This window comes from Streptomyces sp. NPDC004134 (genome assembly GCF_042874195.1).
In the GTDB taxonomy this organism is placed as follows: Bacteria; Actinomycetota; Actinomycetes; order Streptomycetales; family Streptomycetaceae; genus Streptomyces.
This window is the reverse complement of sequence record NZ_JBIAMS010000008.1, coordinates 113,397-170,687: the sequence shown is the minus strand read 5'-3', so window position 1 is coordinate 170,687 and position 57,291 is coordinate 113,397. Positions and strand designations below refer to the sequence as shown.

At 73.7% G+C, this 57,291-nt stretch carries 44 protein-coding genes and 1 tRNA gene (1 of these 45 cut by a window edge); 22 read left to right on the top strand and 23 right to left on the bottom strand.

The window, feature by feature from the left end:
- The 3 genes in view from ACFYVJ_RS13785 to ACFYVJ_RS13775 are tightly spaced (each overlapping or abutting the next) and all read right to left on the bottom strand, a layout consistent with a single transcriptional unit that may run on beyond the window.
- Positions 1–133, bottom strand: the beginning of a protein-coding gene (locus tag ACFYVJ_RS13785) for a sugar phosphate isomerase/epimerase family protein (RefSeq protein ID WP_388890272.1). The gene continues 719 nt to the left of window position 1, outside the view; 133 of the gene's 852 nt are visible here — the first part of the coding sequence; the start codon lies at positions 131–133; its stop codon lies beyond the left edge, outside the window.
- Positions 130–1,305: a dihydrodipicolinate synthase family protein gene (locus ACFYVJ_RS13780; protein ID WP_388890270.1), complete on the bottom strand. Its 1,176-nt coding sequence runs from the start codon at positions 1,303–1,305 to the stop codon at positions 130–132. The genes ACFYVJ_RS13785 and ACFYVJ_RS13780 overlap by 4 nt, the downstream gene beginning before the upstream one ends.
- Complete coding sequence (locus ACFYVJ_RS13775) at positions 1,302–2,471, bottom strand: Gfo/Idh/MocA family protein (protein ID WP_388890268.1); 1,170 nt, start codon at positions 2,469–2,471, stop codon at positions 1,302–1,304. The genes ACFYVJ_RS13780 and ACFYVJ_RS13775 overlap by 4 nt, the downstream gene beginning before the upstream one ends.
- Positions 2,472–2,718: 247 nt before the next feature.
- Between ACFYVJ_RS13775 and ACFYVJ_RS13770 the strand changes: the two genes are divergently transcribed.
- The 5 genes from ACFYVJ_RS13770 (at position 2,719) to ACFYVJ_RS13750 (ending at position 7,789) form a co-directional block, all read left to right on the top strand.
- The gene (locus tag ACFYVJ_RS13770; RefSeq protein WP_388890266.1) at positions 2,719–3,762 is read left to right on the top strand and encodes a LacI family DNA-binding transcriptional regulator; all 1,044 of its coding nucleotides are present in this window, start codon (positions 2,719–2,721) and stop codon (positions 3,760–3,762) included.
- A gap of 125 nt (positions 3,763–3,887) precedes the next feature.
- The gene (locus ACFYVJ_RS13765; RefSeq protein WP_388890263.1) at positions 3,888–4,808 is read left to right on the top strand and encodes a GNAT family N-acetyltransferase; all 921 of its coding nucleotides are present in this window, start codon (positions 3,888–3,890) and stop codon (positions 4,806–4,808) included.
- 330 nt (positions 4,809–5,138) lie between these two features.
- Positions 5,139–5,936: a sugar phosphate isomerase/epimerase family protein gene (locus tag ACFYVJ_RS13760; protein ID WP_388890261.1), complete on the top strand. Its 798-nt coding sequence runs from the start codon at positions 5,139–5,141 to the stop codon at positions 5,934–5,936.
- A 255-nt stretch (positions 5,937–6,191) separates the two neighbouring features.
- Entirely contained in the window at positions 6,192–6,824 is a 633-nt protein-coding gene (locus ACFYVJ_RS13755) for a hypothetical protein (RefSeq protein WP_388890258.1), read from the top strand.
- A complete protein-coding gene (locus ACFYVJ_RS13750) occupies positions 6,809–7,789 on the top strand; it encodes a hypothetical protein (RefSeq protein WP_388890255.1) in 981 nt (326 codons plus the stop codon). Before ACFYVJ_RS13755 ends, ACFYVJ_RS13750 begins: the two co-directional genes overlap by 16 nt.
- Here ACFYVJ_RS13750 and ACFYVJ_RS13745 read toward each other — a convergent pair.
- On the bottom strand, positions 7,761–8,717 hold the full coding sequence (locus ACFYVJ_RS13745; protein ID WP_388890252.1) for an EamA family transporter: 957 nt from the start codon (positions 8,715–8,717) through the stop codon (positions 7,761–7,763). The two genes, ACFYVJ_RS13750 and ACFYVJ_RS13745, sit on opposite strands and share 29 nt — an antisense overlap.
- 89 nt (positions 8,718–8,806) lie before the next feature.
- Between ACFYVJ_RS13745 and ACFYVJ_RS13740 the strand changes: the two genes are divergently transcribed.
- On the top strand, positions 8,807–9,712 hold the full coding sequence (locus ACFYVJ_RS13740) for a LysR family transcriptional regulator (RefSeq protein WP_388890250.1): 906 nt from the start codon (positions 8,807–8,809) through the stop codon (positions 9,710–9,712).
- 115 nt (positions 9,713–9,827) lie between these two features.
- Here ACFYVJ_RS13740 and ACFYVJ_RS13735 read toward each other — a convergent pair whose 3' ends face one another.
- The 3 genes from ACFYVJ_RS13735 to ACFYVJ_RS13725 form a co-directional block, all read right to left on the bottom strand.
- Positions 9,828–11,246 (bottom strand): S28 family serine protease, encoded by a 1,419-nt coding sequence (locus ACFYVJ_RS13735; RefSeq protein WP_388890247.1) that lies wholly within the window; start codon positions 11,244–11,246, stop codon positions 9,828–9,830.
- A 254-nt stretch (positions 11,247–11,500) separates the two neighbouring features.
- On the bottom strand, positions 11,501–15,289 hold the full coding sequence (locus ACFYVJ_RS13730) for an ABC transporter ATP-binding protein (RefSeq protein ID WP_388890440.1): 3,789 nt from the start codon (positions 15,287–15,289) through the stop codon (positions 11,501–11,503).
- Positions 15,290–15,548: 259 nt separating this feature from the next.
- A complete protein-coding gene (locus ACFYVJ_RS13725) occupies positions 15,549–16,097 on the bottom strand; it encodes an ATP-binding protein (protein WP_388890244.1) in 549 nt (182 codons plus the stop codon).
- A 150-nt stretch (positions 16,098–16,247) separates the two neighbouring features.
- Between ACFYVJ_RS13725 and ACFYVJ_RS13720 the strand changes: the two genes are divergently transcribed.
- Positions 16,248–16,508, top strand: coding sequence for a DUF397 domain-containing protein (locus tag ACFYVJ_RS13720; RefSeq protein ID WP_101424414.1), 261 nt, complete (start codon positions 16,248–16,250; stop codon positions 16,506–16,508).
- 84 nt (positions 16,509–16,592) lie between these two features.
- Entirely contained in the window at positions 16,593–17,495 is a 903-nt protein-coding gene (locus ACFYVJ_RS13715) for a helix-turn-helix domain-containing protein (protein ID WP_388890240.1), read from the top strand.
- Between the two features lie 57 nt (positions 17,496–17,552).
- On the opposite strand, the gene speB is transcribed toward ACFYVJ_RS13715, so the two are convergent.
- Complete coding sequence (gene speB, locus ACFYVJ_RS13710) at positions 17,553–18,563, bottom strand: agmatinase (RefSeq protein ID WP_388890237.1); 1,011 nt, start codon at positions 18,561–18,563, stop codon at positions 17,553–17,555.
- Between the two features lie 91 nt (positions 18,564–18,654).
- On the opposite strand from speB, the gene ACFYVJ_RS13705 reads away from it, so the two are divergent.
- Entirely contained in the window at positions 18,655–19,476 is an 822-nt protein-coding gene (locus tag ACFYVJ_RS13705; protein WP_388890234.1) for a phosphatase, read from the top strand.
- Positions 19,477–19,584: 108 nt separating this feature from the next.
- Here ACFYVJ_RS13705 and ACFYVJ_RS13700 read toward each other — a convergent pair whose 3' ends face one another.
- The 3 genes from ACFYVJ_RS13700 to ACFYVJ_RS13690 all read right to left on the bottom strand — a co-directional run bounded on the left by ACFYVJ_RS13700 (position 19,585) and on the right by ACFYVJ_RS13690 (position 22,391).
- Positions 19,585–20,475 carry an acyl-CoA thioesterase gene (locus tag ACFYVJ_RS13700; protein ID WP_388890232.1) on the bottom strand — a complete coding sequence of 297 codons (891 nt, stop codon included), beginning with the start codon at positions 20,473–20,475 and terminating at the stop codon, positions 19,585–19,587.
- A gap of 27 nt (positions 20,476–20,502) precedes the next feature.
- Entirely contained in the window at positions 20,503–21,660 is a 1,158-nt protein-coding gene (locus tag ACFYVJ_RS13695) for an acyl-CoA dehydrogenase family protein (RefSeq protein WP_388890229.1), read from the bottom strand.
- A 137-nt stretch (positions 21,661–21,797) separates the two neighbouring features.
- Positions 21,798–22,391 carry a TetR/AcrR family transcriptional regulator gene (locus tag ACFYVJ_RS13690; protein ID WP_388890227.1) on the bottom strand — a complete coding sequence of 198 codons (594 nt, stop codon included), beginning with the start codon at positions 22,389–22,391 and terminating at the stop codon, positions 21,798–21,800.
- Between the two features lie 122 nt (positions 22,392–22,513).
- Here ACFYVJ_RS13690 and ACFYVJ_RS13685 point away from each other — a divergent pair, with 122 nt between their 5' ends.
- From ACFYVJ_RS13685 to ACFYVJ_RS13670, 4 genes are read left to right on the top strand one after another with little or no spacing between them, the layout of a single operon-like run.
- Complete coding sequence (locus ACFYVJ_RS13685) at positions 22,514–24,154, top strand: carboxyl transferase domain-containing protein (RefSeq protein WP_388890225.1); 1,641 nt, start codon at positions 22,514–22,516, stop codon at positions 24,152–24,154.
- Positions 24,155–24,168: 14 nt separating this feature from the next.
- The gene (locus tag ACFYVJ_RS13680; RefSeq protein ID WP_388890222.1) at positions 24,169–26,337 is read left to right on the top strand and encodes an acetyl/propionyl/methylcrotonyl-CoA carboxylase subunit alpha; all 2,169 of its coding nucleotides are present in this window, start codon (positions 24,169–24,171) and stop codon (positions 26,335–26,337) included.
- Positions 26,334–27,284, top strand: coding sequence for a hydroxymethylglutaryl-CoA lyase (locus ACFYVJ_RS13675; protein ID WP_388890220.1), 951 nt, complete (start codon positions 26,334–26,336; stop codon positions 27,282–27,284). The genes ACFYVJ_RS13680 and ACFYVJ_RS13675 overlap by 4 nt, the downstream gene beginning before the upstream one ends.
- A gap of 4 nt (positions 27,285–27,288) precedes the next feature.
- Positions 27,289–28,467, top strand: a complete 1,179-nt coding sequence (locus tag ACFYVJ_RS13670) for an acyl-CoA dehydrogenase family protein (protein ID WP_388890218.1) — start codon at positions 27,289–27,291, stop codon at positions 28,465–28,467.
- Positions 28,468–28,491: 24 nt separating this feature from the next.
- Here the strand turns inward: ACFYVJ_RS13670 and ACFYVJ_RS13665 are convergent, their stop codons facing one another.
- Both ACFYVJ_RS13665 and ACFYVJ_RS13660 read right to left on the bottom strand, forming a co-directional pair.
- A complete protein-coding gene (locus ACFYVJ_RS13665) occupies positions 28,492–30,015 on the bottom strand; it encodes an ABC transporter substrate-binding protein (RefSeq protein ID WP_388890215.1) in 1,524 nt (507 codons plus the stop codon).
- Complete coding sequence (locus tag ACFYVJ_RS13660; protein WP_388890213.1) at positions 30,008–32,194, bottom strand: ATP-binding protein; 2,187 nt, start codon at positions 32,192–32,194, stop codon at positions 30,008–30,010. The genes ACFYVJ_RS13665 and ACFYVJ_RS13660 overlap by 8 nt, the downstream gene beginning before the upstream one ends.
- 125 nt (positions 32,195–32,319) lie before the next feature.
- Between ACFYVJ_RS13660 and ACFYVJ_RS13655 the strand changes: the two genes are divergently transcribed.
- From ACFYVJ_RS13655 to ACFYVJ_RS13635, 5 genes are all read left to right on the top strand, one after another.
- Positions 32,320–33,264: a TAXI family TRAP transporter solute-binding subunit gene (locus ACFYVJ_RS13655; RefSeq protein WP_388890210.1), complete on the top strand. Its 945-nt coding sequence runs from the start codon at positions 32,320–32,322 to the stop codon at positions 33,262–33,264.
- 112 nt (positions 33,265–33,376) lie between these two features.
- On the top strand, positions 33,377–34,261 hold the full coding sequence (locus tag ACFYVJ_RS13650) for a siderophore-interacting protein (RefSeq protein ID WP_388890207.1): 885 nt from the start codon (positions 33,377–33,379) through the stop codon (positions 34,259–34,261).
- 102 nt (positions 34,262–34,363) lie between these two features.
- Positions 34,364–35,911: a pyridoxal phosphate-dependent decarboxylase family protein gene (locus ACFYVJ_RS13645; RefSeq protein ID WP_388890204.1), complete on the top strand. Its 1,548-nt coding sequence runs from the start codon at positions 34,364–34,366 to the stop codon at positions 35,909–35,911.
- Positions 35,835–37,175 carry a lysine N(6)-hydroxylase/L-ornithine N(5)-oxygenase family protein gene (locus ACFYVJ_RS13640; RefSeq protein ID WP_388890202.1) on the top strand — a complete coding sequence of 447 codons (1,341 nt, stop codon included), beginning with the start codon at positions 35,835–35,837 and terminating at the stop codon, positions 37,173–37,175. The genes ACFYVJ_RS13645 and ACFYVJ_RS13640 overlap by 77 nt, the downstream gene beginning before the upstream one ends.
- Complete coding sequence (locus ACFYVJ_RS13635; RefSeq protein WP_388890199.1) at positions 37,175–39,505, top strand: GNAT family N-acetyltransferase; 2,331 nt, start codon at positions 37,175–37,177, stop codon at positions 39,503–39,505. The genes ACFYVJ_RS13640 and ACFYVJ_RS13635 overlap by 1 nt, the downstream gene beginning before the upstream one ends.
- Before the next feature lie 263 nt (positions 39,506–39,768).
- Here the strand turns inward: ACFYVJ_RS13635 and ACFYVJ_RS13630 are convergent, their stop codons facing one another.
- The 3 genes from ACFYVJ_RS13630 to ACFYVJ_RS13620 form a co-directional block, all read right to left on the bottom strand.
- A complete protein-coding gene (locus tag ACFYVJ_RS13630; RefSeq protein WP_388890196.1) occupies positions 39,769–41,034 on the bottom strand; it encodes an RNA polymerase sigma factor in 1,266 nt (421 codons plus the stop codon).
- Positions 41,031–41,438 carry a YciI family protein gene (locus tag ACFYVJ_RS13625; RefSeq protein ID WP_101426568.1) on the bottom strand — a complete coding sequence of 136 codons (408 nt, stop codon included), beginning with the start codon at positions 41,436–41,438 and terminating at the stop codon, positions 41,031–41,033. Before ACFYVJ_RS13625 ends, ACFYVJ_RS13630 begins: the two co-directional genes overlap by 4 nt.
- Before the next feature lie 107 nt (positions 41,439–41,545).
- Positions 41,546–42,802, bottom strand: a complete 1,257-nt coding sequence (locus ACFYVJ_RS13620) for an MFS transporter (protein ID WP_388890193.1) — start codon at positions 42,800–42,802, stop codon at positions 41,546–41,548.
- 80 nt (positions 42,803–42,882) lie between these two features.
- Between ACFYVJ_RS13620 and ACFYVJ_RS13615 the strand changes: the two genes are divergently transcribed.
- Entirely contained in the window at positions 42,883–43,422 is a 540-nt protein-coding gene (locus ACFYVJ_RS13615; protein WP_388890190.1) for a CGNR zinc finger domain-containing protein, read from the top strand.
- A 74-nt stretch (positions 43,423–43,496) separates the two neighbouring features.
- On the opposite strand, the gene ACFYVJ_RS13610 is transcribed toward ACFYVJ_RS13615, so the two are convergent.
- The 3 genes from ACFYVJ_RS13610 to ACFYVJ_RS13600 all read right to left on the bottom strand — a co-directional run bounded on the left by ACFYVJ_RS13610 (position 43,497) and on the right by ACFYVJ_RS13600 (position 45,598).
- Positions 43,497–43,569, bottom strand: a tRNA-His gene (locus ACFYVJ_RS13610).
- 92 nt (positions 43,570–43,661) lie between these two features.
- Positions 43,662–44,270 carry an oligoribonuclease gene (gene orn / locus ACFYVJ_RS13605; protein ID WP_388890188.1) on the bottom strand — a complete coding sequence of 203 codons (609 nt, stop codon included), beginning with the start codon at positions 44,268–44,270 and terminating at the stop codon, positions 43,662–43,664.
- A 5-nt stretch (positions 44,271–44,275) separates the two neighbouring features.
- Positions 44,276–45,598, bottom strand: a complete 1,323-nt coding sequence (locus ACFYVJ_RS13600; protein WP_388890185.1) for a helix-turn-helix domain-containing protein — start codon at positions 45,596–45,598, stop codon at positions 44,276–44,278.
- An 881-nt stretch (positions 45,599–46,479) separates the two neighbouring features.
- Between ACFYVJ_RS13600 and ACFYVJ_RS13595 the strand changes: the two genes are divergently transcribed.
- Complete coding sequence (locus ACFYVJ_RS13595; RefSeq protein WP_101424395.1) at positions 46,480–47,001, top strand: universal stress protein; 522 nt, start codon at positions 46,480–46,482, stop codon at positions 46,999–47,001.
- Between the two features lie 492 nt (positions 47,002–47,493).
- Here the strand turns inward: ACFYVJ_RS13595 and ACFYVJ_RS13590 are convergent, their stop codons facing one another.
- Positions 47,494–48,864, bottom strand: coding sequence for a M14 family zinc carboxypeptidase (locus tag ACFYVJ_RS13590; protein WP_388890183.1), 1,371 nt, complete (start codon positions 48,862–48,864; stop codon positions 47,494–47,496).
- A 179-nt stretch (positions 48,865–49,043) separates the two neighbouring features.
- Here ACFYVJ_RS13590 and ACFYVJ_RS13585 point away from each other — a divergent pair, with 179 nt between their 5' ends.
- A complete protein-coding gene (locus tag ACFYVJ_RS13585) occupies positions 49,044–50,171 on the top strand; it encodes a HesA/MoeB/ThiF family protein (protein WP_388890180.1) in 1,128 nt (375 codons plus the stop codon).
- A gap of 50 nt (positions 50,172–50,221) precedes the next feature.
- Here the strand turns inward: ACFYVJ_RS13585 and glmS are convergent, their stop codons facing one another.
- Positions 50,222–52,036, bottom strand: coding sequence for a glutamine--fructose-6-phosphate transaminase (isomerizing) (gene glmS, locus ACFYVJ_RS13580; RefSeq protein ID WP_388890177.1), 1,815 nt, complete (start codon positions 52,034–52,036; stop codon positions 50,222–50,224).
- Between the two features lie 43 nt (positions 52,037–52,079).
- The gene (locus ACFYVJ_RS13575; protein ID WP_388890438.1) at positions 52,080–52,337 is read right to left on the bottom strand and encodes a hypothetical protein; all 258 of its coding nucleotides are present in this window, start codon (positions 52,335–52,337) and stop codon (positions 52,080–52,082) included.
- 172 nt (positions 52,338–52,509) lie between these two features.
- On the opposite strand from ACFYVJ_RS13575, the gene ACFYVJ_RS13570 reads away from it, so the two are divergent.
- Complete coding sequence (locus ACFYVJ_RS13570) at positions 52,510–54,165, top strand: beta-N-acetylhexosaminidase (RefSeq protein WP_388890174.1); 1,656 nt, start codon at positions 52,510–52,512, stop codon at positions 54,163–54,165.
- A 384-nt stretch (positions 54,166–54,549) separates the two neighbouring features.
- On the opposite strand, the gene ACFYVJ_RS13565 is transcribed toward ACFYVJ_RS13570, so the two are convergent.
- The gene (locus tag ACFYVJ_RS13565; protein ID WP_388890172.1) at positions 54,550–57,138 is read right to left on the bottom strand and encodes a glycoside hydrolase family 9 protein; all 2,589 of its coding nucleotides are present in this window, start codon (positions 57,136–57,138) and stop codon (positions 54,550–54,552) included.
- Between the last annotated feature and the right edge of the window lie 153 nt (positions 57,139–57,291).

Sequence of the window (57,291 nt, the reverse complement as noted above, 5' to 3'; positions counted from 1 at the left end):
CGCGCCAGAGCCCCACGCCGCGCACCCCGGCCGCGGCGCAGCCGTCCGCGAGTTCGGGGAGCGACCACTGCCTGATGGTCTCCTGGTTGAGGCTGAGGCGGGCCGGCCCGCCGGCCGGCTGTCCGGTGCTCACAGGGCGACTCCGTGGACGGCGAGGAAGGAGGTCATGCGCTGTGCCGCGAGCTGCGGGTCGGGGAACAGGCCGAGGGCGTCGGCCAGTTCGTACGCGCGCGCGAGGTGCGGCAGGGAGCGGGCCGACTGCTGCCCGCCGACCATCGTGAAGTGGCTCTGGTGGCCGCCGAGCCAGGCCAGGAACACGACGCCCGTCTTGTAGAAGCGCGTCGGCGCCTGGAAGAGGTGGCGGGCCAGCGGCACGGTCGGGTCCATGGCCTTGCGGAAGCCGGCCGCGTCACCGGTGTCGAGGGTCCGTACCGCCTCCGCCGCCAGCGGGGCGAGCGGGTCGAAGACACCGAGCAGAGCGTGGCTGAAGCCGTGCTCGTCGCCCTCGATCAGCTCCGGGTAGTGGAAGTCGTCACCCGTGTAGCAGCGCACCCCGCGCGGCAGCCTGCGGCGCAGGTCCACCTCGCGGGAGGCGTCGAGCAGGGAGACCTTGACACCGTCGACCTTGTCCGGGTGCTGGGCGATGACGTCGAGGAACGTGCCGGTGGCGGCGTCGAGATCGGAGCTGCCCCAGTACCCGGCGAGCGCCGGGTCGAACATGTCGCCCAGCCAGTGCAGGATCACCGGCTCGCGCGCCTGGCGCAGCAGCGTGCCGTACGTCTCCACGTAGTCCTCGGGTCCGCGGGCGCACGCCGCCAGCGCGCGGGAGGCCATGAGCACCGCCTGGGCGCCCGCGTCCTCGACGAGGGTGAGCTGCTCCTCGTACGCGGCGCGCACGCCGTCCAGGGTGGCGCCCTGGGGCGCGAGCTGGTCGGTGCCGGCACCGCAGGCGACGCGGCCGCCGTGGGCCCTGGCCTCGGCGGCGGAGCGGCGCATCAGCTCGGCGGCGCGGGGCCAGTCCAGGCCCATGCCGCGCTGCGCGGTGTCCATGGCCTCGGCGACGGCCAGACCGTGCGACCACAGATGGCGGCGAAAGGCGAGCGTGGCGTCCCAGTCGACCGCGGCGGGGCTGTCCGGGTCGCCGGGACCGGAGTCCGCGTACGGGTCGGCGACGACGTGTGCGGCAGCGAAGACCGTACGGGAGGTGGGGCGCGGGCCTCCGGTCGCGAGCGCCGGTGCGGGCTCCGCGCGCGGTTCGTAGACCTCCAGCACGCCCCCCGGCCTGGGCAGCCGGATGGTCGTCATCGGGCCAGCTCCGGCACCTCGACGCGCCGCCCCTCCGCGGCGGCCTTGAGGCCCAGCTCGGCGAGCTGCACCCCGCGCGCGCCCGCGAGCAGGTCCCAGTGGTACGGCTCGTCGAGCATCAGGTGCCGCAGGAACAGCTCCCACTGCGCGCGGAAGCCGTTGGGGAACCCGGCGGGCCCTGCGTTGTCCGGCACCTCCTGCCACTGGTCGCGGAAGGTCTCCGAGACCGGCAGGTCCGGGTTCCACACCGGCTTCGGCGTGGCCGCCCGGTGCTGTACGCGGCAGCCGCGCAGGCCCGCGACGGCGGAGCCCTCGGTGCCGTCGACCTGGAACTCGACCAGCTCGTCGCGGTGGACGCGGACCGTCCAGGAGGAGTTGATCTGCGCCACGACGGGGCCGCCGGGCGCGGCGAGTTCGAAGATGCCGTACGCCGCGTCGTCCGCGGTCGCCTCGTACGCCTCGCCGTGCTCGTCCCAGCGGCGGGGTACGTGCGTGGTGACGTGCGCCTGCACGCTGCGGACGGGGCCGAACAGCTCGTGCAGGATGTACTCCCAGTGCGGGAACATGTCCAGCACCATTCCGCCGCCGTCCTGCGCGCGGTAGTTCCAGGAGGGCCGCTGGGCGGGCTGCCAGTCACCCTCGAAGACCCAGTAGCCGAACTCGCCGCGGACCGACAGGATGCGGCCGAAGAAGCCGCCGTCGATGAGGCGCTTGAGCTTCAGCAGCCCCGGCAGGAACAGCTTGTCCTGCACCACGCCGTGCTTGATGCCCGCGCCCTGCGCCATCCGGGCGAGTTCGAGGGCGGCGGAGGCGGAGGTGGCGGTCGGCTTCTCCACATAGATGTGCTTGCCGGCCGCGACGGCCTTCTTCACCGCCTCCTCGCGGGCGGAGGTGACCTGGGCGTCGAAGTACAGCTCCACGGAGTCGTCCGCGAGGACGGCGTCCAGGTCGGTCGTGTACTCCGGCAGGTCGTGCCGGCGGGCGATGTCCTCCAGCGCGTGCTCCCTGCGACCCACCAGGACCGGCTCGGGCCACAGCACGTCGCCACCGCCGAGATCCAGCCCGCCTTCCTCGCGAATGGCAAGAATCGAACGGACGAGGTGCTGTCGATACCCCATCCGCCCGGTGACGCCGTTCATGGCGATACGCAGCGTCCTACGTGGCATCTGGTCTCCCATAGTAAGCGCTTTCTGCCCCGGGAGAAAGCTATCCCCGCCCGGCCTGCAGCGCAAGAGCCCGGCCGGGTACGTACAAAGGCGTGCACACTCCTGCCACCCTCGCGACGCGGGCGCCGCGACGTGCAAGACTTCCGCTCACAGTTCGGACCGGCGACCGGCGCCGGACGGGGCCCTGACGGGCCCCGGGGATTCCGGCCACCGGGCCGGGACGTCGTACCCAACGGGAGGCAGAGCGATGGCAGTCACCCTCGCGGACGTCGCGGCACGCGCCCGCGTCTCCGCCGCGACCGTCTCCCGGGTGCTCAGCGGCAACTACCCGGTCGCCGAGGCCACCCGCGCGCGCGTGCTCGCCGCCGTGGACGAGCTGGACTACGTCATCAACGGCCCCGCGAGCGCGCTCGCCGCCGCCACCTCCGACCTCGTCGGCGTCCTCGTCAACGACGTCGCCGACCCCTTCTTCGGCATCATGGCCAGCGCCGTGCAGTCCGAACTGGGCAGCGAGAAGCTGGCCGTCGTCTGCAACACCGGCGGCTCCCCGGAGCGCGAGCTGACCTACCTCACGCTCCTGCTGCGCCAGCGCGCCGCCGCGGTCGTGATCACCGGAAGCGCCGTCGAGACGCCCGAGTACGCCGCGGCCAGCGCGGCGAAGGTGGGGCGGCTCGCGGCGAACGGCACGCAGGTCGTCCTCCTCGGCCGGCCGGCGAGCGCCGCGCCCGAGGGCTCCGCGTTCGCCGTCGAGTTCGGCAACCGCGAGGGCGGGCGCCGGCTCACCGAGCACCTGATCTCCCTCGGCCACCGCCGCATCGGCTACGTCGCGGGCCCCGCCGACCGCACCACCACCCGGCACCGCCTCGAAGGCCACCGCGCCGCGCTCGCCGCTCACGACCTCGGCGGCGACGCCGGCGAACTCGGCCGGCTGACGGTGCACGGCCCGTACTCCCGGAAGTCCGGCTACGACGGCGCGCTCGAACTGCTGGACCGGGAGCCGGGGCTGACGGCCATCGTCGGCTCGAACGACGCGGTGGCGCTGGGAATCTGCGCGGCGCTGCGCCAGAAGGGTCTCGACATCCCCGGCGACATCTCCGTGGCGGGCTTCGACGACCTGCCGTTCAGCGCGGACGCGACGCCGGCGCTGACGACGGTGCGGCTGCCGCTGCAGGAGGCGGCGGCGCGGGCAGCGCGGCTGGCGCTGGGGCGGGAGGAGTCGCCGGCGGGCGGGCGCTACATGGTGCCGGCGGAGCTGGTGGCGCGGGCGTCGACGGCGGCGCCGCGGGCGTAGGAGCCCGGCGGTCGGGTCGATCATCCGACCGGACGACACGGCCTGTGGATAACTCTGCACAGCGCCGGCACATGAGGGTATCTTTGACTCAGTCAAAGATAAGTGCGCGCCAGGAGGTGGGTTCCGTGACCATCGAGGACATCCGCTCGTTCAACCGCTTCTATACGAATCTGATCGGCGCCCTCGATTACAGCCGCCAGCTCCACACGCCGTACACGCTCACCGAGGCCCGCGTGCTCTACGAGCTGAGCTATGCCCGGCAGGCCGACGCCGCGGACCTGCGCGGGGCGCTCACGCTGGACGCGGGGTATCTCAGCAGGCTGCTCGGCAAGTTCGAGAAGGACGGCCTGATCACGCGCGGGCCGTCGGCCGCCGACGCACGGCGGCAGCGGGTGGAGCTGACGCCGCGCGGGCGGGAAGCGGCGCATCTGCTGGAGGAGCGCTCGCGCGAGCAGGTGGGGACGCTGCTGGCGCAGGTCCCGCTCGAACGGCGCGCCCGGCTGGCGGCCGCGATGAGCACGGTGCGGGAGCTGCTGTCGGAATCGGCCGTGCCGAGCCAGGTCGAGGAGGCCGAGCTGCGCGAGCCGGGCCCCGGCGAGCTGGGCTGGATCGTCAAGCGCCACGGCGAGCTGTACGCGCAGGAGTACGGGTGGGACGCGGACTTCGAGGCGCTGGTGGCCCGGATCGTCGCGGACCATGCCGCGCAGCGGGACCCGTCGTGCGAGCGCACCTGGATAGCGGACCTGGGCGGCCGCCCGGTCGGCACGGTCATGTGCGTACGGGACGACGCCCCGCGGACGGCGCGGCTGCGGCTGCTGCTGGTGGACCCGGAGGTGCGGGGGCACCGGCTGGGGGCGCGGCTGGTCGACGAGTGCGTCCGCTTCGCCCGTGAGGCGGGATACCGCGAGCTGGTGCTGTGGACGAACTCGGTGCTGGAGTCCGCCCGCCGCGTCTACGAGCGGGCGGGGTTCGAGCTGGTGGCGGAGAAGCCGCACCACAGCTACGGGGCGGACCTGGTGGGCCAGGACTGGAGGCTGACGCTCTGACGGATTCGGCCGGATGGCCGCCGCGGGCGCGGCGGCGATGAAGGCCGGTCCGGTCGGGCGGGGCGGATCGGGGCGGGGCGCGCGCGGCCGTCCGGCTCCAGGGGTGAAGGCGAAGGGGGCGCCGGAGGAGGTCAGCGAGGGCGTGCCGCGGGGGGCCGGCGAGGGCGCGGCGAGGGTGCTTCCGCCGGGCGGGGGAACGCCCGGGGGTGGGGCGCGTAACGGCGGGGTGCGGGCGCGCGCGGCCCGGCGTGCGACCAGGGTGCCGACGGGGGCTCCCGGTGAGGTGGCCGCGGGGTTGCCAGGTGCGGTGGGGTCTGATCGACTCACGGCATGCGACTCGCCTTCTCCACCCTCGGCCTGCCTCAGCTCCCCGTCGCCGAGGTCGCCCGGCTCGCCCGCGACGGCGGCTACCAGGGCGTGGAGCTGCGGTGCCACCCCGAGGAGCCGGTGCACACCGGGCTCGGGATCGGGGAGCGGGCCGACGTGGTCGAGGAGTTCGCCGCGGCCGGGGTGGAGATCCTGACGCTGGCGAGCTACGCGGGCGTCGCCGCGGCCGGGGAAGACGAGCCGGTGGTCACCGAGATGCGCGAGTTGCTGGCGCTCGCCCGGGACTTGGGCGCCGCCCACGTCCGGGTCTTCCCGCGCGGCGGGGACCAGCCGGCCGTGGAGGCGGACCCCACCGCCGCGCGCCGGCTCGCCGCCGTGGCCCCGTACGCCGCGGACCTCGGCGTGCGCGTACTGCTGGAGACGCACGACTCGCACCGCACCGGCGCGGACGTCGCCCGCGTCCTGGACCGCGTCGGGCACAAAAGCACCGGCGCGCTGTGGGACGTCATGCTCACCTGGCTCGGCGGCGAGGAGCCGCAGGAGTCGTTCGCGGCCCTCTCGCCGTACCTCGGCTATGTGCAGGTCAAGGACGCGGCGTCGCGGGAGGAGCTGGCGCCGCTGGCGCTGGGCGAGGGGACCGTGCCGCTGGCGGAGTGCCTGGCGGTGCTCACGGAGGCGGGCTGGGACGGCTGGCTGTGCTGGGAGTACGAGAAGCGCTGGTTCCCCGAGGCCCGGGAGCTCGCGCCGCTGCTGGCCGGAGGCCGCGAGCATCTGCTCCGGCTGCTGGCCGACGTGGCCTGAATACGCGGCCCTCCCCGGCGCGCGCCGGGCACCGGCGGGCGGCCCGCAACCGCGGGTGACCACGCAACTCCCCACCTCGGCACGGATATCCAAGCCGGGCGGCTCCGACGGCCTTGTGTCACAGGACGGTTGTGAAACCAAGGGGCCGACTGGCCTGATCCTTGCGCCGCTGCCTACGCTGAGGCGCGACTTGCACATGCACACGGGGAAACGGGGGTTCGATCCGTCATGAAGCTCTGCGCACCGGCAAGTGCCGTGGCACTGGTCGCGGCGATCACGCTGCTGACGGCGTGCGGGTCGTCGGACGACAAGCCGGACCGGATCACGGGCGCGAAGGAAACGGGGACGGAGTCGGAGGAATCCTCGTCCGCCTCACCGTCCCCGGCCGCGGACGGCGGCGCCGACGCACCGGAGTTCGACTTCCCCGACGACGTCGAGGTCGAGGTGGAGAGCGAACCGACGGGCGACGCCGCCGAGGACGCGATCCTGCGCGACCACGGCTACGCCGTGCAGTCGATCCGCCTCGGCTACGCGAAGCAGGACCCGCGCCTGGACCTCCTGGAGCAGTACCTCGGCGGCGACGCCCTGCTGGGCTGGCGCGCGGGCATCGACGAGTTCGTCCAGGACGGCAAGACGGTCTCCGGCACGGTGCGCTACTACGACCGCGAAGTCACCTCGCAGAAGGGCGACGTGGCGTCCGTCGTGTACTGCGAGGACCAGACGCACTCGTACGCGAAGATCGCCGACTCCGGCAAGGTGCTGAAGACCGAGCCGAGCGCCGACGACTTCATCCGGCACGTCTCGACGATGCGCAAGACGGCGGACGGCCTCTGGCAGATGGTCCACGAGTCCGACGAACAGGGAGCAGCGCAGTGCGGAACCTCCTGAGCACCCGGCGTACGGCGGCCGTGTCCATAGCCGGCGCGGCCCTCGCCCTCGCGGCGGCCGGGCCCGCGGCGGCGGGCGACGGGACGGGCCAGGGCAGCAGCGACCAGATCGGCTCCCGGGTGGACTTCCACCACAGCAGCCCGGGCTCCGGCGAGACCTCGCCCATGACGCCGATCGGCGGCAGTTGGTCGCCGCCGGTGTGCTGGTACGAGCCGCGCTACACGCCGGACCAGATGGACGACTACGTCCACGAGAACTTCAACGCCGAGCACCACGCCACCGCGTCCATCTCCGAACTCGTCACCGACGACAGCACCTTCGACCTCCGCAAGGACAAGGAAGGGCTGTGGTGGCAGCTCGTCTACCAGGACGACGGGGTGACGGCCGAAGCCTGCCCGGCGACGAAGTCGTTCATGTTCGTCGGCCCCGAGGAGCCCGCGGAGCCGAACACCACGGTGATCGACCCGGAGACCCTGGCGGCCCTCGCGTACAACGAGACCGAACTGCCCGCCCCGCCGGTGGATCTGAAGCCCAACGCCGACCGCCAGGTGGTGAACCTGGAGACCCTCGCCGTGCTCGACCCGGCAGAGTTGCAGCGCGTCTGGGTCACCGCCTTCATCGACCCGCCGGGCATGGGCCGGATCGCCGCCACCACCGTCGCCACGCCGCAGCGGCTGCGGCTGGAGGCCGGCACGGAGTACGCGGATCCGAACGTCTGCGAGTACGACCTCGTGCGCAAGGGCGGCGGCTTCGCCGTGGACACCGAGGACGCCGGCTGCAACATCATGTACCGCAAGTCCTCCGGCGACGGGACGTACGAGCTGGAAGCCTCGCTCACCTGGAACGTCAACTGGAACCCGACCGAGAGCCCGGACGGGACGCCCGTGCACGAGGACTTCCCCGACGGCCGGTCCACCACCGAGATCCCGGTGACCGTCAAGGAGATCCAGACGGTGGTGCGCTAGCGCCGCCCGAGTGCGCCGGTACGGCGGGGCGGTGCGGTACGGCACCGTCCCGCGGGCCGGCTTTCCGGCCGCCCCGCAGGCCGCTCAGCGACGTCACCGCCACCCCGCCGACCAGCAGCAGCGCCGCCGCCCAGCGCAGCCCCGTGATCTCCTCGCCCAGGAACAGCGCCGCCGAGGACATCCCCGCGACCGGCACCAGCAGCGAGAACGGCGCCACCGTCGAGGCGTCGTACGTACGCAGCAGGTACCCCCACACCCCGAAGCCGAATATCGTGACGATCCACGCGATGTAGACGACCGCGCCGGCGCCCGCCCAGTCCAGGGACTTCAGCGCCTCCCAGTCCCGCTCCGGCCCCTCGAACACCAGCGAAAGCGCGAGCAGCGGCAGCACGGGCACGCAGGACACCCACACCATGAAGCGCAGCCCGTCCGGCGGCGCGGCCTTGCGCATGATCACGTTCGAGATGCCCCAGCAGAACGCCGCCGCCAGCACGATCGCGAACGCCCCCAGCGGCCCGGAGCCGCCCTCGTCCACCGCGGCCAGCGCCACCCCGCACAGCGCCACGCCCATGCCCACCAGCCGCACCCGCCCCGGCCGCTCCCCCAGCACCACCGCCGCGATGCACGCCGTGAACACCGCCTGGATCTGGAGCACCAGCGACGACAGCCCCGGCGGCATCCCCTGCTCCATGCCGACGAACAGCAGCCCGAACTTCGCCACCCCCAGCACCAGCCCGACCGCCAGGATCCACTTGAACGCGACCTGCGGCCGGCCGACGAGGAACACCGCGGGCAGCGCCGCCACCAGGAAGCGCAGCGCGGTGAACAGCAGCGGCGGGAAGTGGTCGAGGCCCACTTCGATGACGACGAAGTTCAGCCCCCAGAAGAAGGCGACGAGGACGGCGAGTGCGATGTGCAGCGGACGCATGCACCCAGGATCGGGCCCGACGACCGTGAAGCACCAGCACGTATTACTTCATGATTGGATGTAGTAACGCTGAAATCTGGGGAGTGGCCATGCTCGATCTGTCCCGGCTGCGGGCGCTGCACGCCGTCGCCGTCCACGGCTCCGTCGGCTCCGCCGCGGCCGCCCTCGGCTACACCCCGTCCGCCGTCTCCCAGCAGATCGCCAAGCTGGAGCGCGAGACCCGTACGCCCCTGCTGGAGCGCCGCGGGCGCGGGGTGACGCTCACCGACGCCGCCCAGCACCTCGCCGCCACGGCGGAGCAGTTGCTCGCCATCGTCGAGGAGGCCGAGACCTCGCTGGAGGAGCGCCGCGGCCGGCCCATGGGCCGGCTGACGGTGGCCTGCTTCGCGACCGCCGCGCGCGGGCTGCTGCCCGCGGCCCTCGCCGCGCTCTCCGCGGAGCACCCGGCGCTCGACACCCGCATGCTGGAGGCCGACCCGCACCTCTCCCCCGGCCTGGTCACCCGCGGGGTGGCCGACCTCGCCGTCGCCCACGACTGGGACAGCGCCCCGCTGCCCACCCCCGAGGGCATGGAGCTGGCGCCCATCGGCGACGACCTGTGCGATATCTGCGTGCCGGCCGGCCACCCCTTCGCCGAGCGCGAAGCGCTCGTCCGGGCGGATCTCGTGGGCGAGCGCTGGATCTGCCAGCCGCCGGGCTCGACGTGCCACGACTGGCTCGTACGCACCCTGCGCACCTCCGGCCACGAGCCGGATCTCGCCTACCAGGTCGCCGAGTACGCCTCGCAGCTCGCGCTGGTCGCGGCCGGTCTGGGCATCGCGCTGGTGCCGCGGCTGGGCCGCGGTCCGCTGCCTGAGGGTGTGGTCGCGGTGCCGCTGGAGCCGGTGCCGGTGCGGCGGGTGTACGCGCTGTGGCGTACGGGCGCCGCGCGCCGGCCGGCGATCCGGGAGGCGGTGCGGCTGCTGCAGCGGGAGTGGAAGGAACGGGTCGGCTGACGGTACGGGGACGCGTGGCCCGTACGCCTGCACGCTCCCACACGCCGGCCGCGCGGCCGCGCCCGCGGGCGGTGACACCCGCGGGCGCGGCTACGTGCGGCTCAGCGGCCCGGGGTCAGGGCCGGAGCGACTGCTCCCGCAGCTCCTTCTTCGTCACCTTGTCCAGCCCGCTGTCGTACGCGGCCAGCGGCTTCGCCTTGGTGGTGCCGGCCTCGGCCTCGACACCGGCCCAGTCGAGGATCCGCTCGGTGGCCCTGGCGCGCTGCGCCTCCGGGAGCTGGCTGACCCGGGCGCCGTGGTTGGCGCCGGGCGCGGTGTAGACGTACGAGTCGTGCGCGCCCTTCCCGAGGCGGAACGGCTCGGCGCCCCATGGGTCGTTCTCGCCGTAGACGAAGAGCATCCGGTCGGCGTTCTTGCGCACCCACTTGTCGACGTCGTTCATGACCGACGGCTTGAAGCGCATGTCGATGTCGCGCGGGACGAAGTTCCGCGGCGGCTGGTAGCCGTAGCGGCTCAGGTCCTTCAGGTGCGGCAACTGGATGGTGGGCGCGCCCAGCTCGGTGCCCGCCTGGTAGTAGTACGGCGTGTACGGCGCGAGCCCCTGGTCGGTGTAGAAGGACCAGCCGGCGATGGCGTCGACGTAGTCGTACAGCTCCTGGTCGGAGACGGTGGCGGCGTCCGGCACGTCGGCGCAGTCGGCGGCCGAGCTGTACTGCCAGAAGCCCCACACGAGGTCGAGGACGGTCGCCTCGAACGCCTTGTCCAGGCTGCCGATCGTGGTGAACGTCGCGCCCGACTCCGCGGCCCACGCCGCGTACTTCTCCGACAGCGCGTCCCGCCGCACCAGCGCCTCGCGCTGCACGGCGTTGAGCGCGTCGCGGCACTCCTTGGTCCCGACCTGTTCGAAGAACCGGTCATAGGCCGAATCCTCCTGGTTCACCACGTCGTTCGGCGCGACGTAGGCCACGACGCCGTCCATGTCGCGCGGGTAGAAGCGCTCGTAGTACGTGGCGGTCATGCCGCCCTTGCTGCCTCCGGTGGCCAGCCAGTTCTCGTCGTAGATGTCGTTCAGCGCCCCGAAGATGCGGTGCTGGTCGCTGGCGGCCTGCCAGATGTCGAGCTTCTTCCAGTCCGCGGGGTCGGGCCGGGACGGGGTGAAGAACCGGTACTCCATCGAGACCTGGTTGCCGTCGACAATCTGCGTGGGCTCGCTGCGCGACGGCGTCGTGGACACGTTGTAGCCGCCGGTGGAGAAGACGGTGGGCCGGTCGGTGTCCTTGTGCAGCACGGTGATCCGCTGCTGGAAGGTCTGACCGTGCGGCTTCCGGTGGTCCACGGGCTGCGTGTAGTTCAGAACGAAGTAGCGGTAGCCGTCGACCGGCTTCTCCTCGATCAGGCTCATGCCCTTGATCGAGAGGAGCCGGTCCTTGATGTCGGCCTCGTCCGCGGTGGCGGCACCGACCGGCGAACTGCCCAGCCCCACCGTGCCGGTGAGCACGGCCAGACTCAGCAGCCATCCGAGCTTCCTGCGCATCTTCCCTCCCCGGGTTCACAATGACCCTCGGAACCTAGCCGCGTTGGCCACGCCGGAGAAGAACGCCGAGCCCCCTGTGGATAACTTTCCACGCATTGCGCTGCCCCGATTACTCTGAGTAGCGGAATGAGGGATCGGGGACGGGGAAGGCAGGGGGCCGAGCGATGGTACAGAACCGCCCGGGGGGATGCCGAGAGCCGCGCCGGCGGTTTCGCCGGCTGCGACACCGGCTCCGCCGTCTCCACCGGCTCCGGCTACGCCGCCGCGGGTTCCACCGAGCCCGCGTAGGTCCGCCACAGTTCCGCGTACCGGCCGCCGCGGGCGAGCAGTTCCTCGTGCGTCCCGTCCTCGGCTACGCGCCCGTGGTCGAGGACCACGACGCGGTCGGCGCGCGCCGCCGTCGTCAGGCGGTGGGCGACGACGAGGGTGGTGCGGCGGCCGGCGAGGCGGTCCGTGGCGCTGTTGACCGCGGCCTCGGTGGCGAGGTCGAGCGCGGCGGTGGCCTCGTCGAGGAGCAGGATGTCGGGGTCGACCAGCTCGGCGCGGGCCAGGGCGATGAGCTGGCACTGGCCCGCGGAGAGGTTGCGGCCCCGCTCGGCGACGTCGTGGAGGTAGCCGCCGGGCAGCGAGGCGATCATGTCGTGCGCGCCGACGGCCCGCGCGGCGGCCTCGACCTCGGCGTCGGAGGCGTCGGGGCGGCCGTAGGCGATGGCGTCGCGCACGGTGCCGGAGAAGAGGTAGGACTCCTGGGGGACGACGCCGAGGCGGTGGCGGTAGCCGGTGAGGTCGAGCTCGCGTACGTCCGTGCCGTCGACGCGGACGGCGCCGCGGGTCGGGTCGTAGAACCGGGCGGCGAGCTTGACCAGGGTCGACTTGCCGGCGCCGGTCTCGCCGACGAACGCGACGGTCTGCCCGGCCGGGATCGTCAGGTCGAGCCCGGTCAGCGCCGCCTCGGCGGCACCCTCGGTCTGCCCGCCGTACGCGAAGTGCACGTCGTCGAAGGTGATCTCACCGCTGAGTTGCCCGACCGGCCGCGGCTTCGCGGGCAGCGGCGTGGACGGCTTCTCGTGCAGCAGTTCCTGGATGCGGCCGAGCGCGACGGCCGCCTGCTGGTAGCCGTCGAAGACCTGGGAGAGCTGCTGCACGGGGGCGAAGAACAGATCGATGTACAGCAGGTACGCGACGAGCGCGCCCGCGGTGAGAGTCCCCGCGGCCACCCGGTCGGAGCCTGCCCACAGCACGCCGACGGTGGCGAAGGAGGCGAGGAGCTGCACGAACGGGAAGTAGACGGAGATGAGCCACTGGCCGCGTACGCGAGCCTGGCGGTAGCCGTCGCTGCGCTCGGCGAACCGGGCGGCGCCGCCGTCCTCGCGCCGGAACGCCTGCACGATGCGCAGTCCGGCGACCGACTCCTGGAGGTCGCCGTTGACGACGCTGACCCGCTCGCGCGCCAGCTCGTACGCCTTGACGCTCTGCCGCCGGAAGAAGAACGTGCCGACGATCAGCGGCGGCAGCGTGGCGAAGACGATCAGGGCGAGCTGGAGATCGATGACCAGCAGCGCGACCAGGATGCCGAAGAACGTCAGCAGCGAGACGACGGCGGTGACCAGGCCGGTCTGCAGGAAGGTGGACAGGGCGTCCACGTCCGTGGTCATCCGGGTCATGATCTTGCCGGTCAGATGGCGCTCGTAGTAGTCGAGCCCGAGCCGCTGGAGCTGGGCGAAGATCTTGACCCGCAGGGCGTAGAGCACCCGCTCGCCGGTGCGGCCGGTGAGCCGGGTGGCGCCGACCTGGGCGGCCCACTGGCCGAGCACGACGGCGAGCGCGAGGCCGGCGGCCGTCCACACGGCGCCGAGGGACAGTTTCTGGACGCCGTCGTCGATGCCGTGCCGGATGAGGACGGGGAGCAGCAGCCCGGCGACCGCGTCGCCGGCGACGAAGAGCAGGGCGATGGCGAGCGGCCCGCCGAAGCCGCGCAGCAGCCGGCGCAGGCCGTACGAGACCTCCGGTGCTTCGGCCTGGTCCTCGTCCACGTCGGGGGTCTCGGTGGCGGGCGGCAGGGCGGCGACCTTGGCGAGCAGTTCGGGGCTGCCCGGCGAGCCGGCGAGCATGCCGGCGAAGCCGGAGGGGTCGCCGGCGGAGGCCGTGGAGTTGCCGCCCCCTTCGGCGCTCTTCTCACCGGTCTCCTTGCGCACCCACAGGTCGGGGGTGACCCCGTCGACGCAGGCGTGGGTGTCGGCGGTGACCTGTCCCGCGGGGTCGCGCTCGCGGTCCGCCAGCTCGTCCGGGTCGGTCAGCAGCCGCCGGTAGAGCGGGCAGCGGGCCTGCAGCTCCTCGTGGGTGCCGACGTCGGCCAGCCGGCCGCCGTCGAGGACGGCGATGCGGTCGGCGAGCGCCAGGGTGGACTGGCGGTGGGCGATGAGCAGGGTGGTGCGGCCGGCCATGACGCTGCGGAGCGCCTCGTGGATCTCGTGCTCGACGCGGGCGTCGACCGCGGAGGTGGCGTCGTCCAGGAGGAGCAGCCGGGGGTCGGTGAGGATGGCGCGGGCCAGCGCGATGCGCTGGCGCTGGCCGCCGGAGAGGGTCATGCCCTGCTCGCCGACGACGGTGTGGTAGCCCTCGGGAAGGCCGGTGCCCCGGTCGCCGTCCGCGGCGGCATCGGCGGCGGCATCGTCGTCAGGGGCAGCGGCGGCGCCGTTGCCCAGCGCAGTGATGAAGCCGTCGGCCTGCGCGGCGCGGGCGGCGGCGCGGATCTCCTCGTCGGTGGCGTCGGGCTTGCCGTAGGCGATGTTGTCCCGGATGGACTCGGAGAAGAGGAAGCTGTTCTCGGGCACGAGCCCGATGGCCGCCCGCAGCGAGGGCAGCGTGAGGTCGCGGACGTCGTGGCCGCCGATGCGCACGGCGCCGCCGCCCTGTGCGACGTCGTAGTAGCGGGGTATCAGCATCGACAGCGTCGACTTGCCACTGCCGGAGGCGCCGACGACGGCCATCGTCTCGCCGGGCTCGACGCGCAGCGTCAGCCGGTCGAGTACCGGGTGGTCGGGGTCGTAGCCGAAGGTGACGGCGTCGAACTCGACATCGGCGGGGGCGTCGGCCGGCAGCTCGTGGGCATCGGGCCCGTCGGACAGCTCCGGCTCGGTGTCGATCAGCTCGTAGACCCGCTCCACGCCCGCGCGGGCCTGCTGCCCGACGGTGAGCATCATCGCGAGCATCCGGACCGGGCCGACGAGCTGCGCGAGATAGGTCGAGAAGGCGACGAAGGTGCCGAGGGTGATCTGCCCGCGGGTGGCCATCCAGCCGCCGAGCGCGAGCATCCCGACCTGGCCGAGGGAGGGCACGGCCTGGAGGGCGGGGGTGTAGCGGGCGTTCATGCGGACGGTGCGCAGCCGGGCCGCGTAGAGCTTCCGGCTGATGGCGCGGAGCTTGCCGGTCTCCTGCCGCTCCTGGCCGAAGCCCTTGACGACGCGGACGCCGCCGACGGCGCCGTCCACCACGGAGGCGACGGTGCCGGCCTGCTGCTGGGCGTACCAGGTGGCGGGGAAGAGGCGGGTGCGGCTGCGGTTGGCTATCCACCACAGGGCGGGGGCGACGCCGAGGGCGACGAGGGTGAGCGTCGGGGACAGCACGATCATGACGACCAGGGAGACCGCGAAGAGCAGCACGTTGCCGATCATCATCGGGACCATGAAGAGCAGGCCCTGGACGAGCTGCAGGTCGGTGGTGCCGCGGCCGACGACCTGGCCGGTGGACAGCTCGTCCTGGCGGCGGCCGTCGAGCCGGACGATCGCGTCGTACATCTCGGTGCGCAGGTCGTGCTGCACGTCGAGGGCGAGCCGGCCGCCGTAGTAACGGCGGACATAGGTGAGGCCGTAGACGGCGAGTGCGGCGAGGACCATGAGGGCGGCCAGGGGCGCGAGCGGCCGGTCGCCGGAGACGATCACGTCGTCGATGATCAGCTTGGGGATGAGCGGGACGAGGGCCATGATGCCCATCCCGGCGAGGGAGGCGCCGAGGGAGAGCAGAACGTTGCGGCGATAGCGCAGACAGTGCCGGAGGAGCCGCCGGGCCCAGCCCTCGGGTGCGTTCCGCGAAGGCTTCCGCCCGGCTGTCTTCCCCTTCGAGGGGGTCTCGTCCGATGGGGTCCGTGCCGCAGGGATCTTCCCCGATGGTTCCGCCACCGGCCGCCTCCGCCTCAGTGTCGATGGTCCTGGTCCAGGATCCACAACCTACGGGCGCCGGATTTTGTTTCTCGGGTGCGTACGGAATGTTGCCCGCGGCCGGCCGCGGACGCTCGGGCGCAGGTCAGGCCACTGCCTGCAACTGGGGCGGGCTACTGCCCGTGAGCACCTCGACGAGTACGAGTAACCGGGTGAGCGGCTGCTCGACGCCGTGTTCCTCCGCCGGGGCCGCGGCTCTGCCGCCCTCGGAGAAGCGGGCCCAGACGGCCTTGCCGTAGGGGCCCGGCTCGCTCCAGCCCCAACTGTCGCTGAGGGACTCCACGATCTGCATCCCGCGGCCGGACTCCGCGAAGGGGTCGGCGACGCACACCCGCGGGACGCCGGTCCCGGGGTCGAAGACGGCGCACACGACCTCCGAGCCGCGGCGCAGCAGGCTGAGGACGACCGGGTGGGGGGCCTGGCTCCAGGACGGTTCGCAGAGACCGTGCCGCAGCGCGTTGGCCACCAGCTCGGAGGCGACCGAGGCGACGTCGTCGACCAGGTCCTCCAACTGCCACCCGCGGAGCGTCGCCCTGGCGACGTTGCGGGCGATCGATATCGACCGGGGGTCGTCCTCGAGCGTGCACGCTGCGAACTCGGAGGCGGTCACCCACCCATCAGCCGGTGCGGTCATCTCCAACTCCCCAGTCTCACGTGCACGTTGATGAAACAGGTTGCGATGCCATAGTGATCGATGTGCACTTGCCGCTGCAAGTACGGATGCAATTTCATTCGCAAGAACAGGTGCACGTACATTGGAGTCGCGATCATAGAAGGAGACAGGATGCAGCAGGTCATGAACGGTGTACCGGCGGATCAACTGGCCGGAATCACCTGGCGGAAGAGCCGCTTCAGCAATCCCAACGGCGAGTGCGTGGAAGTCGCCGGCCTCCCCGGCGGGGACATCGCGATGCGCAACTCGCGCGATCCGGGCGGACCGGCCCTCATCTACACACAGGCGGAGATCACCGCCTTCCTGCTCGGCGCGAAGGACGGCCAGTTCGACGATCTGATCGTCAACAGCGCGGCGAGGGGCCCCGGTTGAACCCCGTGGTAGCTGTACACCGAACCCTCCACAGTGAGAGACTGAGCGGTCGATTCACCACACCGCGGGACAGGGGCAGGCCAGATGTCAGCGTCACCGGAGCAGACGTCATCGGTACGCAGGGCACTCTCTCAGCAGCACGGAGGGCCCACGGTTCTTCGCATCCTGCTGGGCACACACCTGCGTCGGCTCCGGGAGGCCGCCGGCGTCTCCCGTGAGGCGGCCGGTGATGCGATCCGGGCGTCGCACGCCAAGATCAGCCGCCTGGAGCTCGGCCGCGTGGGGTACAAGGAGCGCGACGTCTCCGACCTCCTCAGCCTCTACGGCGTCACGGACGAGCAGGAGCGCTCCGAGTTCCTGGCCCTCGCCCGCCGCGCCAGCTCTCCCGGCTGGTGGCAGAAGTACGGCGACGTGCTGCCGGGCTGGTTCGAGACGCTGCTCGGCCTCGAAGAGGCCGCGGGGCTGATCCGTAACTACCAGGTCCAGTTCGTCCCCGGGCTGCTGCAGACCGCGGACTACGCCCGCGCCGTCACGCTGCTGGCCAACGCGGGCGCGCCCGAGCAGGAGATCCAGCGCAAGGTCGACGTAAGGCTGCGCCGCCAGCAGGTGCTGGACCGGCCGGACGCGCCGAAGCTGTGGGTCGTCGTCGACGAGGCCGCGCTGCGCCGTCCCCTCGGCGGGCCGGACGTCATGCGGGGCCAGGTCAGGCACCTGCTGGAGATGGGCACCCGGAAGAACATCACCATCCAGATCGCGCCCTTCGACATCGGCGGCCTCGCGGCGGCCGGCGGGCCGATACACATCATGCGCTTCACCGAGCCCGACCTTCCCGACGTCGTCTACCTGGAGCAGCTCACCAGCGCGCTCTACCTGGACAAGCCGGACGAGGTGGAGAACTACAAGCTGGTCATGGACCGGCTCTGCGCCACTGCCGAGACGCACGCGGGCAGCATGCGGATACTGGAGCGCCTGGCCGACGAGTTCTGACGGACTCCCGGCACGTAAGGCACCCACGGCACGCCCGGCAGGGTTGCGCACACAGCATCAGAGGATCAGGCGCGGCGGCGCCTGATCCGTGGTGTCCAGCCCGCGGTCCCGCTCACCGGCGATCTGCCGCGCCATCAGCGTCGTCAGCTCGTACGCCGTGTGCGATGCCGCCACCGACGTCATCTCGGCGTGGTCGTACGCCGGCGCCACCTCCACCAGGTCCGCGGAGACCAGCCGGCAGCCCGCGAGACCGCGCAGGATCTCCAGCAGCTCGCGCGAGGTGAGCCCGCCGGCCTCCGGGGTGCCGGTGCCGGGGGCGTGCGCCGGGTCCAGGACGTCGATGTCGACGGACACGTACAGCGGCCGGTCCCCGATCCGCTGCCGCAACTGGTCGGTGACCTCGTCCACGCCGCGGCGCATCACGTCCGCCGAGGTGACGATCCCGAAGCCCATCTTCTCGTCGTCGTCCAGGTCCTTGCGCCCGTAGAGCGGCCCGCGGATGCCCACGTGCGAGAGGGCCGCGGTGTCGACCACGCCCTCCTCCACCGCGCGCCGGAACGGCGTGCCGTGGGTGTACGCGGCGCCGAAGTAGGTGTCCCAGGTGTCCAGGTGCGCGTCGAAGTGCAGCAGCGCGACCGGCCCGTGCCGGCGGGCGACGGCCCGCAGCAGCGGCAGCGCGATGGTGTGGTCGCCGCCGAGGGTCATCAGCCGGGCACCCGTGGCCAGCAGCTCGTCGGCCGCGCCCTCGACGGTGGCCACCGCCTCGCCGATGTCGAACGGGTTGACGGCGATGTCGCCCGCGTCCGCGACCTGGGCCAGCGCGAAGGGCGCGGCGTCCTGCGCCGGGTTGTACGGGCGCAGCAGCCGGGACGCCTCGCGGATCGCGTTGCCGCCGAAGCGGGCGCCGGGGCGGTAGGAGACGCCGCTGTCGAAGGGGACGCCGACGACGGCGACGTCCGTACGCCCCACCTCGTCCAGGCGGGGCAGCCGCGCGAAGGTGGCGGGGCCCGCGTAGCGCGGGACGCGGGAGGAGTCGACGGGGCCGCGAGGGGTGCCGGTGCTGCTCATGCCTTCGACGATAAGCGCAGGGCAGCACGGCGGCCGCTGTACAGAGTGGACACTTGCGCCCCCGCACATGTGTCCGGGTGACAATGACACCATGGCCCTCATGTCCCTGCCTGACGCACCCAGCCGCCCCGCCCTCGTCGACCACCTCGTACGCACCCGGATCGCGGGCGACGTCGCCACGCCCCGCGAGGGAAACCTGCGCCACTACCGCGAGCTCAGCCAAGGCAACCTGCGCTTCTGGCTCGGCCTCGACCTCGGCGACCGCTGGACCGACGAGCGCGACGTGCTGGCCGTCATGGCCGAGCGCGTCGGCGTCGTCGCCGACCCCGCGCACACCCAGGGCCAGGACACGATCGACCCCGAGCTGACCGTGGACGGCCTGGACCGGATGGCGGCCGAGCTGCGCAAGGCCGCCGAGGGCGGGCAGCGGGTGCTGCTCGCGACGGGCCACCCCGGCGGGCTGCTGGAGGTGCACAGCAGGACGGCGGCGGCGCTGCGCGCGGCGGGCTGCGACATCGTCACCGTGCCGCCGGGGCTGCGGACGGGCGAGGGCGACGACGGTACGTACGGCAACGTCCAGCAGTTCTGCGACGTGGCCGTGCTGGAGCGGGGCGCGACGCTGTGGCACACGCACGCGCCGCAGCCCGTGCGGCAGATCCTCGACGCGCTGGAGCGCGCCGGCGAGCCGCTGCCCGACCTGGTGGTCGCCGACCACGGCTGGGCGGGCGGCGCGGCGCAGCGCGGGGTGCACGCGGTGGGGTACGCGGACTGCAACGACCCGGCGCTGTTCCTCGGCGAGGCGGAGGGCACGCTCGCGGTGGCGGTGCCGATGGACGACCACGTCACGGATCCGGGGGCGTACGCGGTGATGACGGCGTACCTGCTGGCGGCGGCGGGGCTGGAGCTGCCGTAGCCGGGCCGGTCCCGGCCGCGTGGCGCTGCGGCGCCCGCTCCGTACGGCACCGGCCCGTACGGCACCGCTCCGTACGGCCGCCGGGCCCGTACGGGGGCCGTACGCCCGTCAGGTCCGCGGGACGCGGATCACGCCCTCCTGGATCACCGACGCCGCCAGCCGCCCGTCGCGGGTGAAGATCCGCCCCGTGCTCAGCCCGCGCCCGCCCTGCGACGTCGGCGACTCCTGGTCGTACAGCAGCCACTCGTCCGCCCGGAACGGCCGGTGGAACCACATCGCGTGGTCCAGGCTCGCGCCCACGACGTCGCCGACGGCCCAGCCGCCGCGGCCGTGCGCGAGCAGCACCGAGTCGAGCAGGGTCATGTCCGAGACGTACGTCATCAGGCAGACGTGCAGCAGCGGGGTGTCGATGGCGCCGGCGAGCTTGCCGTTCGTACGGAACCACACCTGCGAGCGCGGCTCCCGCGGCACCCCGGCCTCGCCGCCCCACGGCGGCGGCTCGGCGTACCGCAGGTCGACCGCGGCGCGCGCCTCCAGCAGCCGGCGCGCGAGGGCCGGGTCGAGGAAGTTGACCGCGCAGCGCGGCATCGCCTCCTCGGCGGTGGGCAGCGTCTCCGGGTCGGGCGCCGGGGGCATGGGCACCTGGTGCTCCAGGCCCTCCTCGTGGAGCTGGAACGACGCCGACAGGTTGAAGATCGGCTGGCCGTGCTGGACGGCGACCACGCGGCGGGTGGTGAAGGAGCGGCCGTCGCGGATGCGGTCGACGGTGTAGACGAGGGGCGCGCCGGGGTCGCCGGGGCGCAGGAAGTAGGCGTGCAGCGAGTGCGGCGGCCGGTCGGCGGGCACGGTGCGGCCCGCGGCGACCAGCGCCTGCGCGGCGACCTGGCCGCCGAAGACACGCGGGACGACGGCGGCGCGGGAGTGGCCGCGGTAGATGTCCTGCTCGATCTGCTCCAGGTCCAGCAGGTCGACCAGTGCGGTGAGCGCGGCGTCGTCCATGGTGCGAGTCTCGCAGAGCCCGCGGCCCTACAGGCCCATCGACTTGGCGACGATGGAGCGCATGACCTCGCTGGTGCCGCCGTAGATGCGGGTGACGCGGGTGTCGGCGTAGAGGCGGGAGATGGGGTACTCGTTCATGTAGCCGTAGCCGCCGTGCAGTTGCAGGCACTTGTCGATGACGACGGCGGCGCGCTCGGTGCAGAAGAGCTTGACGGCGGCGGCGTCGGCGACGCTCAGCTCGCCCGCGTCGTGCGCGTCCAGCGCGCGGTCGACGTACGCCTGCATGGCGTCGACCTCCGCCTTGCAGTCGGCGAGGACGAACTTGGTGTTCTGGAACTCCGCCACCGTGCGGCCGAAGACGGTGCGCTCCTTGACGTACTCCACCGCGAACCGCACGGCCGCGGCCGCCTGGGCGTACGCGCCGACGGCGATGCCGAGGCGCTCCTGCGGGAGGTTGTGGGTGAGGTACGTGAACGCCTTGCCCTCCTCGCCCAGCAGGTCGCCGACGGGCACCTTGACGTCGGTGAAGCTCAGTTCCGCGGTGTCGGAGGACTTCAGCCCCAGCTTGTCGAGCTTGCGCCCGACCGCGTAGCCCGCGGAGGAGGTGTCGACGACGAGGATGGAGATGCCGCCGCGGCGGTCCTCGGGCGTCGGCGGGGCGGTACGGGCGCAGACCAGGACGCGGTCGGCCTGGACGCCGCCGGTGATGAAGGTCTTGGCGCCGTTGAGCACGTAGTGCGTGCCGTCGCCGGAGAGCTCCGCGGTGGTCTTCATGCCGGCGAGGTCGGAGCCGGTGCCGGGCTCGGTCATGGCGATGGCGGTCATCATGTCGCCGGAGACGAAGGCGGGCAGCCAGCGGTGCTTCTGCTCCTCGCTGCCGTACTTGAGCAGGTACGGCAGGCAGAGCGCGGTGTGGACGGAGGAGCCGCCGAAGGAGACGCCGGCGCGGGCGCACTCCTCGCTGATGACGGCGTTGAACTTGAAGCTGTCCTCCCCGGCCCCGCCGTACTCCTCCGGCACCTCGATGCCGAAGACGCCCAGCTCGCCGAGCTTCTTGTACAGCTCGCGGGGGACGGCGCCGGCCTCCATCCAGTCGTGGTAGTACGGCACGACCTCGGCGGCGATGAAGTCGCGGATGGTCTCGCGGAACGCCTCGTGGTCCTCGTTGAACACCGTCCGCCGCATGGTCCTCGCCTCCCGGGCCTCGCCGACTAAGCGCTTGCTCAGCGCTTCACGGTCGAAGTTACCTGCGGGTCACCACGGCTGTCCAGGCCGCGTCCCTGCGGTGGCCGTCACAGCACCGGCCACGGCCGCGGCCACCGCTACGGCTGCGGGGCCGCCGCGAAGGCGCCGCGGGCCAGGCGGTGGAGGAGGGCGGCGGTGGCGCCGCGGTCGGGGAGGGTGCCGCGGGCGCCGAGGTGGGGGGTGGAGTTGAGGAGGCCGAAGACCGCGTGCACCGCGGTACGGGCCGCGCCCTCGGTCAGCGCCGGGTAGACCTCCCGTACGACGTCGACCCACAGTTCGACGTACTGCCGCTGCAACTGGCGTACCAGCTTGCGGTCCTCGTCCCGCAGCCGGTCCAGCTCGCGGTCGTGCAGGGTGATCAGCGGGCGGTCGTCCAGCGCGAAGTCGATGTGCCCGCTGATCAGCGCGTCCAGCGGCGCGTCCGGGCCGGCCCCGCGCACCTCCGCCCGCGCGCGGCCCGCCTCCAGCAGCCGCTCGCTGATGCCGACCAGCAGCTCCGCGAGCATGGCGTCCTTGCCCGCGAAGTGCCGGTAGAGACCCGGGCCGCTGATGCCGACCGCCGCGCCTATCTCGTCCACGCCGACCCCGTGGAAGCCGCGGTCCGCGAAGAGGCGCGCGGCCTCCTTCAGGATCTGCTCACGTCTGGTGGGGGCGGGGGCCTCGGTGCTCATACGGTCCATTGTAGACAGCCCGGTTAGTGAGCGTTAACCTTGGGCGCACGGGGTTAACGACAGCTAACCTGCTTGTCGGCCCGTACGGCCGTACGGGCTCATCTAGGGAAGGGCGCGCCCCCGTGGACCACGCACCCGTGCTGACGACCGCCGCCGACCCCGCAGGCCCGGCCGGCGCCGCCTGGCGGACGAACGAGGCGGCGCACCGCGCGCTCGCCGACGAGCTTGACGACAAGCTCGCCGCCGCCCGCGCCGGCGGCGGCGAGAAGGCCCGCGCCCGGCACACCGCCCGCGGCAAACTGCTCCCCCGCGACCGCGTCGACGGCCTGCTCGACCCCGGTTCGCCGTTCCTGGAGCTGGCCCCGCTCGCCGCCGACGGCATGTACGGCGGCGCCGCGCCCGCCGCCGGCGTCATCGCCGGCATCGGCCGGGTCAGCGGCCGGGCCTGCGTCGTCATCGCCAACGACGCCACCGTCAAGGGCGGCACGTACTACCCGATGACGGTCAAGAAGCACCTGCGCGCCCAGGAGATCGCCCTGGAGAACCGGCTGCCGTGCGTCTACCTCGTCGACTCCGGCGGCGCCTTCCTGCCCATGCAGGACGAGGTCTTCCCGGACCGCGAGCACTTCGGCCGGATCTTCTACAACCAGGCCCGCATGTCCGGCGCCGGCATTCCGCAGATCGCCGCCGTCCTCGGCTCCTGCACCGCGGGCGGCGCGTACGTCCCGGCGATGAGCGACGAGGCCGTCATCGTCCGCAACCAGGGCACGATCTTCCTCGGCGGCCCGCCCCTGGTGAAGGCCGCCACCGGCGAGGTCGTGACCGCCGAGGAGCTGGGCGGCGGCGAGGTGCACGCGCGCACCTCCGGCGTCACCGACCACCTCGCCGAGGACGACCCGCACGCGCTGCGCATCGTCCGCGGCATCGTCGACACCCTTCCGGAACCCGGCCCGCCCCCCTGGTCCGTACGCGCCGCGGAGGAGCCCAAGCACGACCCCGCCGGCCTCTACGGGGTCGTCCCGGTCGACTCCCGGACGCCGTACGACGTGCGCGAGGTCATCGCGCGGGTGGTCGACGGCTCGCGCTTCCAGGAGTTCAAGGCCGAGTACGGCACGACGCTCGTCACCGGCTTCGCCCGCATCCACGGCCACGCCGTCGGCATCGTCGCCAACAACGGCATCCTGTTCTCCGAGTCCGCCCAGAAGGGCGCCCACTTCATCGAGCTGTGCGACCAGCGCGGCATCCCGCTGCTGTTCCTGCAGAACATCTCGGGGTTCATGGTCGGCCGCAGCTACGAGGCGGGCGGCATCGCCAAGCACGGCGCCAAGATGGTGACCGCGGTGGCCTGCACGCGGGTGCCGAAGCTGACGGTCGTCGTCGGCGGCTCGTACGGCGCCGGGAACTACTCGATGTGCGGCCGGGCCTACTCCCCCCGCTTCCTGTGGATGTGGCCCAACGCGAAGATCTCCGTGATGGGCGGCGAGCAGGCCGCCTCCGTCCTCGCGACCGTGAAGCGGGACCAGTTGGAGGCGCGCGGCGAGGAGTGGTCCGCGGAGCAGGAGACGGAGTTCAAGGCGCCCATCCGGGAGCAGTACGAGACGCAGGGCAGCGCCTACTACGCGACCGCCCGCCTCTGGGACGACGGCGTCATCGACCCGCTCGACACCCGCCGGGTGGTCGGGCTCGCGCTGACCGCCTGCGCCCACGCGCCGCTGCCCGCGAGGGACGGCGCGGCGCAGGGCTTCGGCGTCTTCCGGATGTGAGGGGGAGGGTGGCGATGTTCGAGACGGTGCTGCTGGCCAACCGGGGTGAGATCGCGGTACGGGTCATCCGTACGCTGCGGGCGCTCGGCATCCGCTCCGCGGCGGTCTTCACCGACGCGGACGCGGACGCGCGGCACGTCCGCGAGGCGGACACGGCCGTGCGGATCGAGAGCTATCTGTCGGCCGGTGAACTGCTGCGCGCGGCGCGCGAGACGGGCGCCGAGGCGGTGCACCCGGGGTACGGGTTCCTCGCCGAGAACGCGGAGTTCGCGCGGGCCTGCACGGCCGCGGGGCTGGTCTTCGTCGGCCCGCCCGCGGACGCGATCGAGCTGATGGGCGACAAGATCCGCGCGAAGGAGACGGTACGGGCGGCGGGCGTGCCGGTGGTGCCGGGCTCGACGGGCAGCGGCCTGTCGGACGCGGAACTGGCGGCGGCGGCCCGGAAGATCGGCATGCCGGTGCTGCTGAAGCCCTCGGCGGGCGGCGGCGGCAAGGGCATGCGGCTCGTACGGGACGAGGGCGCGCTGGCGGACGAGATCGCGGGGGCGCGGCGCGAGGCGCGGGGCTCGTTCGGCGACGACACGCTGCTGGTGGAGCGGTGGATCGACCGGCCGCGGCACATCGAGATCCAGGTGCTGGCGGACGGCCACGGGAACGTGGTGCACCTCGCGGAGCGGGAGTGCTCGCTGCAGCGCCGGCACCAGAAGATCGTCGAGGAGGCGCCGTCGCCGCTGCTGGACGAGGCGACGCGGGCGGCGATGGGCGCGGCGGCGGTGGAGGCGGCGCGGTCGTGCGGGTACGCGGGCGCGGGGACGGTGGAGTTCATCGTGCCGGGCGGCGGCGGGGGCCCGGTCGCGTACTACTTCATGGAGATGAACACGCGGCTGCAGGTCGAGCATCCGGTCACGGAGCTGGTGACGGGGCTCGACCTGGTGGAGTGGCAGCTCCGGGTGGCCGCCGGGCAGCAACTGACGTTCACGTCCGGGGACGTGCCGCTGAAGGGGCACGCGGTCGAGGCGCGGATCTACGCGGAGACGGCGCGGGTGGCGGAGGGCGGCGAGCGGGTCGACTTCCTGCCGTCGGCGGGCCGCGTCCGGCTGCTGCGCGAGCCGACGGGCCCGGGCGTGCGGGTCGACTCCGGGCTGCTGGAGGGCACGGAGGTCGGCACGGCGTACGACCCGATGCTGGCGAAGGTCGTCGCGTGGGGCCCTGACCGGGACGCGGCGCTGCGGCGGCTGCGGGCGGCGCTGGCGGAGACGATGGTGCTGGGCCTGGACACCAACACGGGCTTCCTGCGCCGCCTGCTGGCGCACCCGGCGGTGGCGTCGGGCGATCTGGACACGGGCCTGGTGGACCGCACGGGCGCGAGCATGGCGGCGGCCCCGGTGCCACCGGAGGCGTACGCGGCGGCGGCCCTGCTGGCGCAGTCGGCCCTGGAGTCGGCCTCCCGCCGCGCGACGGGCCCGGCGGGCTGGACGGACCCCTTCGCGGACCCGTCGGGCTGGCGCCAGGGCGGCCCCCCGGCCTGGACGACGCGGTGGTTCCGCGGCGCGGGCCGGGACCCGGTGGAGGTACGGGTCCGGGGCCTGACGTCGTCGGCGGAGATCGTCACCGGTGCCGCGCCCCAGACCCCGGACGGGGGCGAAGGGGCGCAGCCCGGCGGGGGTGCGGGGGCGGAGCCCCGCGGGATTTCGGGAAGGGGCGGGGTCGGGGAACATCCCCTTCGCGCCCGCCTCGCGTACGCCGACGGCTCCTCCGTCGCCTTCGAACTCGACGGCGTCACCCACCGGTTCAGCCTCGCCGCCTCCCCCGGCGGGATCTGGCTGGGCCGCGACGGCGACGTCTGGCACCTCCTCGACCACGACCCCGTCGAAGCCGCCCTCCGCGGCGGGGCACTCGTCGCCGGGGCCGACGCGCTCACCGCGCCCATGCCCGGGACCGTGACCGTCGTCAAGGCCGCCGTGGGCGACAAGGTCGCCGCCGGGCAGAGTCTGCTCGTCGTCGAGGCGATGAAGATGGAGCACGTCATCTACGCCCCCCACGCCGGCACCGTCGCCGAGCTGGACGTCGTCGCCGGCGGGACCGTGGCCATGGACCAGGTGCTCGCCCTCGTGGTGCCCGACGGCGAAGAGGGCGACGGACAGGGCGACGGGCAGGGTGCCGAACAGGAGGATCCGCGATGACCCCCCAGCCCCTCCCCATGCGCGTGCCCGCCGCCGGGCTGCCCGCCCGGGTCCGTATCCACGAAGTCGGCCCCCGCGACGGCCTCCAGAACGAGAAGGCCACCGTCCCCACCGACGTCAAGGCCGCGTTCGTGCACCGCCTCGCCGCCGCGGGACTCACCACCGTCGAGGCGACCAGCTTCGTGCACCCCAAGTGGGTCCCCCAGCTCGCCGACGCCGAGGACCTGTACCCCCGCCTCGCCGACCTGACCGCGAAGGGCGCCGTCGACCTCCCCGTCCTCGTCCCCAACATCCGCGGCCTGGAGCGCGCCACCGCCCTCGGTGCCCGCCGCGTCGCCGTCTTCGCCAGCGCCACCGAGACCTTCGCCCGCCGCAACCTCAACCGCACCGTCGACGAGTCCCTCGCGATGTTCGCCCCCGTCGTCGCGCAGGCCAAGGACGAAGGGCTGCACGTCCGCGGCTATCTCTCGATGTGCTTCGGCGACCCCTGGGAGGGCCGCGTCCCCCTCCCCCAGGTGGTACGGACCGCCCGCGCGCTCGCCGACATGGGCTGCGACGAGCTGAGCCTCGGCGACACCATCGGCGTCGCCACCCCCGGCCACGTCACCGCGCTGCTCGACGCCCTCGTACGGGACGGCATCCCCGTCGACCGCCTCGGCGTCCACTTCCACGACACGTACGGCCAGGCCCTGGCCAACACCCTCGCCGCGCTGCAGCACGGCGTCACCACCGTCGACGCCTCCGCAGGCGGCCTCGGCGGCTGCCCGTTCGCCCAGAGCGCGACCGGCAACCTCGCCACCGAAGACCTCGTGTGGATGCTGCAGGGGCTCGGCGTCGAGACCGGTGTCGACCTCGACGCGCTCGTCGCCACCAGCGTCTGGATGGCCGGCCGCCTCGGCCGCCCGAGCCCGTCCCGCACCGTGACCGCCCTCTCCCACAAGGAGTGACCCCATGACGCCCAGCCTCGACCACCGCCTCTCCCCCGAGCTGGAGCAGCTCCGCAGCACCGTCGAGGAGTTCGCGCACGACGTGGTGGCGCCGAAGATCGGCGACTACTACGAGCGGCACGAGTTCCCGTACGACATCGTGCGCGAGATGGGCCGCATGGGCCTGTTCGGGCTGCCGTTCCCGGAGGAGTACGGCGGCATGGGCGGCGACTACCTGGCGCTCGGCGTCGTACTGGAGGAGCTGGCCCGCGTCGACTCCTCGGTCGCGATCACGCTGGAGGCGGCCTGCTCGCTGGGCGCGATGCCCGTCTACCACTTCGGTACGGACGAGCAGAAGAGCACCTGGCTGCCGAAGCTGTGCTCCGGCGAGATGCTGGGCGCGTTCGGGCTCACGGAGCCGGAGTGCGGCTCGGACGCGGGCGGTACGCGGACCACGGCCCGGCTGGACGAGGCCACCGGCGAGTGGGTGATCAACGGCACGAAGTGCTTCATCACCAACTCGGGCACGGACATCACCGGCCTGGTCACCGTCACGGCCGTCACCGGCAGGAGCGAGTCGGGCAAGCCGGAGATCTCGGCGATCATCGTCCCGTCCGGCACCCCCGGCTTCACGGTGGCCGCCCCGTACTCCAAGGTCGGCTGGAACGCCTCCGACACCCGCGAGCTGTCCTTCGCCGACGTCCGCGTCCCGGCCGCGAACCTGCTGGGCGAACGCGGCCGCGGCTACGCCCAGTTCCTGCGGATCCTGGACGAGGGCCGCATCGCCATCGCCGCGCTCGCCACCGGTCTCGCGCAGGGCTGCGTGGACGAGTCGCTCGCGTACGCGGAGCAGCGCCACGCCTTCGGCCGGCCCATCGGCGCCAACCAGGCCATCCAGTTCAAGCTGGCCGACATGGAGCTGCGCGCCCACACCGCCCGCCTCTCGTGGCGGGACGCGGCGTCGCGGCTGGTGCACGGCGAGCCGTTCAAGAAGGCGGCGGCGCTGGCGAAGCTGCACACCTCGACGGTGGCGGTGGACAACGCGCGCGAGGCCACGCAGATCCACGGCGGGTACGGGTTCATGAACGAGTACCCGGTGGCGCGGATGTGGCGGGACTCCAAGATCCTGGAGATCGGCGAGGGCACGAGCGAGGTGCAGCGCATGCTGATCGCCCGCGAACTGGGCCTGCCGCCCACGGCCTGACACGGCCGGCCGGGCACCCGGCGCTCACGGCCAGAGCCGCGCCTTGTGCACGTACCGGAAGCCGGACCGCCACTGCAGCTCGACGTACGCCATCGGCCGGCCCTTCGGGTTCCCGTACGCGTCGAAGCCGATGGGCCCGCTGAGGCCCCGTACCTCCTTCGTGGTGCCGAGCTGCAGCAGCATCTGCCGCACCGCGCCCGCGTCCACGGGGTCGCCGCCGTCCGGCCCGGTGGCGAACTCCACGGCCTTGACCAGCGCCAGCATCGCGTCGTGCCCCATGATCGCCTGCCCGCTCTGCAGCGGCCCGTCGCCCGCCGCGCAGGCGCCGCGCCTGGCGCCGGGGCGGAAGTCGGCGCAGTAGCGGTCGGCGAAGTCCGCGAGGGCGGCGGGGTCGCCGGCCTTCGGGTGCGCGTAGGCCGTGTACCGGATGCGCAGCCCCTGGGCGCCCCAGCGCCGCAGGTCGGGCGAGTCGAAGTACAGGCCGAGGGCGCTGGATCCCGAGACCACGGCCAGCGTGCAGCCGGGCTGCTCCCCGAGGGCCTGGACGAACTGCCGCAGGGCGCGCCCGCGGGCGGCGAAGTACACGGCGTCCAGCTCCTCCCTGGCCCGGCAGACCTGGTCGGCGATGTACGTCAGCGCGCTGGCCGTCGAGGTGCGGCCGGACTCGAAGGAGTAGCCGTCGGCGGTGGCGAGCCGCACGCCGCGCGCGGCGGCGGCCTTCTCGAAGCCGTCGCGCAGCGACTTGTTGTACGTGTCCCCGTCCTTGAGGTCCTTGACGATGTCGACGCGGTAGCCGGACTCCGCGCGCTGCCGTTCGGCCAGCTCGCGGGCGGCGATGGCGGCCTGCTGCGCGGTGGGCTGGGAGACGCGGAAGAAGTCGGGGTCCTTGCGGGCGAGTTCGTCGGCGGCGACGGTCGCGCCGACCATGGGTATCCCGGCGCGGCGCAGCCGCGCCACGGTCGCGACGGTGGAGTCGACGCTCTGGCCGAGGCCGGTGACGGCGACCAGGTGCGCGTCGCCGCGCGCCAGCCCCTCCAGGTCGCGTACCACGCGCTCGTAATGCGCCCCGCCCTCCCCGGTGTTCGCGAGCAGCAGCCGCACCTTGGGCGAGGGGCCCTCGTCGGCGCGCGGGTCCTCGGCGTCGAGCCGGTTGTGCGCCCGCTGGGCGAGGTACGCGCCCTCCAGCGCCTGCCGGACGACCTCCGGGTCGCGGTCGTCGGCCCGTTCGCCGCCGCGGCGGCCGTCCGCGCCGTGGGTCATGGACTCGACGTACGCGATGCTCACCGACGCGGCGCCGGAAGCCTCGACGCGCTCGTTCTCCGCGTGGATCCGCCGGGTGACCTCGTCCAGTTCCCCGTCGAAGGAGTACGCCCCGTCGGTGACGCCCACGCACTCGCCGCCCAGCCGCACCACCCCGGCCGCGCACTCCTCGTCGCCGCCGAGCGTCTTCGGCAGGAACCAGGCCAGCGCGCCGACCGCGACGAGGGCCACGAGCACCACCGCTCCCCAGGGCGTCGTGCCGCCGCGCCCCAGCCGCCTGTCACTCACCGGGCTTCTCCTCGTACTGCCGCGCCTGGTCCAGCAGCGCGGGGGTGCCGCCGCCGAAGGGCCCGTACGCGAGCGTCATGAAGCGGGCGTTGATCTCGCCGTAGAGCTGGCCGTAGAGGTCTTCGAGCGGATTGCGGTAGGGGTCGCCCACGTGGTCGGTCTCGGGCGACTCGGCGGGCTCGGGCGCCATCCAGCTCGCCACCAGCAGCCGGGTCACGGTGCGCTCGCGGCTCTCGACCTCGTCGGTGCTCAGGAAGCCGAGGAGGCCCTCGTACCGCTGCTGTGGCGAGTCGGCCTGCGGGGCGTGCGCGTGGATCCGGGCACGTACGGGCGCGCGGCGCAGCCGGACGAGGAGGCGGCACCAGCGGACGGCGTCCGCGCCGCCGAAGCGGTCGTTGAGGAAGCGGGCGGCGGCGTGCAGGTCCTCCAGCGCGAGGCGGTGGTACGCCTCGATCTCCGGCAGCCCGCGCTCCGCGGCGTCCAGCCGCAGGGCCTCGTGCGCGTGCCGCCAGCCGCCGGTGGCCTCCAGGCGGCGCAGCAGGAGGAGCCGCAGCAGCGGGTGGAGGGTCTGGAGCGGGCCGTCGGCGGCGCTGTCGCGAGTGCGTACGTGCATGGTCTGCAGGACGTCGCCGGAGAACGCGCCGACGGCGTTGCGCAGCGCCGTCTCGCCCTCCGCCCACAGGGGTCCGGCGGCGACGGCGCGGGCGAGGTCGGTGGCGGCGGCGCAGCGCGGCAGGGCGTCCCACAGCCCGGTCTCGCGGGCGTCCCGGGGCAGCAGGCGCTCCAGCAGCGCGGTGACGAGGGGCGAGTCGGGGGCGAGCGCGCGCTGGACGCGGGTCTCCCATGGCTGGCGGTCGTCGGTGGCGAGGAGTTCGTCGAAGAGGTGGCGGGTGGCGAGGGGGTGGCCGCGGGTCACCTCGTACACGGCCCAGCCCAGCCACTTCACCCCGGCGTCGGGCAGCAGTTCGCCGACGTCACCGCCGCCACCGCTGTCGCCGCTGTCACCAACGCCGTCGCCCCCGTCGCCCTCCGCGGCGGACTCCGCCGCCGTGCCGTCGGCGCGCAGCACTTCGAGCGCCTGCGCCTCCACCTCGTCGCGCCGCAGGTCGCGCAGTTGGCCGACGCAGAGCCCGGGCGCTAGCCGCTTGGGCCGGAAGGCGGGGTCCTCCGGGTCCCACCAGCCGGGATACCGGCCGGGCTGCGGCTTGTAGCCGAGCGCCGGCTTCTTCAGCGCCTTGGGGTACGCGGCCGCGGCGGCGAGGACGACGAGCGGGTCGGTGCGTCCGGCCGGCTCCCCGGGCTCCCCCGGCCGCCGCGGCTGCGCGCCGGTGCTCTCCTCCCGGTCCTGCCGGGCGTCGAGCAGCAGCTCCAGCAGGTCGCCGCCGAGCTGGTGTTCCGCGTTGTCGAGGAGCACGAGGCAGCGGGTGTCGTGGACGCGGGCGGCGTGCCCGCGCCCGTACGCGCGGCAGAGGTCGTCCAGGAACGCGCGGGCGAGGTCCTGCTCCGCACCCCGCCGGGTGGCCGGATCGTGGAACCGCTTCTTCAGGTCGACCAGGTAGTCCAGGTAGCTGCGGTGGCGCGAGTCGCGCAGCGCCCGGCCCAGGCGCAGCCGCGCGAGCCCGAGCGCGAGGGCCCGCCGGCCGCCCGGTACCAGCAGCAGCGGCGCCCGCAGCAGCGCCGGTACGCCCAGCATGCCGGCGGCCTCCACGAGCCGGTTGAGGAACGCGCCGTCGCCGCCGTCCGCCGGGGCCGGCGCGAGGGCCCTGACCATGGCGCGGGCCGCCGCCTTCCGGCTGTCCAGCGGCACGTCGGCGCGTATGGCGACGGCCTGCACGCCGAAGGAGGGGAAGGTGAGCCGCGGCCAGCCGCGCTTGCGCGCGTGCAGGTCGAAGACGACCTCGGCGAGGACGTCGAAGCAGGTGGCGCCGCGCTGCCGGTGCACGGCGACGTCCTGGAGGGACGCGGGCACGTCGTCCCACGCGGTCCGTAAGTGCCGCAGGAGGGTGCTCTTGCCGCTGCCGCGCGGCCCGAGCACGAGGGTCACCGGCTGCTGCTCGTCGACGGGCGCGGGGTACGTCAGCCGCAGGAACGCGGGCCGGAAGCGCCGCCGCAGCGCGGCGCCCACGTACTCGGTCACGACCCGGTCGCGCCGGGAGCGCCCCTCCCACCCCTGGCCCATGCGGCGACTCCTCGTTCCCGTCCACGTCGACGGGGCAACAGATTATGTGAACGTACCGTTTCCCGACGGCCTCTTATCGGACTGATCCGGTGGCGTGGACCACCTCACGGGAGGGGCGGACGCATATGACCGACCGTACGGAGCAGCCGCACGGCCCCGCGGCACCCCGGGAGTTGACCTGGCTCGGTGGCAACCCAGGTGACGGCTGGTACGAGATGACCGCCGGGCTGGTCCGCCTCCTCGGCGGCCGCGACCCGGCGCTGCGCCTGAAACTGGCCGCCGGCGGTGGGCGGGAGAACCTGACCCGGATCCGGGACGGCGCGGGCCACGTGGGCATGAGCACGGACGTCGTGGTGGCCGCGGCGTACAACGGCGGCCCGCCCTTCGGCGCGCCCATGACCGGGCTGCGGGTCCTCGGCACCGGCTGGTCGGCGCTGCCGTACAACCTGCTGCGGGCGGCGGACGCCGGTGCCGGGCTCGGCGAGGCGATCGCCGGGCCGCGCGGCGGGCGGTTCGGCGCGCCGCCGGCGGACACCACGGACGAGCTGATGTTCCGCGCCGTCACCGCGTACTACGGCGCCACGTACGACGACATCCGCGCCCGCGGCGGCCGGGTGCTCCTCGACGGCTACGACGCGCTGGTCCGCGCCCTGCACGCGGGCGAGGTCGACCACGTCTTCGGCGCGACGACGCTGCCCGCGCCGAGCATCGCCGCCGCGGCCGGCGGCGCGCGGCGCCTCGCGCTCGCCCCGCTGCCCGCGGAGCTGCGCGCCCACCTGGCCCGGAGCTACGGCTGCACCCCCGGCGTGATCCCGGCCGGCACGTATCCCGGCCTGCACACCGGGGACGTGGCGACGTGCTTCGCCGAGACCGTCCTCGTGGTCTCCGCGCAACTGGCGCAGGACACGGCGTACGCGCTGACCCGGCTGCTGCTCGGGGGGCTGGGCCGACTGCCCGGCGTGCACCCGTCGCTGGCCGCGTTCAACCCCGCCACGGCGTGGCGCAACGTCCCGGCGCCGCTGCATCCGGGCGCCGCGCGGGCGTACCGGGAGGCGGGGTTCATGGCCTGATTCCGGTACCTGTGCACGGGAGTTAGGTTAGGTTAGCCTAATCTGTGTTGCCGGCCCTTCCGTGTGCGGGACGCGGCCGCGACCCCGCACCCGCCCGGAAGGTGAGCCCGACGTGACCACGGAACCGACCACGCGGACGGCGGAGCCGGCGCCCGAAGCCGCCGAGCCGTTCCGCTTCTTCCGCCTCGACGTCGCCCGCACCCGGCGGCTGAGCCCCACCCTCCTGCGCATCACCTTCGGCGACGACGGCGCCGGCGGCCCCGGCAGCCTCGACGGCTTCGCCTCCGGCGGCCGGGACCAGAGCCTGTCGCTGTTCCTGCCCCAGCCCGGCCAGACGGAGCCCGTGATGCCCACGGGCCCGTGCTGGTTCGACGAGTACCGCGCGCTCGACCCCGGCGTCCGGGCCGTGCTGCGCTCGTACACGGTGCGCGCGCAGCGCCCCGGCGAGATCGACATCGACTTCGTGCTGCACACCGACCCCGCGGGCCCCGCCGCGCAGTGGGCGGCCGAGGCCGAGCCCGGCGACTGGATCATCGCGCTCGGCCCGGCCGTACCGGACAACACCGGTGTGCGCTTCCGGCCACCCGAGGGCGCGGATCACGTCATCGTCGCCGCCGACGAGACGGCGCTGCCGGCCGCCTCGGCGATCCTGGAGTCGCTGCCCGCCGGGCTGCCGGTGCGGGCGTGGATACGGGTGCCGCACCCCGACGACGCGATCGCGCCGCACACCGCCGCGGACGCCGAGATCACCTGGCTGACCGGCCCCACCGCGGGCGTGGTCGACGCGCTGCGCGCCGCGGACCTGCCCGCGGGCCGCCCGTACGCCTGGCTCGCGGGCGAGGCGGGGATGGTGCGGGAACTGCGCCGCCTGCTCGTACGGGAGCGGAAGTTCGACCGCCGCGCGGTCGCCTTCACCGGCTACTGGCGCCGCGGCGCCTCCGAGGACCAGTTCCGCGACGAGGCCGGGGCCGACGGCGACGCGGCCGCGGACGGATGAGCCGGCGGGCCGTGGCCGAAACGACGGGGGCGGGGGCCCTAGGACCAATTACTTAGGTTAGGCTTCCCTAAGTTTTTGGCCCCCGTCGTGAGGACACCATCCATGAGGTCCCACCTGCTCAACGACCGCACCGCCGGTGCCTACCGTCGTACGGTCACCGCAGGCGTCGAGCACATCGCGGCCCGACTGGCCCATGCAGACCGCCCGTTCACGGGCATCACACCCCCCGCCCTCGCCCCGGTCGTCGACGCCGTCGACCTCGACCTCCCCCTCGGCGACGCCGGCGCCGCGCTGGCCGAGCTGGACCGGGTCTACCTGCGCGACGCCGTCTACTTCCACCACCCGCGCTACCTCGCCCACCTCAACTGCCCCGTCGTCATCCCCGCCGTCCTCGGCGAGGCGGTGCTCTCCGCCGTCAACTCCTCCCTGGACACCTGGGACCAGTCCGCAGGCGCCACCCTCATCGAGCGCCGCCTGATCGACTGGACCGCCGCCCGCATCGGCCTCGGCCCGGCCGCGGACGGCGTGTTCACCTCCGGCGGCACCCAGTCCAACCTGCACGCCCTCCTGCTCGCCCGCGAGGAGGCGTGCGACGGCGTGCGCAAGCAGCACGGCGCCGGGCTGCGCACCGCCGAGATCCTGCCCCGGCTGCGCGTCCTCGCCTCCGCGGACGGCCACTTCAGCGTCCGCAAGGCCGCCGCGCTGCTCGGCCTCGGCGAGGAGGCCGTCGTCGAGGTGCCGTGCGACGCGGAGCGCCGGATGCGGCCCGCCGCGCTGGCCGCGGCGCTCGCGCAGCTCCAGCGCGACGACCTCGTCCCCATGGCCGTCGCCGCCACCGCGGGCACCACCGACTTCGGCAGCGTCGACCCGCTGGCGCAGCTCGCCGGGGTGTGCGCCGGGTACGGCGTCTGGCTGCACGTCGACGCCGCGTACGGCTGCGGGCTGCTCGTCTCGGGCCGCCGCCGGCACCTGCTCGCCGGCATCGAGCGCGCCGACTCGGTGACCGTCGACTTCCACAAGTCCTTCTTCCAGCCGGTCAGCTCCTCGGCCGTGCTGGTACGGGACCGGGCGACCCTGCGGCACGCGACGTACCACGCCGACTACCTCAACCCCGAGCGCATGGCCGCCGAGCAGATCCCCAACCAGGTCGACAAATCACTCCAGACCACCCGCAGGTTCGACGCGCTCAAGCTGTGGCTGACGCTGCGCGTCATGGGCGCCGACGGCGTCGGCGCGCTCTTCGACGAGGTCTGCGACCTCGCCGGGGCCGGGTGGCGGCTGCTGGACGCGGACCCCCGCTTCGAGGTCGTCGTACGGCCGCAGTTGTCGACGCTCGTCTTCCGCTACGTCCCGGACGGCCCGGCCGGCACCGACCCCGCTCTCGTCGACGCCGCCAACCTGCGTGCCCGCGAACGGCTGGCCGCCTCCGGCGCCGCGATGGTCGCCGGCACCAAGGTCGACGGCCGGCACCACCTGAAGTTCACGCTGCTCAACCCCGAGACCACCACCGAGGACCTGGCCGCCGTCCTCGACCTCATAGCCGCGCACGCCGCCGATCACACCGGAGAATCCCTTGTCCCCGACGTCCCCGCCTCCGCCACCCCCGCCGACGCAGCAGCAGCCACGGTCCCGGCAGTCCCCGCCCGCTGAGTCGCGCGTCCACGACTTCGTCGCCGTCGGCCTCGGCCCGTTCAACCTGGGCCTGGCCTGCCTGACCGCGCAGGTCGACGGCCTCGACGGCGTCTTCCTGGAGCGCAAGCCCGACTTCGACTGGCACTCCGGGATGTTCATCGAAGGCAGCACGCTCCAGACGCCGTTCATGTCGGACCTGGTCACGCTGGCCGACCCCACGTCCCCGTACTCCTTCCTGAACTACCTCAAGGAGACCGGGCGGCTGTACTCCTTCTACATCCGCGAGAGCTTCTATCCGCTGCGCGAGGAGTTCAACGACTACTGCCGCTGGGCCGCCGCCCAGCTCCCCGGCGTCCGCTTCGGCGAGGAGGTCACCGCGGTCGTACGGGACGCGGTGGACGGCACGTACGCCGTCCGCACCCCGCGCGGCACGTACCGCGGCCGCCGCCTCGTCCTCGGCACCGGCACGCCGCCGTACGTACCCGAGCCGTGCCGCGGCCTCGGCGGCGACCTCCTCCACAACAGCCGCTATCTGGAGCACCGCGAGCAACTGCGGGCCAAGGAGTCGGTGACGATCGTCGGCAGCGGGCAGAGCGCCGCCGAGATCTACTACGACCTGCTCCAGGACCTCGGCCCCGACGGCTGCCACCTCACCTGGGTGACCCGCTCGCCGCGGTTCTTCCCGCTGGAGTACACGAAGCTGACGCTGGAGATGACCTCCCCCGAGTACGTCGACTACTTCCACGGGCTGCCGGGGCCCGTCCGCGACCGTCTCGGCGCCGCGCAGAAGAGCCTCTACAAGGGCATCAACACCGAGCTGATCGACGCCATCTTCGACCTGCTGTACGTCAAGTCCCGCCGCGGCCCGGTACCCACCCGGCTGCTCACCAACACCGCGCTCGTCTCCGCCGGGTACGCGGACGGCACGTACACCCTGGGGCTGCGCCACGAGGAGCAGGGCCGGGACTTCGAGCTGGCCACCCAGGGCCTGGTGCTGGCCACCGGCTACCGCTACGCCGAGCCGCCGTTCCTCGCCGGCATCGCCGACCGCCTCGCGCGCGACGAGCAGGGGCGCTTCGCCGTCGCCCGCAACTACACCGTCGACCACGCGGGCCGCGAGATCTTCGTCCAGAACGCCGAGCTGCACACCCACGGCTTCGCCGCCCCCGACCTGGGGATGGCCGCGTACCGCAACTCCTGCATCATCCGGGAGATGACGGGCCGCGAGGTCTACCCGGTCGAGAAGTCCATCGCCTTCCAGGAGTTCGGAGCGCCGGCCTGATGGAACTCACCCTGCGCCCCGTGGACCCGGTCCTGGACGCGCCGCTGCTGCACACCTGGGTCACCCACCGGAAGGCCGCGTTCTGGCTGATGCAGGACTGCACGCCGGCGGAGGTCGAGAAGGAGTACGCGCGGATCGCCGCGGATCCGCACCACGACGCCTGGCTCGGCCTCGCCGACGGCACCCCCGCCTTCCTCGCCGAGCGCTACGACCCGGCGCACCGCGAGCTGACCGGCGTCTACGCCGCCGAGGACGGCGACGTCGGCATGCACTTCCTCACCGCGCCCGCGGACACCCCCGTGCACGGCTTCACCCGGGCGGTGATCACGGCGGTGATGGAGTGGCTCTTCGCCGACCCGGCGGTGCGCCGGGTCGTGGTCGAGCCCGACGCGCGCAACACCGCGGTGCACGCGCTCAACGAGGCCGTGGGCTTCCGCGTCGCGCGCCGCGTACGGATGCCGGGTGCCCCGGGGAAGCCGGGCAAGGAGGCGCTGCTGAGCTTCTGCACCCGCGAGCAGTTCGCCGCCTCGCAGGCGGCCGCGCCCCCCGACCCCACCGGGCACCTCACCCCCGGCCGCTGGGCGGAGGCCACCCGCCGGCTGCTGGCCAAGGCCATCGGGGAGTTCGCCCACGAGCGGCTGCTGGCGCCGGAGCCGCGGGGGGTCGGCTCGTACGCGCTACGGGCAGGGGACGCCGAATACCGCTTCGAGGCCCGGCGCTACGCCCTGGACCACTGGCACGTCGACCCGCGCACCGTCACCCGCCACGCCCCCGGCGACCCGCCGGAGGGCTCGGCGCCCGACGCGCTGCGGTTCTTCGCCGAACTCCGGGAGCCGCTGGGGCTGAGCGCCGAGGTGCTGCCGGTGTACCTGGAGGAGATCACGTCCACGCTGGCGAGCACCGCGTACAAGCTCACCGGGCCCGAGGACGAGGACCTGGCGACCGCGGACTTCCAGCGGATCGAGGCGGGGATGACGGAGGGCCACCCCTGCTTCGTCGCCAACAACGGCCGGCTGGGGCTGGGCGCGGCTGACTACCGCGCGTACGCCCCCGAGACCGGCGCCCGCACCCGCCTCGTCTGGCTCGCCGCCCACCGCGACCGGGCGGCCTTCACCTGCGCCGCCGACCTCGACTACGGCACGCTGCTGCGCGCGGAGCTGGGGCCCGCGGTGCTGGACGGCTTCGCGGCCCGGCTGCGGGCCCTGGGCCTGGACCCGGACGACTACCTGCTGATGCCCGCGCACCCCTGGCAGTGGGAGCACAAGCTCTCCGTCACCTTCGCCGGCGAGGTCGCCGCGCGCCGGCTGGTGTACCTCGGCGAGAGCGAGGACACGTACCAGCCTCAGCAGTCGATACGCACCTTCTTCAACACCTCCGCGCCCGGGAAGCACTACGTCAAGACGGCGCTGTCCGTGCTCAACATGGGCTTCATGCGGGGTCTGTCGGCCGCGTACATGGAGGCCACCCCGGCGATCAACGACTGGGTCGCGGGGCTGGTCGAGCAGGACGAGGTGCTGCGCGGCACGGGCCTGGTGGTGCTGCGCGAACTGGCCGCCGTCGGCTACCGCCACGAGGCGTACGAGGCCGCCACCGCGCCCGGCTCGCCGTACCGCAAGATGCTCGCCGCGCTGTGGCGGGAGAGCCCGGTGCCGCGGCTCGCCGAGGGCGAGCGGTTGGCGACGATGGCGGCGCTGCTGCACACCGACCGCGCCGGCCGGCCGCTGGCGGCGGCGCTGATCGAGGGCTCGGGGCTGGCGCCCGAGGCGTGGCTGCGGCGGTATCTCGACGCGTATCTGACGCCGCTGCTGCACGCCTTCTACGCGTACGGGCTGGCGTTCATGCCGCACGGCGAGAACGTCATCCTGGTCCTGGACGAGGCGGGGACGGTGGTGCGCGCGCTGTTCAAGGACATCGCGGAGGAGGTCGTGGTCATGGACCCGGACCTGCCGCTGCCGCCGGCGGCGGAGCGGATCCGCGCCGAGGTCCCGGACGACATGCAACTGCTGTCCGTTTTCACCGACGTCTTCGACTGCTTCTTCCGCTTCCTGGCACCGCTGCTTGACGAGGCGGGGGTGCTGGGCGAGGAGGACTTCTGGCGGACGGTCGCGGAGTGCGCGCGGGACTACCGGGCGGCGGTGCCGGACCTGGCGGACCGGTTCGAGCGGCACGACCTGTTCGCGCCGGAGTTCGCGCTGTCGTGCCTCAACAGGCTGCAGTTGCGGGACAACCGGCAGATGGTCGACCTGACGGACCCGTCGGCGGCGCTGCAGTTGGTGGGTACCCTGCGCAACCCCCTGGCCCCCTACCGCCCCCGCACCCCCGCCCACTGACCAGGGAACACGGAACCCCGCCCCGAACCCCGAATCCCGCACCCCCGCCCCAGGGTAGGCCGCCCCACCGACAGCAGCCCGGGCCACCGACGACGCCCGACGCCGGTGGCCCGGCAGCCAGGCGCCCGGCCGGACCCGAACGCAGCAGTCCGGAGTCCGAAGTCCGCAGTCCGAATCCCGCACGCCCGCCCCAGGGTAGGCCGGCCCACCGACAAAACCCCTGCCCCGGCCGCCCCCTCAACCCACCCGCGCCACCGCCCCCTTCACCCCCGCAGCCGCGCGTTGAGCCGCGCTGCCTGCCGCGTCAGGTGGTCCCGCTCCGGTATGTTCGGCGCCGAGCGGGCCGCCTGCGCGTACAGCCCGGCCGCCGTCTCCGTGTCGCCGTCCCGCTCATGCAGGTACGCCGCCACCGCCGCGTACCGCGGCAGCGACGGATCGAGCTCCGCCAGCGCCGCCAGCCCCGCCCGCGCCCCGTCGGCCTCGCCCACCGCGACCGCCCGGTTGAGCCTGGCCACCGGGCTGTCCGTGAGGCGTACCAGCTCGTCGTACCACTCCACGATCTGCACCCAGTCCGTCTCGCACGCCCGCGGGGCGTCCGCGTGCAGCGCGGCGATCGCCGCCTGCGCCTGGAACTCCCCCAGGCGGTCCCGCGCCAGCGCCGCCTGGAGGATCACGACGCCCTCGGCGATCAGCCCGGTGTCCCACAGCCCGCGGTCCTGCTCGGCGAGCGGTACGAGCCGGCCGTCCGGGCCCGTGCGCGCCGGCCGCCGCGCGTGGTGGAGCAGCATGAGCGCCAGCAGCCCCGCGACCTCCTCGCCACCGGCCCCGGCACCCTCGCCACCGGCACCCTCGCCACCGGCCGCGGCACCCCCTCCCCCGGCCCCGCCCGCCGCCGCCGCGGCAGCAGCCGCATCAGCCGCCGCAGCCGCAGCCGCGCCCGTCCTCGCCGCCAACTGCCGCGTCAGCCGGATCGCCTCCGCCGACAGGTCGACGTCCCCCGAGTAGCCCTCGTTGAAGACCAGGTACAGCACCCGCAGCACCGTCGCCAGGTCCCCGGGCTGGTCGAACCGCACCCCGGAGACCGTCCGCTTCGCCCTGCTGATCCGCTGCCCCATGGTCGCCTCGGGCACCAGGTACGCCCGCGCGATCTGCCGCGTCGTCAGCCCTCCGACCGCGCGCAGCGTCAGCGCGACGGCCGAGGCCGGCGTCAGGGACGGGTGCGCGCACAGGAAGTAGAGCTGGAGCGTGTCGTCCACCGCCCCGCCCCCGTCCGGCGCGGGTTCGGCCTCGGCCCGTTCCTCGCGCCGCCGCCGCGAGCTCTCGGCCCGTACGGTGTCGAGGAACTTGCGCCACGCCACCGTGATCAGCCACCCCTTGGGGTCCCGCGGCGCGTCGCCCTCCGGCCGGCCGCGCACGGCCTCGACCAGGGCGTCCTGTACGGCGTCCTCGGCCGCCGCGAAGTCTGCTCCGCGGCGGACGAGGACTCCGATGACCTCCGGCACCAGCTCCCGGAGCAGCGACTCGTTCACTCGGTCGCCGTGGCCTGCACGCCGTACGCCGGGCGGATCTCCAGCCACTCGTGGATCGGCTTGCCGCCCGCGCCCGGCGCGGCGGACAGCTCGGCCGCCAGCTCCAGCGCGCGGTCGTAGGTCTCGACGTCGATCACCATCCAGCCGGCGATCAGGTCCTTGGTCTCCGCGAACGGCCCGTCGGTGACCGGGGGCCGGCCCTCGCCGTCGTAGCGGACGAAGGTGCCCTCCGGGGCGAGCGCCTGCTCGCCGGCGAACTCGCCGGTCTCCTCCAGCCGGGCGGCGAAGTCACGCATGTACTGGATGTGGGCCGTGACCTCCTCCGGCTCCCACTGGTCCATCGGTACGTCGTTGACCGCCGCCGGCGCGCCGCGGTAGTGCTTGAGCAGCAGGTACTTGGCCATGATCTTCTCCTTGCCGGGGTACGGCCCATTGTGGGCCGCGTTCACCCCGGGGACGGAGCCGCGCGCCGGTTCTCGACATCACCGCGAAAAAATCTTGGGAGAAGGCTTCAGCGCAGCGCGGCCGCGCCCCTGGCCGCCGCCCGCAGGAAGAACGGGACCGTCAGCAGCGAGGCCACCGCGAAGAAGCCGAACGCGGCCCGCGGCCCGGCGAGTTCCGCGAGCAGCCCGACCAGCCCGGCGCCCAGGGGCATCGCGCCCCAGGCGAACATCCGGCTCGCGGAGCTGAACCGGCCGAGCATCGCGTCCGGCACCGCCCGCTGGACGACCGTGCGGCTGTTGACCGTCCACAGCGTGCCGCCGAGCCCGCCCAGGAACGCGGCCGCGGCGACGGCGCGCGCGTCGGCGGTGAGCGCGGGGACGGCGGCCATCGCGGCGGTGCCGAAGAGGTCGGCGAGCATCACGCGGCGGCGGCCCAGCACCCGGTTGAGCCAGGTCACGGTGACGGCGCCGAGGAGCCCGCCGATGCCGAGCGCGCTGAGCAGCACGCCGTACTCGCCGGGGGTGAGGCCCATGTCGCGGGTCGCGTACAGCGGGATGAGCGCGAGCCAGGCGCCCCAGGTGCCGGAGAGGACGGTGAGGATGAGGGAGAGGGAGCGCAGCAGGCGGTGCCGCCAGAGGTAGCGGAGCCCTTCGGCGATCTGCCCGTTGACGGTGGCGGCGGGTGCCTCGCCCCCGTTCTCGTACGCTACGGCCCCCGCCCGGAACCGCCCGACGAGCAGCAGCAGCACGAGCGCCGCCGCGGCGTACGCGGCCCAGGTCGCACCCAGCGCCCACCCGGCACCCAGCGCGAGGAGCAGCCCGCCGACGAACGGCCCGGCGAACTCGCTGAACACCGTCTCCGCCCCCGCCATCCACGCGTTCGCCTTGTCCCGCCCGGCGGGCGGGACGGCGGCGGGGACCAGCGCGGTGGCCGCGGTGGAGGCGACGACGTCGCCGACGCCGATGGCCGCACCGGCGGCGGCGAGCAGCGCGATGGACAGGTCGCCGCTCGCGGCGGCGGCCAGCAGCGGCACCATGGCGAGCAGCCGCAGCACGTTGACGATCCACAGCAGCCGGCGCCGGTCGACGCGGTCGACGAGCACGCCCGCGTGCAGGGCGACGAGCAGCCACGGCAGCGAGATGGCCAGCGCCACCCCGGTGACCTGCGCGGGAGAGCCGCCGGCACGGACGGCGAGCAGCGGGAGGGCCATCTTCACGACGCCGTCGGCGAGGTTCGTGACGGCGGTGAACGCGACGAGCACGGCGGTGTTGCGCCGCCCGGTGTCCCGTACCCGATCGCTCTCCAGAACCGCGGACGCGCTCATGACTCCCCCTCTAACCACCAAACCCGTTTACCGGTGAGATGAAGTTACCACCAAACCCGATAGCCGGTAAAGTGGTCTGCATGCGCACACCTCCTCGGGCCGCCGAGCTGGTGGCCGACTTCGCCAACACCCTGGACATCCACGCCGGCACGGACACGCTGAGCACCCCGGACGAACTGGCCGCCTGGCTGACGGCGCACGGCCTGCCGGTCACCGGCACCCCCGGCACCGGCCTGCACGAGGCGGCCGTCGCCCTGCGCGCGGGCATCCGCGAGCACCTGGGCACCCACGTCGGCGACACCCCCGACCCCGCGGCCACGGCGGCGGCCGACGCGGCCCTGACCCGCTTCCCCCTCCACCCCACCGCCGCCGGCCCCCCGGTCCCCGCCCCCGGCCTCACGCCCGCCGAGCGGGCGGTCGCGGAGCTGGCCCTCGCCTGGAGCACGCTGACGATCACCGGCGACGCCGCCCGCCTCAAGCGCTGCGCGGAGCACACCTGCCACGAGGTGTTCTGGGACACGTCGAAGAACCGCAGCAAACGCTGGTGCTCGATGCAGGGCTGCGGCAACCGCGCCAAGGCCCGCACCTACGCCGCCCGCCGCGCCACCGCCTCCGGCTGAACGGCCACGCACGGTAGCGCCCCGGAACGCGTCAGGGCCCGCACCGCCGAAGCGATACGGGCCCTACAGAAGAGGGTGAGTGACGGGACTTGAACCCGCGGCCACCTGGACCACAACCAGGTGCTCTACCATCTGAGCTACACCCACCGTGAGCTGATGCTTCCGCACCGGCCGTGTAGAAGTGTACAGGGTCGCCGGTGGTGCTCGCCTCCGGCTTTGGCCGGGCTGCGGGGGCCTCGTTACGAGCCGTCCGCCGCCAGCGTGTGGCGGGCCGCGATGGCCTTGGCGGTCTCCGAATCCGGGCCCGGCGGGGGGACGAAGACCGCCTCGCGGTAGTAGCGGAGTTCGGCGATGCTCTCCCGGATGTCGGCCAGCGCGCGGTGGTTGCCCGCCTTCTCCGGGCTGTTGAAGTAGGCCCGCGGGTACCAGCGGCGGGCCAGCTCCTTGACGGACGAGACGTCCACGATGCGGTAGTGCAGGTGCCCCTCCAGGTTCGGCATGTCCCGGCTGAGGAAGCCGCGGTCGGTGCCGACGGAGTTGCCGCAGAGCGGGGCGCGGCCGGGCTCGGGGACGAACTCGCGTACGTAGGCGAGCACCTGGCGCTCCGCGTCCGCCAGCGTCGTGCCGCCGGCCAGCTCGTCGAGCAGGCCGGAGGCGGTGTGCATGGCGCGTACGACGTCGGGCATGGAGGCGAGGGCCGCGGCCGGGGGGCGGATCACGATGTCGACGCCGTCACCGAGCACGTTGAGCTCCGAGTCGGTGACGAGCGCGGCCACCTCGACGAGCGCGTCGTCGGTCAGCGAGAGGCCCGTCATCTCGCAGTCGATCCAGACCATCCGATCGTTCATGGCCCTCACCCTACGTGCCGGTCCCGCTGTCCCGGCACGGTCGCGCGCCTGGCAAGCGCTCCCCGGTGCCGCGGCGGGTGCGGCTCGGGGTGGCCGGGCGCGTACGCGTCGGACTGCGGCTTCTCCGCGCCGTCCACGCCGCCGCCCATGCCCCCGCCCGCGACCCCCGCGGGCCCGCCGGCCCCAGGCGGCTGCGGGCGCCGCGGCGCCGGCACCGTGGGGGGTTCCGGCGGCGGTACGGACTGGGGGTTACGGGCCCGGTAGGCGGCCCGGTACGCGGCCGGGGAGGAGCCGAGCTGGCGGCGGAAGTGCCCGCGCAGCGCGACCGGCGAGCGGAAGCCGCAGCGCCCCGCCACTTCGTCCACGGAGAAGTCCGACGTCTCCAGCAGCCGCTGCGCCTGAAGCACCCGCTGGGTGATCAGCCACTGCAGCGGTGCGCTGCCGGTGAGCGAGCGGAACCGCCGGTCGAACGTGCGTCGGCTCATGTACGCGCGGGCCGCCAGAGTCTCCACGTCGAACTGCTCGTGCAGGTTCTCCAGCGCCCAGGCCACGACCTCCGCCAGCGGGTCTCCGCCGATCTCCTCGGGTAAAGACCTGTCCAGGTAGCGCTCCTGGCCGCTGCCGCGCCGCGCGGGCACCACCAGCCTCCGGGAGAGCGCGGCGGCGGCCTCGGCGCCGTGGTCCTGGCGCACCAGGTGCAGGCACAGGTCGATGCCGGCGGCCGTGCTCGCCGAGGTCAGGATGTCGCCGTCGTCGACGAAGAGCTCCCGCGGGTCCATGTGGACCGACGGGTAGCGCTTGGCGAGCGTCGGCGCGTACATCCAGTGCGTGGTCGCCGGGCGGCCGTCGAGCAGGCCGGCCGCGGCGAGCGCGAACGCGCCGGTGCACAGCCCGACGATGCGGGCGCCGTCCTCGTGCGCCCTGCGCAGCGCGTCCAGCGCCGCGGCGGGCGGCGGCTGGGTGATGGAGCGCCACGCGGGCACGACCACGGTGCCGGCCCTGGCCAGCGCTTCCAGCCCGTACGGGGCCGAGAGCTCCAGGCCGCCGGTGGTACGCAGCGGGCCGTCCTCACCGGCGCAGACCAGCAGCCGGTACCGGGGGGTGCCGGCGTCCTGGCGGTCGACTCCGAAGACGGAGAGGGGGATGGAGTTCTCGAAGACCGGGCCACCGCTGAACAGCAGCACGGCGACGACCTCACGGCGCCGCCGCGGCGGGCGCGGTGCTTCGCCCCGCACCGCCTCGGCCCGCACCGTGGCTGCCGCCACCTCGGGTGGGCGTGGCCCGCCGGACCGGATCGTTGCGCCCGCTCCGGTGGAGTCCTGGCTCATGACGCTAAGCCCCCTCGCTTCTCTCTTCCTCCGCGTCCTGCACCTACACCCCCGGGACGATCTCGGTCTCTCGGCCAAGATCAAATCTACTGCGTGCCGTCCGGCGGACCGGACAGGTTCGGCCCCGCATCTATAACGACAGGTAGAGCGCGTCTTGTGTGACACGCGTGGCAGGTTCGGCCCTACCTCTATGTCGACAAGGAAACCTGGCGTGAAGCTTTCGATCGCGAACGGTTTCACTGGTTCACGCAACAGGGAAGGCCACCCCCCTCCGGTTCTCCGACGTGCAAGGCCCGTGCGCCCCGACTGCGCCCCCAGCCCCCCGAGCCCGGAACGTTCCAGCCTTAAGTCTTGCAACTTCGGTGTGCAGAAGGGAAGTTGGCCGAAAAGATCGGGTCACAGGAGGTTGTCCCCTCAACCACGGGCGTACGCCCGCGCCCAGCCGCGAAAACGCCGGTGGCCGCCGCGGCCCGGCCGTGTCCTGCGGCGCGACCCCGGCGCACGTGCCACGTTTGGCTTCGCGGCGGCGACGACGCACCCCGGGGGCGCGGCGACAGCGCACGGAAGCGTGGGGGGCGGCACGAAGGGCGGGGGCGTGCCCCCCGAGCGCCACCGCCGTGCGCCCCCCGGCGGTGCCCGAGACCGATCGCCGGGCCGCCGCGCCGACCCGTCGGCGTTGCGCGGGACGCCGCACTGGGGCATGCTCCTGTGAACCGTTCGCCGGGGCCACCTGGCATACCGCCGCCCGCCCCTGGGCAAGGGAGGTAGTGTCGCCGTACCCTTGTTGTACGGGATTGGGAAGATGATTCCCGGACACAGGAAGCGCGGACACAGCAAGCCGTGTCCCTCCAGCCACGAGGATTCCCTTCGCCGAGACACCGATGGCCGGTCACGAATTCCCCGAACCCGCGGACCGCAAGCCGGTCGCCGATCCCACGGCGGACCTGGAGGCGGCGGCCGAGCCCGCCCAAGGCTGCGATCCCGCCTTCAAGCACGGCGTCGTCTGCGGCTTCGACGGCTCCATGTCCAGTGAACGCGCCCTGGCCTACGCGGTCGGGATGGCGCGGCGCCTGGGCTGCGGCCTGATCATCGTGCACGTGGCCAACCGGCTGCCCACCACCGTCTGGGCCGGCTGCGAGCCGCCCGTCTTCGTGGACGTCCCCGACCACCGCACCGAAGTCCTCGGGCTGGAACTCGCCTGCGCCGACTACCTGTCGGATGTGCCCTGGATCCTGGTCGAGCGCGGCGGCGACATCTGCCACGAACTGGAGGAAGTCGGCCGGGAGTACGAGGCCGACGCCATCGTGGTCGGCTCCACGCAGGGCATCGTGGGCCGCATCTTCGGCTCGGTCGCGGGCCGCCTCGCCCGGCGGGCGCAGCGGCCCGTCGTCGTCGTTCCGTAGCCGCCCCCGCGCGCGTTTGCGCCGGTCGCGCCGGTGGTGCGCGCGGTCACGCCTCCCCGGAGAAATCTACTCGCGGGTAGATGTGGGTTGTGAATTTGTGAGGGGCATATAGGGGACACGACAACGCGCTGCCGACCGGGAGGTGACGGTCCCCGGTACGGCAGCGGCACCGCCGGCGTATTGGGCGACGCCGGCACAGGGGAGGCGGCCCTCTGCGCGACGTGGTGGCACGCGCAGAGGGCCGCTCTTTCGCCTCCCGCCGGGGGGCGGCGGGGCGAGCCGGGCCGGGTGGCTCCGGGTCCTCGCTTCCACGCCGGGGGTCGGCGGCTTCGCCGCCCGTTGCGGCATTCGCTCCCCACGGGTTCTCGACCCGCGACCGGGATGTCGCGGCTCCGCGCGGGGCATCCACCGTCAACCGGACCGCGTCGCGCCCACGTTCCGTACGGCGCCATCCCCCGCGCTCCGGCGCGCCTATCCGGGCCGCCGCCCCCTTCAGCGGTCGCGGTGGTGGGGCGTGGAGCCGTCCGTGCGGCGGGTGGGGTCGAGGGCCAGGCGGGCGAGGCGGGCGATGAACTCCGTCTGCAGGGCGGTCTGGTCCCGTACGGGGATCCAGCGCGGCCCGAAGTCGGCCGCGTAGCTGCGGCGCCAGCGGGTGAGCAGCGTCTCCGCCGCCGGGCCGAGGGGATGTCCCTCCGTCGCGCGGGCGAGCATCGCCGCCGCCCGCAGCGGCAGCCGCTGGGCGGCCATCCGCAGCGCGAGGGCGCCGCCCGCGGTCGCCGCGGGCGGCGGGCTGCCGGGCGAGGGCGGCGCGGACCACTGCGCGGCGTTGGTGAAGCACGCCTGGGTGAGCCAGGCCGCGGCGTCCAGCAACGGGCCCGGTGCGGCGCCGAGTCCGGTACGGGCCTCGTCCAGCAGCCCCGCCAACCGGTCGGCCTGCTCCCGCAGATGCCCCACGGCCTGCCCCACGACCGGCCCGGGCGCCCCGGTAGGGCGGAGGTCGGCGACGCCCTCGACAGCCCAGACGGGCGTCTCGACGACGGCGGTGACCGTGCCGTGCCGCAGCGGGTGGAACCACGTCGAGCGGGTCAGCCAGTCGCGGTGCACGACGTTGGCGTCGAGCCCACCGCCCGCGGCCATGAGGAACACGCCCGGCCCCGCACCGGGCATGTGCAGCGTGTCCACCGGCGCCGCGGCCAGCGGCACGGCGAGCCCGGCGGCGGCGTCCGCGAGCGCCGCGCGGGCGCCCGGCAGGTCGTGGGTGAGCTGCACCCAGGCGCCGCCGACGTCGTTGGCGTGCAGGGAGAACTGGACCGCGGGGCGCAGCTCGTCCAGCACGGTCAGCAGCGCCCGGGTCTCGGGCAGCGGAGCGGCCCGTCCGCCGGGCGGCGGCAGCCACTCGGGCTGCTGGTCGGCGGCGGGCCGGTAGAAGTGGCGGAGCTGGCGCTCCAGGGTGCCGGGGTGGCGGGTCCAGGGCTCGGTGTGACGGGCGCCGTCCGGGTCCAGGCAGAGCAGGAAGTGCCAGGCGGCGTCGCGGCCCTGCCGGCGGTCGCGCGCGGCGGCCCCGACACGCCCGCCGTGCTCGCTGTGCCCGCTGGGCCGGCCTCGTATCGCTTGGTAGGCCAGGTCGGCGACGGCCGCGCCCCCGGCCGGCTCGTTCGGGTGCGCGCCACTGACCACCAGGACGTTCCGGGATCCGTGGCCGACGGAGAGCAGCCACAGCGGCTCCCCCGCGCGGGATTCGCCGACCTGCCGGAGCCGGCAGCGGGACGGGTGGCGCCGCGCCAGGTCGCGGGCGGTCCGGGTGAGGTCGTCCACGGTGGGGTAGCGGTGCCGCGCCAGCGCGGGGAGGCCGACCGGCGTCACTCGCCGCTGGGGTTGCTGTCGCCGGTCGTCTCCTTCTTGTCGAGACGACGGATCCTGATCTCCTGCATCGCGCCTCCCTCCCACCTGGTCAACTCTGTGTGCTTGAAACGACTCACTCAGTAGTGCACATTGGGCCGCGTCGGTGCAAGGCTTCCTGGCGCATCATCCTGGAGTGGGGTATGGCGGTGGGAGAGTGGGCACGGCCACGGGTCAAACCGGAGCACCGCGGCTATCGCACCGTGGCGGGAAACGTCCGTATCGGCAGCGTCGTCTACGGCGTCGGCGCGGAGATCGAGGACCCGCGCGGCTGGGTCTGGACGCTGGTCGAAGCCGCCGACGGCACCCGCAGCGCGCAGGACATCGTCACCGCGGTGCGCGCCCGGCACGAGGAGGTCGAACCCGGCGACGTCACCGCGGCGCTGGAGCGGCTGGCCGCGGCCGGCTTCCTGGAGGACGCGGCCGCGCCGCTGCCCGCGCAGTTCTCGCCGCGCGAGGCCGAGCGCTACAGCCGGGGCGTACCGCTGCTGCGCTGGATGGACCTCGGCGCCCGCGCCAGCGCGTGGGAGGCGCAACTGCGGCTGAAGGAGGCCCGGGTGCTCGTCCTGGGCGTCGGGGGTACGGGCGGCGCCGCCGCCTGGCACCTGGCCGCCTCGGGCGTCGGCCACCTGCACGTGGTCGACGACGACCGGGTGGAACTGTCGAACCTCAACCGGCAGTTGCTGTACGCGGAGGCGGACGTGGGGCGGCGGAAGGCCGAGGCGGCGGTGGCCAGGCTCGCGGGACTCAACCCCGACATCCGCGTCACCGGCGAGGTGCGCCGCGTCGCCACCGCCGCGGAGCTGGCCGCGCTCGTCGTGTCCTCGCCCCCGTACGACGTGTTCGTGCTGGGCGCCGACGGGCCGCCGCAGATACGGCGCTGGGCGAACCGGGCCTGCCTGGCCGCCGGGCTGCCGTGGGTGGACGGCGGCTACAGCGGGCCGCTGGTCACCGCGGGCATCCACCGGCCCGGCACCGGCGGGTGCTGGGAGTGCCTGCACGACCAGGCGATCCGGCGGGCCGACCTCGGCCTCGCCCAAGGGGCCGAGGAGCCCGGCGCCTCCGCGCACCTGCCGTGGAACCCGGCCAACGCCGTCACCGCCGGGTTATCCGGCGCGCTCGTCGCGTACGGCGCCCTGGCCCTGCTGACCGGCATCCCGCCGCTCGAACCCGGTGTCCGCTTCGGGTTCAACCTGATGGTGCCCGGCGACGAGGTGACCGTCCGGCTGCCCCGCCGCCCCGACTGCCCGGCCTGCGGCAGCCCCGGGTGAAACGGGACGGCGACCGGCACCGCGGCCGGCCGCCGTGACCGCGCCGGTGCCTACTCCACCGTCACCGACTTCGCCAGGTTCCGCGGCTTGTCGATGTCCCGGCCCAGCTCCAGCGCCGTGTGGTACGCGAACAGTTGGAGCGGGATGCCCATGAGGATGGGGTCCAGCTCCGGCTCGCTGCGCGGTACCACGATCGTGTGGTCCGCCTTCTCCTGCCGCCGGTGCGCGACCGCGAGGATACGGCCCTCGCGGGCCTTGATCTCCTCCAGCGCCGCCCGGTTCTTCTCCAGCAGCTCGTCGTCCGGCACGATCGCCACCGTCGGCACCTCAGGCTCGATCAGCGCCAGCGGGCCGTGCTTCAGCTCGGAGGCCGGGTACGCCTCGGCGTGGATGTAGCTGACCTCCTTGAGCTTCAGCGCCGCCTCCCTGGCCACCGGGTACCCGCGGACCCGGCCGATGAACATCATCGACCTGGCGTGCGCGTACTCCTTCGCCAGCGCCCGGATCTCGTCCTCGCCGCGCAGCATCTCCGCGATCTGCTCCGGCAGCCGCCGCAGCCCCTCGATGACCCGGCGGCCGTCGGCGACCGACAGGTCGCGGATGCGGCCGAGGTGGAGCGCGAGCAGGCCGAAGGCGACGACGGTGTTGGTGAAGCACTTGGTGGACACCACGCAGACCTCGGGGCCCGCGTGCACGTAGATGCCGCCGTCCGTCTCCCGGGCGATGGCCGAGCCGACGACGTTGACGACGCCGAGGACCCGCGCACCCTTGCGCTTCAGCTCCTGCACGGCGGCCAGCACGTCGTACGTCTCGCCGGACTGGGAGACGGCGACGTAGAGCGTGTCGGGGTCGACGACGGGGTTGCGGTAGCGGAACTCGCTGGCCGGCTCGGCGTCGGCGGGGACCCGCGCCAGCTCCTCGACCAACTGCGCGCCGATCATGCCCGCGTGGTACGAGGTGCCGCAGCCCAGGATCTTCACGCGCCGCACCGCGCGCGCCTCGCGCGCGTCCAGGTTGAGGCCGCCGAGGTGGACGGTGGAGAACCGGTCCTCGATGCGCCCGCGCAGCACGCGGTCGACGGCTTCCGCCTGTTCGCAGATCTCCTTGTGCATGTACGTGTCGTGGCCCGCCATGTCGTACGACTCGGGCGACCACTCCACCGTCTCCGGCGAGGACGACGTGCGCGAGCCCTCGGTGGTGTACGTGCGGTAGTCGTCGGCCTTGATGGTGGCCATCTCGCCGTCTTCGAGGGTGACGACCTGGCGGGTGTGCGAGACCAGCGCGGCGACGTCGGAGGCGACGAACATCTCCCGCTCGCCGATGCCGAGCACGACGGGCGAGCCGTTGCGGGCGACGACGATGCGGTCGGGGTGGTCGGCGTGCAGCACGGCGATGCCGTACGTGCCCTCCACCAGCCGCAGCGTCTCGCGTACGGCCTCCTCCAGGGTGGCGGCGGCGGAGCGGCCGACGAGGTGGGCCAGCACCTCGGTGTCGGTCTCGGAGGTCAGCTCGACGCCGTCGGCGGCGAGCTTGGCGCGCAGGTCGCCGGCGTTGTCGATGATCCCGTTGTGGACGACGGCGACCTTGCCCGCCTCGTCCAGGTGCGGGTGGGCGTTGGTGTCGCTGGGGGCGCCGTGGGTGGCCCAGCGGGTGTGCGCGATGCCCGTGGCGCCGGCGAAGCGCTTGGGCAGCCGGGCCTCCAGGTCGCGTACCCGGCCCTTGGCCTTGACGGTCTTCAGCGCGCCGGAGCGGGCGGCGATGGCCACGCCGGCGGAGTCGTAGCCCCGGTACTCCAGCCGCTGGAGCCCTTCGAGCAGCAGCGGCGCGGCGTCGCGCTTGCCGATGTAACCAACGATTCCGCACATATCGTTCGCTTCCTGTCGGGAGAGGGTGGGGTGAGGGTGGGGGCTAGCCGTAGACGAGGCGACGCAGTTGGCGCCGGGTCAGCTCGGGCGGGGCGACCGCGCGGTGCGCCAGCTCCCGGGCGATCCGGTCGAAGATCTCGTCGTTCACCAGGCCGCCCGCCTGCAGCTCGCGGTGGCGCCGGCGGACGAACGCGGGCGTCGTCTCGTCGAAGTAGGCCAGGACGTCCTGCACGACCCGCGCGGCTTCGCCGCGGCTGAGTGGCGCGCTGCGTATCAGGTGGTCGATGAGGTCGTCGTGCACCCGTTGATACTGCTTGATGATCTTCACTTCCGCAAGAAATCTGCCCGGAATCGGGCAGGAATCACTCCTTTCCCTCGCCAGAATGGTCTACACCCTTGACCGGTGCGGACACCGGCGGTTCTCTGGGAATGTCCATGTCACGCGCACGATCCGCAGCCCCGAAGGGACCACTGTGAGAGGTCACCGCCTGAGGACTCCCCCGCACCGCTCCCCGCGCTCCCTCGCGCGCCTGGGGGTCGCGCTGCTGCTCACCGTCGCCGCGGGCGTCGGCGCCGGCGGCGCGGCGGCGCCCGGCACCGCGTCCGGCACCGCGGCGGGCGGCGCGCGGCAGGCCGCCGCGCCGGCCGCGCTGGACTCCGTCATCCCCGCCCCCGCCGCCGTCGCGCCCGGCGGCAGCCCGTACGAGATCACCGCGGACACCGCCATCCGGGTGCCGCCCGGCAGTTCGGCAGCCGCCGCGTCCGCCCGGGACGCCGGCGAGTACCTGGCCGGCGTGCTGCGCCCCTCGACCGGCTTCGAGCTGCCCGTCGGCAGCAAGTCGGGCGAGGTGGAGCTGCGGCTGAGCGCCAAGCTGAAGAAGGCCGTCGGCACCGAGGGCTACGAGCTGACCTCCGGCGCCGACGGCGTGCTGATCTCCGCCGCCGCCCCCGCCGGGCTCTTCCACGGCGTCCAGACCCTGCGCCAGTTGCTGCCGCCGACGGTGGAGGCGGACAGCCCGCAGGACGGGCCGTGGCTGGTGGCGGGCGGGCGGATCACCGACGAGCCGCGGTTCGCGTACCGCAGCGCGATGCTCGACGTGGCGCGGCACTTCTTCACGGTCGAGCAGGTCAAGCGCTACATCGACCAGCTCGCGCTCTACAAGTACAACACCCTGCACCTGCACCTCACCGACGACCAGGGCTGGCGGCTGGCGATCGACTCGTGGCCGAACCTGGCCGAGTACGGCGGCAGCACTCAGGTCGGCGGCGGGCCCGGCGGCTACTACACCAAGGACCAGTACCGCGAGCTGGTCGCGTACGCCGCGAGCCGGCACATGACCGTCGTGCCCGAGGTCGACATGCCGGGCCACACCAACTCCGCCCTCGCCTCGTACGCCGAGCTGAACTGCGACGGCGTCGCGCCGCCGCTCTACACCGGCACGAGCGTCGGCTTCAGCTCGCTGTGCGTACCGAAGGAGGTCACGTACGACTTCGTGGACGACGTCGTACGGGAACTGGCCGAGCTGACGCCCGGCAAGTACCTGCACATCGGCGGCGACGAGGCGCACTCCACACCGCACGACGAGTACGTCGCCTTCATGGAGCGGGCGCAGGCGATCGTCGCGAAGTACGGCAAGACCGTCGTCGGCTGGCATCAGATCACCGCGAATCCCGCCGAGGGCGCCGTCGCGCAGTACTGGGGCACGACCGGCGGCGAGCAGGAGGTCATCGACGCGGCCAAGGCGGGCACGCCGCTGGTGCTGTCGCCGGCCAACAGGACGTATCTGGACATGAAGTACCACGCGCAGACGCCGCTCGGGCTGAGCTGGGCCGGGTACGTCGAGGTGCGGCAGTCCTACGACTGGGACCCCGGCACGTACATGCGCGGGGGCGTGCCCGAGAGCGCGATCCTGGGCGTCGAGGCGCCGATGTGGTCGGAGACGCTGTCGACCAACGACCAGATCGAGTTCATGGCCTTCCCGCGCGCCGCGGGCGCCGCCGAGCTGGGGTGGTCCCCGGCCGCGAAGCTCGGCTGGGACGGCTACCGGGACCGGCTGGTGGCGCAGGGCCCGCGGTGGGAGGCGATGGGCATCGACTTCTACCGCTCGGCGCAGGTCCCCTGGGAGTGACCGCGGCGCGGCCGGGACGGGAGGCACGGGCCCGCCTCCCCCCGGCGGCTGCCGGTCCGCGGCGGGGCCGCGGAGCCCGCCGGAGGGAGGCGGTGGGGGGACGGCCCGCACCGCTCGGCACGGCTGGAGACCACCGCCTCCGCGCCGTCCCGAGGAACGCTACGCACGCTAGTGGCCCCGATTCGGGCAAAAATCGCAACACGGGCGCCGGGTGCGAGCCTTAAGGCTCTCTTGAGGAACGCATCGGAAGCACTTAATCCGCGCGCCGCCGGGGCGGGAGCACCCCGCCCCGGCGGCACGCGGACGGTCGTCCGGCTTCGCCGATCGCTCAGGTACGGCGGCTCAGGTGCGGCAGCTCAGGAGCGGCCGCCCGGGTGCCGCCGCTCAGGAGCCGCCGCCGAGCTTCACCTCCCGCGGCGTGCCGTTGCTGCCGCTCCAGCCGGCGTTGAAGCCGAAGGAGACGGAACCGCCGTCCGGCACCGCGCCGTTGTACGGCGCGTTGCGGCAGCTCACCGTGGTGCCGGTCTGGCTGCAGACGGCGTTCCAGGCGTTCTGGAGGCGCTGGCCGTCGGGGAAGTCCCACTCCGCGGTCCAGCCGTCGAGGGAGGCGCCGTCGCAGGAGATGGTCACGGTGCCGGTGAAGCCGCCCGGCCACTGGTTCGGTACGGCGTACGCCGCGGCGCACTCCTCGCCGGGACCGGGCCCGGGCCCGGGGTCGCCGCCGCTGCCGAGGTCGTCGGCGTAGCCGGCGATCCAGGCGAGCGGGGCGTTCCAGTTGATCGTGACCTCGTTGGTCGAGTACGACTCGATGTCGTCGATGTAGCACATCGCCGGCGGGCAGCCGGCCAGCTCCCGCTGCGCCACCGGGTCCTCCAACTGCGAGTCCGGGCCGCCGGCCAGCGCGCCCGGGGGCGGGTGGGGCAGGCTCGGGTCGAGCTGGTTGGCCCAGAACCTGTGGTGCTGGTTCTCGGAGTCGCGCTCGCCGTGGCCGGTGACGTACGACTGGTTCAGCGGGTTGCGGCCCAGCAGGTAGTCCAGGCCCGTGAGCACGGCGTCGCGGTAGCCCGCCTCGCCGGTCAGGCCGTGGGCGGTGGCCAGGACGACCATGTTGTTGAGCACCTGGCTGTTGGAGCCCCAGACGTAGCGCCCGCCCCCGGGGGCGTACGGCAGGCCGTAGGCGGCGTTCGCGGCGTCGGCCGCGTAGCCGTCGGCGGCGTCGGTGACCATGCCGCGTACGACGGCGCGCTGCGCGTCGGTCAGCCCGCTGTCGACGGTGGCCAGGTCCAGCGCGCCGAGTCCGGCGGTGGCGCCCCAGGACATGCCGCCGCCCGGGAAGACCGCCTCGGCGTCGCCGTGCAGGGGCGAGCCGAGCACGTCCTGGAGATACGTGTCCTCGCCGGTGGACAGGTACAGCTCGGCGGCGGCCCAGTAGAACTCGTCGCTCACGTCGCCGTCGCTGTACGCGCCGCCGCCGGTGCCGTCGTTCGGGTCGGCGAGCCGGTCGGGGTGCGCCTCGGCGGCGGCGTACGCGGTACGGGCCGCGGCCAGGCAGCGGTCGGCGAAGTCGGCGTCGACGTCCGCGTACAGCCGCCCGCACTGCGCGCCGGTGGCGGCCAGGTTGAGCGTCGCGGCGGTGGACGGCGGGTGCAGCTCGCGCGGCTGCGGGTCCTCGTGCGGCAGCGTGGGCAGGCCGGTCCACTGCGCGTCGTGCAGCTTGTGGTGCGCCATCCCGGCCAGTTCCTCGCCCGCGGGCACCTGCATGGCGAGCAGGAACTCCAGTTGCCAGCGCGCCTCGTCGAGCACGTCGGGCACGCCGTTGCCGCGCTCGGGCACGGCGAGCTTGCCGTCGCCGAGCGGCCCGCCGTCGGCGCCCTCGGTGGTCAGCGTGCGCTCGTACGCGCTCATCACCTGCGCGGCGGCGATACCGCCGTTGACGACGTACTTGCCGTGGTCGCCCGCGTCGTACCAGCCGCCCGCGGCGTCCAGCGTGTAGTCGCAGACCCCCGGCTGGCACGGGACGTCGTCGTCGCCCTGGTTGGGCGCGACGCCCACGTGCCCGGCGGGCCTCGCGTACTCCTCGCCCACCAGTGAGGCGTCGATCTCGATGCCGCTGCGGTTGTGGTAGAAGTACGCGAGCGCGTCGGTGCGCAGGGTGCCGTAGATGTCGTCGCCGATGGTGAACGGCTCGCTGGTCTCGCCGTCGATCGTGACGGTGTAGCCCTCGCCGGCCTCGGTGAAGTCGCCGAAGGCGAAGGTATGCACGTTCTCCAGCGAGGTCGGGTCGGTGCCCGCGGGCACGGTGGTGCCGCTCGCCTTCTCGGTGCCGTCCGCGGCGTTCAGCGTCCAGGCCAGCGGCTGGGCGGCCTCGGTGACGAAGGTGCCGTTCTTCGGCCCCTCGGTGAGGTAGCCGACCTGGTTGACGCGCACCGGCGAGCCGGTGTCCGGGTCGTACGGCGGCTGCTCCGCCCCGCCGCGCAGCGAGACGTCGTCGACGCAGAAGGTGTACGCCGCGTCGCTGCCGCCGATCTGGAAGGCCACCTGGGTGGCGTCGTCCGCGGCGGTGGCGGTGAAGACGTGCTCGAAGGTCCTGGCGGTGTCCGTCACCTGGTCCGCGGAGGAGAAGAACTGCCCCCACGGCTCCACGGCCTGCTGCACGTTGGTGCGGATCGTCACGGGTGCGGTGGCGGTCGCCGTGTAGCGCAGGGCGTAGGTCTCGCCGGCGGCGAGCGGCAGGTCGTTCTGGCCGATGATGGCGTCCCACGGGTTGGCGGTCCCGGCGGGCACGTCGGCGCAGAGCCGTCCTTCGACCACCGTGGCGGGGTTGCCCGGCGTCCACCACCAGGGCGCGGTGCCGGCGTCGAAGCCGCCGTTGAGGATCAGCTCGGGGCCCTCGTCGGCCGCGGCGGCGCCGGGCGCGGCGAGCGCTCCGGCGACCAGCACGGCGGCGAGGGCACGGGGTATGTGCCGTCTCACGGAAAGTCCTTTCGGCGGGTGGGGGGCTGGGGCGCGGCCTCGACCCTCGTCGTCGCGGCCGCGCCCCCGGGTGCGGGTGCGGCAGCGGCCGGGGGGGGGGGGGCCCGGGCCCCCCCGCCCGAGACCCCCCCCCCCCGCCGCGCCCAGGGAGCG

Excerpts from the sequence above, each read along its gene's own strand:
- ACFYVJ_RS13780 (WP_388890270.1), bottom strand. The coding sequence starts at position 1,305 with ATGACGACCATCCGGCTGCCCAGGCCGGGGGGCGTGCTGGAGGTCTAC.
- ACFYVJ_RS13775 (WP_388890268.1), bottom strand. The coding sequence starts at position 2,471 with ATGCCACGTAGGACGCTGCGTATCGCCATGAACGGCGTCACCGGGCGG.
- ACFYVJ_RS13770 (WP_388890266.1), top strand. The coding sequence starts at position 2,719 with ATGGCAGTCACCCTCGCGGACGTCGCGGCACGCGCCCGCGTCTCCGCC.
- ACFYVJ_RS13760 (WP_388890261.1), top strand. The coding sequence starts at position 5,139 with ATGCGACTCGCCTTCTCCACCCTCGGCCTGCCTCAGCTCCCCGTCGCC.
- ACFYVJ_RS13745 (WP_388890252.1), bottom strand. The coding sequence starts at position 8,717 with ATGCGTCCGCTGCACATCGCACTCGCCGTCCTCGTCGCCTTCTTCTGG.
- ACFYVJ_RS13740 (WP_388890250.1), top strand. The coding sequence starts at position 8,807 with ATGCTCGATCTGTCCCGGCTGCGGGCGCTGCACGCCGTCGCCGTCCAC.
- ACFYVJ_RS13735 (WP_388890247.1), bottom strand. The coding sequence starts at position 11,246 with ATGCGCAGGAAGCTCGGATGGCTGCTGAGTCTGGCCGTGCTCACCGGC.
- ACFYVJ_RS13725 (WP_388890244.1), bottom strand. The coding sequence starts at position 16,097 with ATGACCGCACCGGCTGATGGGTGGGTGACCGCCTCCGAGTTCGCAGCG.
- ACFYVJ_RS13720 (WP_101424414.1), top strand. The coding sequence starts at position 16,248 with ATGCAGCAGGTCATGAACGGTGTACCGGCGGATCAACTGGCCGGAATC.
- ACFYVJ_RS13715 (WP_388890240.1), top strand. The coding sequence starts at position 16,593 with ATGTCAGCGTCACCGGAGCAGACGTCATCGGTACGCAGGGCACTCTCT.
- speB (WP_388890237.1), bottom strand. The coding sequence starts at position 18,563 with ATGAGCAGCACCGGCACCCCTCGCGGCCCCGTCGACTCCTCCCGCGTC.
- ACFYVJ_RS13705 (WP_388890234.1), top strand. The coding sequence starts at position 18,655 with ATGGCCCTCATGTCCCTGCCTGACGCACCCAGCCGCCCCGCCCTCGTC.
- ACFYVJ_RS13700 (WP_388890232.1), bottom strand. The coding sequence starts at position 20,475 with ATGGACGACGCCGCGCTCACCGCACTGGTCGACCTGCTGGACCTGGAG.
- ACFYVJ_RS13695 (WP_388890229.1), bottom strand. The coding sequence starts at position 21,660 with ATGCGGCGGACGGTGTTCAACGAGGACCACGAGGCGTTCCGCGAGACC.
- ACFYVJ_RS13690 (WP_388890227.1), bottom strand. The coding sequence starts at position 22,391 with ATGAGCACCGAGGCCCCCGCCCCCACCAGACGTGAGCAGATCCTGAAG.
- ACFYVJ_RS13680 (WP_388890222.1), top strand. The coding sequence starts at position 24,169 with ATGTTCGAGACGGTGCTGCTGGCCAACCGGGGTGAGATCGCGGTACGG.
- ACFYVJ_RS13675 (WP_388890220.1), top strand. The coding sequence starts at position 26,334 with ATGACCCCCCAGCCCCTCCCCATGCGCGTGCCCGCCGCCGGGCTGCCC.
- ACFYVJ_RS13670 (WP_388890218.1), top strand. The coding sequence starts at position 27,289 with ATGACGCCCAGCCTCGACCACCGCCTCTCCCCCGAGCTGGAGCAGCTC.
- ACFYVJ_RS13660 (WP_388890213.1), bottom strand. The coding sequence starts at position 32,194 with ATGGGCCAGGGGTGGGAGGGGCGCTCCCGGCGCGACCGGGTCGTGACC.
- ACFYVJ_RS13655 (WP_388890210.1), top strand. The coding sequence starts at position 32,320 with ATGACCGACCGTACGGAGCAGCCGCACGGCCCCGCGGCACCCCGGGAG.
- ACFYVJ_RS13645 (WP_388890204.1), top strand. The coding sequence starts at position 34,364 with ATGAGGTCCCACCTGCTCAACGACCGCACCGCCGGTGCCTACCGTCGT.
- ACFYVJ_RS13635 (WP_388890199.1), top strand. The coding sequence starts at position 37,175 with ATGGAACTCACCCTGCGCCCCGTGGACCCGGTCCTGGACGCGCCGCTG.
- ACFYVJ_RS13625 (WP_101426568.1), bottom strand. The coding sequence starts at position 41,438 with ATGGCCAAGTACCTGCTGCTCAAGCACTACCGCGGCGCGCCGGCGGCG.
- ACFYVJ_RS13620 (WP_388890193.1), bottom strand. The coding sequence starts at position 42,802 with ATGAGCGCGTCCGCGGTTCTGGAGAGCGATCGGGTACGGGACACCGGG.
- ACFYVJ_RS13615 (WP_388890190.1), top strand. The coding sequence starts at position 42,883 with ATGCGCACACCTCCTCGGGCCGCCGAGCTGGTGGCCGACTTCGCCAAC.
- orn (WP_388890188.1), bottom strand. The coding sequence starts at position 44,270 with ATGAACGATCGGATGGTCTGGATCGACTGCGAGATGACGGGCCTCTCG.
- ACFYVJ_RS13600 (WP_388890185.1), bottom strand. The coding sequence starts at position 45,598 with ATGAGCCAGGACTCCACCGGAGCGGGCGCAACGATCCGGTCCGGCGGG.
- ACFYVJ_RS13595 (WP_101424395.1), top strand. The coding sequence starts at position 46,480 with ATGGCCGGTCACGAATTCCCCGAACCCGCGGACCGCAAGCCGGTCGCC.
- ACFYVJ_RS13585 (WP_388890180.1), top strand. The coding sequence starts at position 49,044 with ATGGCGGTGGGAGAGTGGGCACGGCCACGGGTCAAACCGGAGCACCGC.
- glmS (WP_388890177.1), bottom strand. The coding sequence starts at position 52,036 with ATGTGCGGAATCGTTGGTTACATCGGCAAGCGCGACGCCGCGCCGCTG.